Annotated in this window: 50 protein-coding genes, 4 tRNA genes and 1 pseudogene (1 of these 55 running past the window's edge); 28 read left to right on the top strand and 27 right to left on the bottom strand. The window is 74.3% G+C overall.

The window, feature by feature from the left end; all coding sequences use genetic code 11:
- On the bottom strand, window positions 1-437 hold the 5' end (the start) of the coding sequence (locus ACI79Q_RS15475; RefSeq protein WP_456614968.1) for a Glu/Leu/Phe/Val family dehydrogenase. The gene continues 655 nt to the left of window position 1, outside the view; 437 of the gene's 1,092 nt are visible here — the first part of the coding sequence; it begins with the start codon at window positions 435-437; its stop codon lies off the left edge, out of view.
- Window positions 438-586: 149 nt separating this feature from the next.
- Between ACI79Q_RS15475 and ACI79Q_RS15470 the strand changes: the two genes are divergently transcribed.
- The 4 genes from ACI79Q_RS15470 to ACI79Q_RS15455 all read left to right on the top strand — a co-directional run bounded on the left by ACI79Q_RS15470 (window position 587) and on the right by ACI79Q_RS15455 (window position 5,042).
- A complete protein-coding gene (locus ACI79Q_RS15470) occupies window positions 587-1,579 on the top strand; it encodes a sugar ABC transporter substrate-binding protein (protein ID WP_456590013.1) in 993 nt (330 codons plus the stop codon).
- Window positions 1,580-1,683: 104 nt separating this feature from the next.
- Window positions 1,684-2,634: an ABC transporter permease gene (locus ACI79Q_RS15465; RefSeq protein WP_456614967.1), complete on the top strand. Its 951-nt coding sequence runs from the start codon at window positions 1,684-1,686 to the stop codon at window positions 2,632-2,634.
- Entirely contained in the window at window positions 2,631-3,440 is an 810-nt protein-coding gene (locus ACI79Q_RS15460) for an ATP-binding cassette domain-containing protein (protein WP_456614966.1), read from the top strand. Before ACI79Q_RS15465 ends, ACI79Q_RS15460 begins: the two co-directional genes overlap by 4 nt.
- A 183-nt stretch (window positions 3,441-3,623) precedes the next feature.
- Window positions 3,624-5,042, top strand: a complete 1,419-nt coding sequence (locus ACI79Q_RS15455; protein ID WP_456614965.1) for a M23 family metallopeptidase — start codon at window positions 3,624-3,626, stop codon at window positions 5,040-5,042.
- A gap of 26 nt (window positions 5,043-5,068) precedes the next feature.
- Here the strand turns inward: ACI79Q_RS15455 and ACI79Q_RS15450 are convergent, their stop codons facing one another.
- Window positions 5,069-5,569, bottom strand: a complete 501-nt coding sequence (locus tag ACI79Q_RS15450) for a hypothetical protein (RefSeq protein WP_456600005.1) — start codon at window positions 5,567-5,569, stop codon at window positions 5,069-5,071.
- 57 nt (window positions 5,570-5,626) lie between these two features.
- On the opposite strand from ACI79Q_RS15450, the gene ACI79Q_RS15445 reads away from it, so the two are divergent.
- From ACI79Q_RS15445 to mftG, 3 genes are read left to right on the top strand one after another with little or no spacing between them, the layout of a single operon-like run.
- Window positions 5,627-6,496, top strand: coding sequence for an MBL fold metallo-hydrolase (locus ACI79Q_RS15445; RefSeq protein ID WP_456600006.1), 870 nt, complete (start codon window positions 5,627-5,629; stop codon window positions 6,494-6,496).
- Entirely contained in the window at window positions 6,493-7,812 is a 1,320-nt protein-coding gene (locus ACI79Q_RS15440; protein WP_456614964.1) for a class I adenylate-forming enzyme family protein, read from the top strand. Before ACI79Q_RS15445 ends, ACI79Q_RS15440 begins: the two co-directional genes overlap by 4 nt.
- The gene (mftG, locus tag ACI79Q_RS15435; protein WP_456614963.1) at window positions 7,805-9,334 is read left to right on the top strand and encodes a mycofactocin dehydrogenase MftG; all 1,530 of its coding nucleotides are present in this window, start codon (window positions 7,805-7,807) and stop codon (window positions 9,332-9,334) included. Before ACI79Q_RS15440 ends, mftG begins: the two co-directional genes overlap by 8 nt.
- A 67-nt stretch (window positions 9,335-9,401) precedes the next feature.
- Here the strand turns inward: mftG and ACI79Q_RS15430 are convergent, their stop codons facing one another.
- Entirely contained in the window at window positions 9,402-9,617 is a 216-nt protein-coding gene (locus ACI79Q_RS15430; RefSeq protein ID WP_456590005.1) for a hypothetical protein, read from the bottom strand.
- A gap of 218 nt (window positions 9,618-9,835) precedes the next feature.
- Between ACI79Q_RS15430 and ACI79Q_RS15425 the strand changes: the two genes are divergently transcribed.
- Complete coding sequence (locus tag ACI79Q_RS15425) at window positions 9,836-10,525, top strand: phosphodiesterase (protein WP_456590004.1); 690 nt, start codon at window positions 9,836-9,838, stop codon at window positions 10,523-10,525.
- Window positions 10,526-10,694: 169 nt separating this feature from the next.
- Window positions 10,695-11,732 carry a glycosyltransferase gene (locus ACI79Q_RS15420; protein WP_456614962.1) on the top strand — a complete coding sequence of 346 codons (1,038 nt, stop codon included), beginning with the start codon at window positions 10,695-10,697 and terminating at the stop codon, window positions 11,730-11,732.
- A gap of 48 nt (window positions 11,733-11,780) precedes the next feature.
- Here ACI79Q_RS15420 and ACI79Q_RS15415 read toward each other — a convergent pair.
- The 6 genes from ACI79Q_RS15415 to ACI79Q_RS15390 all read right to left on the bottom strand — a co-directional run bounded on the left by ACI79Q_RS15415 (window position 11,781) and on the right by ACI79Q_RS15390 (window position 14,713).
- Window positions 11,781-11,854, bottom strand: a tRNA-Phe gene (locus ACI79Q_RS15415).
- Between the two features lie 23 nt (window positions 11,855-11,877).
- Window positions 11,878-11,951, bottom strand: a tRNA-Asp gene (locus tag ACI79Q_RS15410).
- A gap of 29 nt (window positions 11,952-11,980) precedes the next feature.
- Window positions 11,981-12,053, bottom strand: a tRNA-Glu gene (locus ACI79Q_RS15405).
- Between the two features lie 96 nt (window positions 12,054-12,149).
- Complete coding sequence (locus ACI79Q_RS15400; RefSeq protein ID WP_456590002.1) at window positions 12,150-12,482, bottom strand: hypothetical protein; 333 nt, start codon at window positions 12,480-12,482, stop codon at window positions 12,150-12,152.
- Window positions 12,483-12,505: 23 nt separating this feature from the next.
- Entirely contained in the window at window positions 12,506-14,143 is a 1,638-nt protein-coding gene (locus ACI79Q_RS15395) for a metallophosphoesterase family protein (protein ID WP_456590001.1), read from the bottom strand.
- 54 nt (window positions 14,144-14,197) lie between these two features.
- Window positions 14,198-14,713 (bottom strand): GtrA family protein, encoded by a 516-nt coding sequence (locus tag ACI79Q_RS15390; RefSeq protein WP_456590000.1) that lies wholly within the window; start codon window positions 14,711-14,713, stop codon window positions 14,198-14,200.
- 191 nt (window positions 14,714-14,904) lie between these two features.
- Between ACI79Q_RS15390 and ACI79Q_RS15385 the strand changes: the two genes are divergently transcribed.
- On the top strand, window positions 14,905-15,780 hold the full coding sequence (locus ACI79Q_RS15385; protein WP_456589999.1) for a Rieske 2Fe-2S domain-containing protein: 876 nt from the start codon (window positions 14,905-14,907) through the stop codon (window positions 15,778-15,780).
- A 33-nt stretch (window positions 15,781-15,813) separates the two neighbouring features.
- Window positions 15,814-16,659: a hypothetical protein gene (locus tag ACI79Q_RS15380; RefSeq protein WP_456614961.1), complete on the top strand. Its 846-nt coding sequence runs from the start codon at window positions 15,814-15,816 to the stop codon at window positions 16,657-16,659.
- 436 nt (window positions 16,660-17,095) lie between these two features.
- Here the strand turns inward: ACI79Q_RS15380 and ACI79Q_RS15375 are convergent, their stop codons facing one another.
- A complete protein-coding gene (locus ACI79Q_RS15375) occupies window positions 17,096-18,595 on the bottom strand; it encodes a malate:quinone oxidoreductase (protein ID WP_456614960.1) in 1,500 nt (499 codons plus the stop codon).
- Between the two features lie 312 nt (window positions 18,596-18,907).
- On the opposite strand from ACI79Q_RS15375, the gene ACI79Q_RS15370 reads away from it, so the two are divergent.
- From ACI79Q_RS15370 to betT, 6 genes are all read left to right on the top strand, one after another.
- A tRNA-Lys gene (locus tag ACI79Q_RS15370) sits at window positions 18,908-18,980 on the top strand.
- Window positions 18,981-19,024: 44 nt separating this feature from the next.
- Window positions 19,025-19,591, top strand: coding sequence for a dienelactone hydrolase family protein (locus tag ACI79Q_RS15365; RefSeq protein WP_456614959.1), 567 nt, complete (start codon window positions 19,025-19,027; stop codon window positions 19,589-19,591).
- A gap of 266 nt (window positions 19,592-19,857) precedes the next feature.
- Entirely contained in the window at window positions 19,858-20,082 is a 225-nt protein-coding gene (locus ACI79Q_RS15360) for a hypothetical protein (protein ID WP_456614958.1), read from the top strand.
- A complete protein-coding gene (locus tag ACI79Q_RS15355; RefSeq protein ID WP_456600014.1) occupies window positions 20,072-20,953 on the top strand; it encodes a hypothetical protein in 882 nt (293 codons plus the stop codon). Before ACI79Q_RS15360 ends, ACI79Q_RS15355 begins: the two co-directional genes overlap by 11 nt.
- Before the next feature lie 338 nt (window positions 20,954-21,291).
- Window positions 21,292-23,949, top strand: coding sequence for a putative bifunctional diguanylate cyclase/phosphodiesterase (locus tag ACI79Q_RS15350; RefSeq protein ID WP_456600015.1), 2,658 nt, complete (start codon window positions 21,292-21,294; stop codon window positions 23,947-23,949).
- A 121-nt stretch (window positions 23,950-24,070) separates the two neighbouring features.
- Window positions 24,071-26,071, top strand: a complete 2,001-nt coding sequence (betT, locus tag ACI79Q_RS15345) for a choline BCCT transporter BetT (protein ID WP_456589987.1) — start codon at window positions 24,071-24,073, stop codon at window positions 26,069-26,071.
- A 9-nt stretch (window positions 26,072-26,080) separates the two neighbouring features.
- Here the strand turns inward: betT and phaZ are convergent, their stop codons facing one another.
- The 3 genes from phaZ to ACI79Q_RS15330 all read right to left on the bottom strand — a co-directional run bounded on the left by phaZ (window position 26,081) and on the right by ACI79Q_RS15330 (window position 30,047).
- Complete coding sequence (gene phaZ / locus ACI79Q_RS15340) at window positions 26,081-26,905, bottom strand: poly(3-hydroxyalkanoate) depolymerase (protein WP_456589986.1); 825 nt, start codon at window positions 26,903-26,905, stop codon at window positions 26,081-26,083.
- The gene (locus ACI79Q_RS15335) at window positions 26,889-28,652 is read right to left on the bottom strand and encodes a PHA/PHB synthase family protein (RefSeq protein ID WP_456589985.1); all 1,764 of its coding nucleotides are present in this window, start codon (window positions 28,650-28,652) and stop codon (window positions 26,889-26,891) included. Before ACI79Q_RS15335 ends, phaZ begins: the two co-directional genes overlap by 17 nt.
- 210 nt (window positions 28,653-28,862) lie before the next feature.
- Complete coding sequence (locus tag ACI79Q_RS15330; RefSeq protein WP_456596203.1) at window positions 28,863-30,047, bottom strand: acyl-CoA dehydrogenase family protein; 1,185 nt, start codon at window positions 30,045-30,047, stop codon at window positions 28,863-28,865.
- 102 nt (window positions 30,048-30,149) lie between these two features.
- Between ACI79Q_RS15330 and ACI79Q_RS15325 the strand changes: the two genes are divergently transcribed.
- Window positions 30,150-30,881: a hemerythrin domain-containing protein gene (locus tag ACI79Q_RS15325; protein WP_456614957.1), complete on the top strand. Its 732-nt coding sequence runs from the start codon at window positions 30,150-30,152 to the stop codon at window positions 30,879-30,881.
- Window positions 30,882-31,057: 176 nt separating this feature from the next.
- Here ACI79Q_RS15325 and ACI79Q_RS15320 read toward each other — a convergent pair whose 3' ends face one another.
- Both ACI79Q_RS15320 and ACI79Q_RS15315 read right to left on the bottom strand, forming a co-directional pair.
- A complete protein-coding gene (locus ACI79Q_RS15320) occupies window positions 31,058-32,098 on the bottom strand; it encodes a YihY/virulence factor BrkB family protein (protein WP_456589982.1) in 1,041 nt (346 codons plus the stop codon).
- Between the two features lie 118 nt (window positions 32,099-32,216).
- Entirely contained in the window at window positions 32,217-33,725 is a 1,509-nt protein-coding gene (locus ACI79Q_RS15315; RefSeq protein ID WP_456614956.1) for an MFS transporter, read from the bottom strand.
- 192 nt (window positions 33,726-33,917) lie between these two features.
- Between ACI79Q_RS15315 and ACI79Q_RS15310 the strand changes: the two genes are divergently transcribed.
- The gene (locus ACI79Q_RS15310) at window positions 33,918-34,088 is read left to right on the top strand and encodes a hypothetical protein (protein WP_456589980.1); all 171 of its coding nucleotides are present in this window, start codon (window positions 33,918-33,920) and stop codon (window positions 34,086-34,088) included.
- Between the two features lie 69 nt (window positions 34,089-34,157).
- Here the strand turns inward: ACI79Q_RS15310 and ACI79Q_RS15305 are convergent, their stop codons facing one another.
- On the bottom strand, window positions 34,158-35,951 hold the full coding sequence (locus tag ACI79Q_RS15305) for an acyl-CoA dehydrogenase (RefSeq protein WP_456614955.1): 1,794 nt from the start codon (window positions 35,949-35,951) through the stop codon (window positions 34,158-34,160).
- A gap of 111 nt (window positions 35,952-36,062) precedes the next feature.
- On the opposite strand from ACI79Q_RS15305, the gene ACI79Q_RS15300 reads away from it, so the two are divergent.
- On the top strand, window positions 36,063-36,518 hold the full coding sequence (locus ACI79Q_RS15300) for a hypothetical protein (protein ID WP_456614954.1): 456 nt from the start codon (window positions 36,063-36,065) through the stop codon (window positions 36,516-36,518).
- Window positions 36,515-37,684 (top strand): zinc-dependent alcohol dehydrogenase, encoded by a 1,170-nt coding sequence (locus ACI79Q_RS15295; RefSeq protein WP_456614953.1) that lies wholly within the window; start codon window positions 36,515-36,517, stop codon window positions 37,682-37,684. The genes ACI79Q_RS15300 and ACI79Q_RS15295 overlap by 4 nt, the downstream gene beginning before the upstream one ends.
- A 149-nt stretch (window positions 37,685-37,833) precedes the next feature.
- Here ACI79Q_RS15295 and ACI79Q_RS15290 read toward each other — a convergent pair whose 3' ends face one another.
- Complete coding sequence (locus ACI79Q_RS15290; RefSeq protein ID WP_456600020.1) at window positions 37,834-39,606, bottom strand: MDR family MFS transporter; 1,773 nt, start codon at window positions 39,604-39,606, stop codon at window positions 37,834-37,836.
- Window positions 39,603-40,142, bottom strand: a complete 540-nt coding sequence (locus ACI79Q_RS15285; RefSeq protein ID WP_456589975.1) for a MarR family winged helix-turn-helix transcriptional regulator — start codon at window positions 40,140-40,142, stop codon at window positions 39,603-39,605. The genes ACI79Q_RS15290 and ACI79Q_RS15285 overlap by 4 nt, the downstream gene beginning before the upstream one ends.
- Window positions 40,143-40,345: 203 nt before the next feature.
- Between ACI79Q_RS15285 and hrpA the strand changes: the two genes are divergently transcribed.
- Window positions 40,346-44,320 (top strand): ATP-dependent RNA helicase HrpA, encoded by a 3,975-nt coding sequence (gene hrpA, locus ACI79Q_RS15280; RefSeq protein ID WP_456614952.1) that lies wholly within the window; start codon window positions 40,346-40,348, stop codon window positions 44,318-44,320.
- A 10-nt stretch (window positions 44,321-44,330) separates the two neighbouring features.
- Here hrpA and ACI79Q_RS15275 read toward each other — a convergent pair whose 3' ends face one another.
- Complete coding sequence (locus tag ACI79Q_RS15275; protein WP_456589973.1) at window positions 44,331-44,699, bottom strand: hypothetical protein; 369 nt, start codon at window positions 44,697-44,699, stop codon at window positions 44,331-44,333.
- 212 nt (window positions 44,700-44,911) lie between these two features.
- Between ACI79Q_RS15275 and ACI79Q_RS15270 the strand changes: the two genes are divergently transcribed.
- From ACI79Q_RS15270 to ACI79Q_RS15260, 3 genes are all read left to right on the top strand, one after another.
- A complete protein-coding gene (locus ACI79Q_RS15270) occupies window positions 44,912-45,301 on the top strand; it encodes an ATP-binding protein (RefSeq protein ID WP_456589972.1) in 390 nt (129 codons plus the stop codon).
- Window positions 45,302-45,376: 75 nt separating this feature from the next.
- Entirely contained in the window at window positions 45,377-45,541 is a 165-nt protein-coding gene (locus ACI79Q_RS15265; RefSeq protein WP_456589971.1) for a hypothetical protein, read from the top strand.
- A gap of 91 nt (window positions 45,542-45,632) precedes the next feature.
- Window positions 45,633-46,982: a cytochrome P450 gene (locus tag ACI79Q_RS15260; protein WP_456614951.1), complete on the top strand. Its 1,350-nt coding sequence runs from the start codon at window positions 45,633-45,635 to the stop codon at window positions 46,980-46,982.
- Window positions 46,983-47,105: 123 nt separating this feature from the next.
- Here the strand turns inward: ACI79Q_RS15260 and ACI79Q_RS15255 are convergent, their stop codons facing one another.
- Window positions 47,106-48,449 (bottom strand): sulfate adenylyltransferase subunit 1, encoded by a 1,344-nt coding sequence (locus tag ACI79Q_RS15255; protein WP_456589969.1) that lies wholly within the window; start codon window positions 48,447-48,449, stop codon window positions 47,106-47,108.
- Window positions 48,450-48,517: 68 nt separating this feature from the next.
- Between ACI79Q_RS15255 and ACI79Q_RS15250 the strand changes: the two genes are divergently transcribed.
- Entirely contained in the window at window positions 48,518-48,739 is a 222-nt protein-coding gene (locus tag ACI79Q_RS15250; RefSeq protein ID WP_456614950.1) for a hypothetical protein, read from the top strand.
- On the opposite strand, the gene cysD is transcribed toward ACI79Q_RS15250, so the two are convergent.
- The 6 genes from cysD to ACI79Q_RS15220 all read right to left on the bottom strand — a co-directional run bounded on the left by cysD (window position 48,730) and on the right by ACI79Q_RS15220 (window position 54,340).
- Complete coding sequence (cysD, locus tag ACI79Q_RS15245) at window positions 48,730-49,638, bottom strand: sulfate adenylyltransferase subunit CysD (protein WP_456589967.1); 909 nt, start codon at window positions 49,636-49,638, stop codon at window positions 48,730-48,732. The two genes, ACI79Q_RS15250 and cysD, sit on opposite strands and share 10 nt — an antisense overlap.
- A gap of 85 nt (window positions 49,639-49,723) precedes the next feature.
- Complete coding sequence (locus ACI79Q_RS15240; RefSeq protein WP_456589966.1) at window positions 49,724-50,473, bottom strand: inositol monophosphatase family protein; 750 nt, start codon at window positions 50,471-50,473, stop codon at window positions 49,724-49,726.
- Window positions 50,464-51,186, bottom strand: a complete 723-nt coding sequence (locus tag ACI79Q_RS15235) for a PaaI family thioesterase (RefSeq protein ID WP_456612498.1) — start codon at window positions 51,184-51,186, stop codon at window positions 50,464-50,466. The genes ACI79Q_RS15240 and ACI79Q_RS15235 overlap by 10 nt, the downstream gene beginning before the upstream one ends.
- Before the next feature lie 22 nt (window positions 51,187-51,208).
- Window positions 51,209-52,687 (bottom strand): sensor histidine kinase, encoded by a 1,479-nt coding sequence (locus ACI79Q_RS15230; protein ID WP_456600024.1) that lies wholly within the window; start codon window positions 52,685-52,687, stop codon window positions 51,209-51,211.
- Between the two features lie 5 nt (window positions 52,688-52,692).
- Window positions 52,693-53,457 (bottom strand): response regulator transcription factor, encoded by a 765-nt coding sequence (locus ACI79Q_RS15225; RefSeq protein WP_456589963.1) that lies wholly within the window; start codon window positions 53,455-53,457, stop codon window positions 52,693-52,695.
- Between the two features lie 88 nt (window positions 53,458-53,545).
- Window positions 53,546-54,340 (bottom strand): siderophore-interacting protein, encoded by a 795-nt coding sequence (locus ACI79Q_RS15220; protein WP_456589962.1) that lies wholly within the window; start codon window positions 54,338-54,340, stop codon window positions 53,546-53,548.
- 104 nt (window positions 54,341-54,444) lie between these two features.
- Between ACI79Q_RS15220 and ACI79Q_RS15215 the strand changes: the two genes are divergently transcribed.
- The gene (locus tag ACI79Q_RS15215; RefSeq protein ID WP_456596217.1) at window positions 54,445-54,654 is read left to right on the top strand and encodes a DUF2945 domain-containing protein; all 210 of its coding nucleotides are present in this window, start codon (window positions 54,445-54,447) and stop codon (window positions 54,652-54,654) included.
- A gap of 60 nt (window positions 54,655-54,714) precedes the next feature.
- On the top strand, window positions 54,715-55,158 hold the full coding sequence (locus ACI79Q_RS15210; RefSeq protein ID WP_456614949.1) for a DUF2795 domain-containing protein: 444 nt from the start codon (window positions 54,715-54,717) through the stop codon (window positions 55,156-55,158).
- A gap of 51 nt (window positions 55,159-55,209) precedes the next feature.
- Here the strand turns inward: ACI79Q_RS15210 and ACI79Q_RS15205 are convergent.
- Window positions 55,210-55,760: pseudogene (locus ACI79Q_RS15205) on the bottom strand (hypothetical protein); the annotation flags it as partial.

Below are 55,760 nucleotides of genomic sequence, written 5' to 3'. Positions count from 1 at the left end.
GTGAGCACGGAGGAGTCGCCGCACCCGCCGTAGGCCTCCGAGCGGCCGTGCGCGTACCGGGTCTCGCGTGCCACGACGTCCAGGTCGGCGTTGTACGTGCCGACGTCGCAGGCGGTGAGGTAGCGCCCGCCCAGGGACTCCACGAACCGGCCGTAGGCCCGCAGCAGCGCCTCGCTCTTGTCGGTGCGCGGATCGCCGATGATCACGGCCTTGCCGCCGCCGAGGTCCAGGCCGGCCAGGCTGTTCTTGTACGACATGGCGGCCGACAGCCGCAGCACGTCGGCCACCGCCGCGTCCTCGCTGGCGTAGGGGTAGAAGCGGGTGCCCCCCAGCGCCGGCCCGAGGGTCGTGGAGTGGATCGCGATGATCGCGCGCAGCCCCGAACCGGGATCGCTGCAGAAGACGACCTGCTCATGACCGGATGCCAGCACGTCCACGACGCCGAGCCTAGGCCGACCGGGCGTCGCCCGGTCGGTGGAAGTGACCTGCCGGTGCCTCCGGCGGCACCGGCGGCAGGTGGGCGGGGCATGATCCTTGGCGGACATGACGCGCGGGCCCGCACCCCGCGAGCACAGGAGGATTCCCGATGGCCGCACCGAAGCGACTGCTGGCACTCGCCGTGGCTGCACCCCTGCTCCTCTCCGCGTGCACCACCGAGGGCGGCGGGGGCGGGGAGAGCGCCGCGGGTGGTGCGGACGGCGGGGACCTCACCTTCTCGGTCGTCACGCACGGCTCGGCCGGTGACGCCTTCTGGGACGTCGTGCAGAACGGCGCCGCGGCGGCCGGGGAGGACCTCGGCATCGACGTCGACTACCAGAGCGACGGCGACCCGCAGCGCCAGGCGCAGCTGATCGACGCCGCGGTGAACCAGGACGTGGACGGGATCGTCGTCTCGCTGGCGAACCCGGACGCCCTGCGGGACTCGGTCGAGGCGGCGGTGGACGCCGGGATCCCCGTCGTCACCATCAACTCCGGCGGCGACCGGTCGGCCGAGTTCGGCGCCATCGGCCACGTCGGCCAGGACGAGGTGGTCGCGGGCCAGGGGGCGGGCCGGCGACTGGCCGAGGAAGGCGCCACGAGCGTGCTCTGCGTCATCCACGAGGCCGGCAACATCGGGCTGGACCAGCGCTGCTCGGGCGCCTCCCAGGGCTTCGCGGACGCCGGCTCGGCGCCCGGGGACTTCACCGTCGTGCAGGTGGACATCAACGACCTCACCGGCGCCCAGTCGACGATCGCCTCCCAGCTGCAGGCCGACCCGGGGATCGACGCGGTCCTCACGTTGAACTCCGCGCTCGCCCCCGTCGCCGTGGAGGCCGCCGGGGACGCCGGGTCGGAGGCGCTGGTGGCCACGTTCGACCTCAACGAGGACGTCATCAGCGGCATCCAGGACGGCGACATCGCCTTCGCCGTCGACCAGCAGCAGTACGAGCAGGGCTACCTGCCGATCGTGATGCTCAAGCTGTACGCGGAGAACCTGAACACCGTCGGCGGCGGGCAGGCCGTGCTCACCGGCCCCGGCTTCGTGGACGCCGACAACGTCGACGAGATCGCCGACCTGGCTTCGGAGGGCACCCGCTGAGCACCCGGGAGGCCTCCGCTCCGGCCGAGGAGCGGGCCGACGAGCGGCTGGCCGCACCGGGGCCGCTCCGCCGGCTGCTGGCCAAGCCGGAGCTGGGCGCGCTGGTGGGCGCGGTCGCGGTGTTCACCTTCTTCGCGGTCCAGTCCGAGGTGTTCCGGTCGCCCCGCGGCATCGCCAACTGGCTCGACCCGGCGTCGACGCTGGGGATCATGGCGGTCGCGGTCGCGCTGCTCATGATCGGCGGGCACTTCGACCTCTCCGCCGGGGTGATGACGGGGACGACGGCGCTGACCGTGGGGATCGTGGCCACGGAGCTCGGCCAGAACATCTGGGTGGCCATCGGCGTGGCGCTCGTGCTGGCGCTGGCGATCGGCTTCTTCAACGGCTGGCTGGTCACCCGCACCGGGCTGCCGAGCTTCATCATCACGCTCGGCACCTTCCTGATGCTCCAGGGGCTCAACCTGGGGCTGACGAAGTTGTTCACCAGCACGGTGACCGTCGGCGGCATCGACGACGCACCCGGTTACGCCGCCGCCGAGTGGGTCTTCGCCTCGCGCGTCCAGGTCCTGGGCGCCGATGTGCGGGTGGCGGTGTTCTGGTGGCTGCTGTTCACCGCGCTGGCGACGTGGGTGCTGCTGCGCACGCGCTTCGGCAACTGGGTCTTCGCCACCGGCGGCGACGACGTGGCCGCCCGCAACGTCGGCGTGCCCGCCCGCCGCACCACGATCACCCTGTTCATGACGACGGCGGCCGCGGCGTGGTTCGTCGGCACCACCCTGGCGGTGCGGCTGACCTCGGTGCAGGCCAACACCGGCATCGGCCAGGAGCTGATCTACATCGTGGCCGCGGTGATCGGCGGGTGCCTGCTCACCGGCGGCTTCGGCTCGGCCGTCGGCGCCGCCCTCGGGGCGCTGATCTTCGGCATGACCCTGCTGGGGATCCCCTACCTGCGCTGGGACGCCGACTGGTTCTACTTCTTCCTGGGGGCGATGCTGCTGCTCGCGGTCCTCGCCAACCGGCTGGTGCGGCGCTACGCCGATGCGGCCCGGCGATGAGCACGGCACCGACGACCTCGCCGACGACCCCGCCGTTGCTCGAGCTGCGCGACGTGGGCAAGGACTACGGCTCGGTCATCGCGCTCGACGGGATCCGCGCGACGGTGCGAGCCGGGGAGGTCACCTGCGTCCTGGGGGACAACGGCGCCGGGAAGTCGACGCTGATCAAGGTCCTGTCGGGCGTGCACGGTGCAGACCGCGGCGCGGTCCTGCTCGACGGGCGACCCGTCGCCTTCGGCTCGCCCCGCGAGGCGCTGGACGCCGGCATCGCGACCGTCTACCAGGACCTGGCGATGATCCCGCTGATGTCGATCTGGCGGAACTTCTTCCTCGGTGCCGAGCCCACCCGTGGGTGGGGGCCGTTCCGTCGTTTCGACGTCGCGCGCGCCAAGGAGGCGACCCGCCGGGAGCTGGCGGCGATGGGGATCGACATCCGCGATCCCGACCAGCCGGTGGGCACGCTCTCCGGTGGGGAGCGCCAGTCGGTGGCCATCGCGCGGGCCGTGCACTTCGGTGCGCGGGTGCTGATCCTCGACGAGCCGACCTCGGCGCTGGGGGTCAAGCAGGCGGGGGTCGTGCTGCGCTACGTGGCGCAGGCGCGGGACCGCGGGGTCGGCGTCGTGCTGATCACGCACAACCCGCACCACGCCCACCCGGTGGGTGACCGGTTCCTGGTGCTCAACCGGGGGCGCAGCATGGGGGAGTTCGCGAAGGCGGAGATCAGCCGCGAGGAGCTGACCCGGCTGATGGCCGGCGGGGCGGAGCTGGAGGCGCTGTCCCACGAGCTGGAGCGCCCATCCGGCTGAGCCCGGCCGCGGGGCGGGGACGGACGCCGTCGGCCATGTCGACATACCGATCGCGACGATGCGGTCACCGAGCGTTCTTGTTGCGGCGCGGCGAGAGTTCCGCGTGTTGCCTTTGTGACTACCGGTGACAGTGCGACTGTTCGCGGGCCACACCGCCCACCCTCTTCCCCAGGGAGCGAGCACATGTCCCAGCGCCGTCCGACCGGACCGGCGACTCCACGGGCCGGCAGCCGCCGGCCCGTTGCGGGCCGCTCTCCCCGCCCGTTCCGCACCGCCCTGATCGGGGCGGTGGCCGGCGCGACGCTCGTGCTCACCGGCACGCCCGCCGTCGCGGTGCCTCCGCCGCCGCCCAACCCGACCGACGGCGAGCTCGGTGCGGCCCGGAGCGAGCAGGACGCGGCCGCCGCGGAGGTGGGCCGCATCCGGGCCCTCGTCGCCACCGCCGAGGCCGAGCTGGAGCGCGTCGGTGTCCTGGCCGAGGCCGCCGGGACCGCTTACGAGGCGGCCGTCGAGGAGCTGCAGCTCGCCCAGGAGGCCGCCGAGCGGGCCGCTGCCGAGCTCCGGGCCGCCGACGAGGCCGTCGCCGCGGCGGGGCTGCGGATCGCGGCGTTCTCCCGCGACAGCTACATGAACGGTGGGAGCCTCACCAGCTCGGCCGCGCTCCTGGACTCCGAGGGGCCGGGCGAGCTCATCCAGCGCGCAGCGATGCTCGACTACGTCGCGGCCAACCAGCTCGACGTCCTGGCCGAGTTCGAGGTGGCTCGTGTGCGGCAGGCGAACGCCAACTCGACCGCCCGGGCCACGCGCGACGAGCGCGCTGCCGCGGAGGACACCGCCGAGGCCGCCAAGGCGGCGGCCGACGCGCAGCTCGCCACCCAGCAGGCGGCCTACGCGGGGATCGAGGCGCAGAAGGCGGAGTACGACCAGCAGTTGAAGGCCGCCCAGATCCGCCTCCTCGAGCTGCAGGGCGCGCGCAACGCCCACGACCAGTGGGTGGCTCAGAAGGCGGCCGAGGAGGCCGCCGCCCGCGAGGCGGCCGAGCGCGCCGCCCGCGAGGCCGAGCGTGCCGCCCGCGAGGCCGAGGCGGAGGCAGCCCGCAACCGTGCCAACGCCGGTGGCGGCGGCAGCGCGGGCGGCGGTAGCACTGGCGGCGGCGGCGGTGGCGGCGGTGGCGGCGGCACGGTCAGCGGGTCCGGCTACGTCAAGCCCACCTCGGGGCGGGTGTCCAGCTGCTACGGCTGGCGCTGGGGGGCCCTGCACGGCGGTGTGGACATCGCCGCCCCGATCGGGACCCCGGTGTACGCGGTGACCAGCGGCGTCGTCCGGCGCGCCGGCACGGCGACCGGCTTCGGGTACGCGGTCTACATCGAGGGCGACGACGGCGCGGTCACCGTGTACGGGCACGTGAACCGGTACTTCGTCTCCGCCGGCGAGCGGGTGTCGGCCGGCGAGCGGATCGCCGAGGTCGGCAACCGTGGGCAGTCCACCGGGCCGCACCTGCACTTCGAGGTCCACCCCAGCGGCCGGATGTACGGCGGACACGTGGACCCGGTGCCGTGGCTCAACGCCCGGGGCGTCTACCTCGGTGGCTGCGGCGGCTGACCACGGCCCGGTCGGGCCGGGAACGGTCAGCTGGTGGGGGCGCTCTCCTCGGTGGGCAGGCCCAGCCCGCACTCCTCGGCGAGGTAGGCCTGCACGTTGGTCGAGGCCGTGTCCAGCTCCTGCTCCAGCGGAGCCAGCTCCTGCTCGAGGGTGGCCAGCGCCTCCGGGTCGCTGAGGTCGACGCCCTGGAGGGTGGCCGCGAGCTGCTCGGCGTCGTCGGCCAGCGCGCTCCAGTCCGGGGCGATCTCGTCCGGCGCGTCGATCGCGCGCATCTCCCGCGCCGCCGCGCGGAGGATCTCCGGCAGGTCACCGGGGTCGCCGGCGGCGGTCGCGCTGCCGGTGAGCCGCTCCTGGATGCTGACGGCCTCCGCGCAGAAACCACCGTCGGTGGCCTCGGGAGCTCCGGTCGCGGTGGTCTCCCCGGCTGCGGTGCTCCCCCCGTCGTCGTCGGAGCTCCCGCAACCGGTGAGCAGGGCCAGGGCGGTCACGGCCGGGAGCACCCCGGCGCGGAGGAGGGGGCGGCGCATGGGCGGAGGGTAGCCGCCGGGTGCGCGCCCCGGCGGCGGCGCACTAGCGTGCCGGGGGTGGCCCTCCCGACCGACCCCCGCACCTCGTGGGGGCTCCCCGCACCCGGCGCACTGCCGCGCACCGCCGAGCTGGAGCCGCTGGTCACCAGGGTGCTGGCGCCCAACCCCTCGCCGATGACCCTCGACGGCACGAACACCTACGTGGTGGGCGCCCCGGGCAGCGGCCAGGCGGTGCTGGTCGACCCGGGTCCGGACGACGCCGCGCACCTGGCCGCCGTCGAGGCCGCGCTCGCCGCACGGCAGGCGCGCTGCGTCGCCGTCCTGGTCACCCACCACCACGGGGACCACGCCGAGGCGGCGCTGCCGTGGGGGGCCCGTCTCGGCGCTCCCGTCGCGGCGGCGTCGGGGGACGTCGCGGGTCCCGCCGGACGGGTGCTCGAACCGGGGGAACGGCTGTCCCTGGCCGGGACGGTGATCGACGTCGTCGGCACGCCCGGCCACACCGCCGACCACCTGGCGTTCCGCCTGGAGTCCGGGGCGGTCCTGGTGGGCGACCACGTCCTGGGGCGGGGCACCTCGGTCGTCACCCACCCCGAGGGCGACGTGGTGGCGTACCTGGAGTCGTTGCGGCGGGTGCACGACCTGGGGCCCAGCGCCCTCTACTGCGGCCACGGCCCGGAGCTGACCACCGATCCCGGTGCGGTCCTCGAGTACTACCTGGCGCACCGGGCGCACCGCGAGCAGCAACTGCTCGACGCGCTGGCCGGTGGCGCCCGCAGCGTCGACGAGCTCGTGGCGGCGGTCTACGCCGACGTGCCCCGCGAGGTGTGGCCGGCCGCGGCGCAGTCGACCCGGGCCACCCTGGCCAAGCTCGCCGCCGACGGCCGGGTCGAGCTCGTCGGCGGGGACGGGGTGCGGCCGGCATGACCGAGGCGGGGGTCGCCGTGGTCACCGCCGACGCCGGCGAGCGCGACCAGCGGCGCGCCGCAGCCGGGCTCGCTGCCGCCGGGGTGCGGGAGGGCGACCGCGTGCTCGTGTCCGCGGTCGCCTCGCCGGCGCTGCTCGCCGTCGTCCTCGGCGCACTGCGCACCGGCGTCGTCCCCGTGGTGCTCGACCCGGCGCTGCCGGCCGAGGAGCGCGCGGCGCTGGCCGCCGACGCCGACCCCGCGCTGGACGCCGGGACCGACCCGGCGCGTCTGCTCGGCGACGCGGAGGCGGCACTGGCCCCGGTGCCCCTGGCGCGGCCCATGCACTACACCTCCGGCACCACCGGCCGGCGCAAGGGCGTGTGGTCCGGCGTCCTGGGCGCCGACGACGCCCGCGCCCTGGCCGGTGAGGAGATCGAGCTGTGGGGCTTCGGGCCGGGGGACCGGCACGTCGTCCTCTCGCCGCTGCACCACAGCGCGCCGCTGCGGTTCGCCGTCCACACGCTGCTGGCCGGCGGTGAGGTGCTGCTGCCCGGCCCCTTCGACGCCGCCCGCGCCGCCCGGGTGATCTCCACCCACCGGCCGACGACGGCGTTCTGCGTCCCCACCCACCTGCAGCGGCTGCTCGCCCGGGACGACGTCGACTGGTCCTCGTTCCGCCGGCTGGTGCACGCCGGCGCGCCGTGCCCCGAGCCGCTCAAGCGCGCGGTCCTCGCGGCGCTGCCGGAGGGCAGCGTGTGGGAGTTCTACGGGTCCACCGAGGCGCAGTTCACCGTCTGCTCGCCCGAGGACTGGCTGGCCCACCCCGGCAGCGTGGGGCGGGCCCGTCCGGGGCGGCGGCTGGAGACCGACGAGCGCGGCCAGCTCTGGTGCGCGGTGCCCCGCTGGGCCCGTTTCGAGTACTGGCGGGCGCCCGAGAAGACGGCCGCGGCGTGGCGGGGGGAGCGGGTCACCGTCGGCGACCTGGGCCGGGTCGACGACGACGGCACCGTCTGGCTGGACGGCCGGCGGGAGGACCTGGTCATCTCCGGTGGGGTGAACGTCTACCCGGCGGAGGTGGAGGCGGTCCTCGACGCCCATCCCGGTGTCGTGGAGAGCGCGGTGTTCGGCATCCCCGACCCCGAGTGGGGGCAGCGGGTGGTGGCCGCCTACGTCGGCGACGCGGACGCCGGCGCGCTGGCCGCCTGGGCCCGGGAGCGGCTGGCGCCGGCCAAGCGCCCCAAGTCGCTGCACGCGCTGGCCGACCTGCCCCGCACCTCGACCGGCAAGGTGCGCCGGCTGGACCTGCCCGGGGTGCTCGGCCTGGCCGGTGGCTGAGCACTGGGACGTCGTCGTCGTCGGCGCGGGCACGGCCGGGTGCCCGCTGGCCGCCCGACTGGCCGACGCCGGCCGGCGGGTGCTGCTGCTCGAGGCGGGGGCGCACCACCCCGACCCCGCGCGCGTCCCGCCCGAGCTCCGCGACGCCGGCACCCTGCGCGCCGCGGTGAGCGGGCACCCGGCGAACTGGGACCTGCCCGGGCTGCTGCCCGGGGGGCGGACCGTGCGAGTGCCCCGCGGCCGGGTGTCCGGCGGCTCCAGCGCGGTGAACGCCGGCTACTTCGTGCGCCCCACGCCCGCGGACGCCGCCGGCTGGGCCGCGGCGGGGAACGACCTGTGGTCGTGGGACCGGCTGCTGCCCGCGCTGGTGCGGCTGGAGAACGACCGCGACTTCGGCGACCGCCCCGGCCACGGGGCCGACGGGCCGGTGCCGGTGACGCGCCCGCGGAGCGCCCCGCCCCTCGCCGAGGCGTTCGCCGCCGCGGCCGAGGAGCTGGGGGTCCCGGCCGAGCCGGACAAGAACGCCGGTGGCGCGCCCGGCTACGGCCCGTTGCCGCGCAACGTCGTCGACGGCGTCCGGATCAGCACCGCGGCGGCCTACCTGGCCCCGCGCCGCGGGCACCCCGGCCTCACCGTGCGCGGCGGCGTCCAGGTGCTGCGGGTGCTGGTCGAGCACGGCCACGCGGTGGGCGTGCGCACGACCGGCGGCGAGGTGCGCGCCGAGGAGGTGGTACTGGCCGCGGGGGCGGTGGGCTCGGCGCACCTGCTGCTGCTCTCGGGGATCGGTCCCCCGTCCGTGCTGCGGGCCGCCGGGATCGAGCTGCTGGTCGACGCCCCGGGGGTGGGGCAGCAGTGCTCGGACCACCCGCTGGTCTACCTGCCCTTCCGCCCCGTGCCGGGCACCACGGCCCCGCCTGGCCGGTCCCCGCTGCACGGCGTCCTGCACGGGACCTCGCCCGGCGCCGAGGTGCCGGGCGACCTGGAGCTGCTGCCCTGGCTGGCCCCGTTCGCGCAGGTGATGACGGGCCACGCCGCACCCGAGGGCGAGGTGGTCGAGCTCGGGGTGGGGCTCCAGCGGACGGTCGGCCGCGGGCGGCTGGTCCTCGACCCGCGGGACCCGGCCGCCCTCCCGGTCGTGGAGTACGGGCACCTGGCGCAGGAGCCGGACCGCCGTCGGATGCGGGACGGGGTGCGGATGGCGGCGGAGCTGCTGCGGACCCGCGCGCTGGCCGCGGTGGGTGTGCCGACCGACGAGCCGACCGGCGCGGTGCTGGCCCACGACGTCGCGCTGGACGCCTGGATTCGTGCCCGCCTGACCACCGCCGTCCACCTGTCCGGGACCGCGCGCATGGGGCCGGAGAGCGATCCGGGAGCCGTGGTCGACCAGCGGCTGCGGGTCCGCGGGGTCGAGGGGCTCCGGGTGGCCGACACGTCGGTGCTGCCGCAGGTGCCCAGCCGCGGACCGGCTGCCACCGCCGTGCTGGTCGGGGAACGCGCCGCAGAGCTGATGGCCGGGAGCTGAGCCACGCGGCCGTCGGCGCGGGTCCCGGCGGCGCGAGAGGCGCGGCCGCCGGGACCCGGGCTCCGGGTCAGCGGATGGCGGACATCTCGCTGGTGGTGGTGGTCGGGGCCGACCAGGCGTCGGGGTGCGGCCGTCCGACGTCGGACGTCCAGGCCGGGGTGCGGGGCCCGCTCTGCGGCCCGCGGCTGGTGGTGGCCGGACGGGCGCTCAGGCTCACGATCGCGGCCAGGAGCACGAGCAGGCCGACCAGTACACCGCCGAGGGTCAGGAGCGTGGAGAGCATGTACACAACGTAGGCGGTTGGTGCTGTGCTGTCACCGGGCAGAACTCCCCGAAGATCGGCTGCGACGTGCGCAGAGTTCACCCGCGTTCTCCCGTCGCGCCCCAGCCGCCCCAGCACCCTTCGCCGAGGGGTGCCGCCGCACTGGTCGCTCTGCCGTGGCCGGTTGCCCGACGGTCGACGGCGGGTAGGGCAGGCGCCGTCGGTCGAACGGAGGACGTGTGCCTGATCTGGTGGCAGCTGCGGGGCAGGTGGTGGCGGTGCCGCTCGGCGCCGTGGCGCGCTGGCGGCGTGGCCGCCCCATGCACCCGCGCGGGGCGGTGCTGGCCGGTGTGCTGGACCGGCAGGGCGCGCGACCGCCGTTCGGGGTCCCGTGGCTCGACGGCGCCGGTACCGACGACGTCGTCATCCGGATGTCGCGCGGCGCCGGGCTCCCGGCCCCGCTGCCCGACGTCCTGGGGCTGACGATCCGGTTGACCGGTGCGGACGGCTCCCCGGTCGACCTGCTGCTCTCGACCATCGGGCGCGGCCGCCTGACGCGGCTGGTGCCGGTGCCGCGGGCGGACGCGGCGGCGACCTACGGCTCGATCATGGCCTACCGCTCGGCCGTCGGGCCGGTGCGGCTGGCCGCCCTCCCGCAGGCATCCTCCCTGCCCACCGACCCCGCGCCGCTGGCCGCGGCCGCCGTGTCGGGCGACGTCGTCTTCACCCTGGCGGCCGCCCGCGGCCTGGAGGAGTGGCGCCCCTTCGCCACGCTGCGGGCCACCGGTCGGCACGGCTCGCTGGACACCGACCTGCGCTTCGACGCGGTGCGGAACCCGCCGCCGGGGCTGGCCGCCGACGGCCCGCTCGCCCGCTTCCGCGAGCCGGCGTACGCCACGGCGCGCTGGATCGGCCGCACCGGTTCGTGACGCGCCGGAGATGCCAACTCACCCGATGGAGTTGATCACCGATTGCCCGGGGGCCGCGTGGGGTATGCAGAACCGGACCGGGCGCATGGACGTCGCCGGGCGCTGAGGACGTCGAGCGGCACCGTCGTGCTGTCGTGAAGCTCGACCGCACGAGGAGATGCACCCGCGCGTGACGCACGCAGAACCCCCGCTCCCGGGGCTGCCCCCGACGCCGGGGGCAGGCATCCGGGTGGTGTCCATCCCGCACACCGACCCCTACGTGGACGCCGTGCTCCCCGACGGGTCGATCCGGGTCGGCGACCACGTCGTCCCCAGCCCGTGGCTGGACCTCGCCCACCTGGCGGTCCACGCGGACGAGGTCGACGTCGTCCACCTGCACGCCGTCCACGGGTACCTGGGCGCGACCGAGCTGGAGGCGTGGGCCGAGGAGCTGCAGCGGCTCGGTATCCCGCTCGTCGTCACGGTCCACCAGCTGCGCGACCCGCAGCGCCCCGCGCCCGCGGAGACCGACGACCACCTCGCGGCGGTGCTCGCGACGGCGGAGGTCGTGCTCACCCTCACCCCCGGGGCGGCCGACGAGATCGCCGAGCGGTACGGGCGCACGGCGATCGTCGTGGCCCACCCGTCCATCGCCGTCCCCGACCCCGAGCTGGGCGCCGAGCGGGGGCTGGTCGGCGTGCGGGTGGGGCCGGCGTCCAGCACGATCCCCGACCCCGTGGGGATCGTCCGCGCGGCTCTCTCGGGCGCGCTGTCGGGCGGTGGCCGGCTGCGGGTTCTCGTCGACGAGGCGGAGGCGCCGGCCCTGGATCCCGAGATCGTCGCCCTCGCCGACGAGGGAGAGGTGGAGCTCGTCCTGGTCGGCGACGGTGGATGGACCGCCCAGCTGCAGCAGCTGCACGCCGCGGTGCTGCCCGAGCGGTGCGGCACGCACTCGGCCGACGTCGAGATCTGCCGGGACGTCGGCACCCGGGTGGTGGCGCCGAGCTGCGGGTGGTTCGCCGACCAGTGGTCGGACGTCGTGCCCTACACCAACGACGAGTTCACGGGCCTGGACCCGGTGTCGCTGACCGCCGCGATCGGCGCGGCGCTCACCCGGCCCATGCCGCGGCCCGCCGACCGGAGCTGGCGGGAGGACCAGCGCGCCGCCGTGCGCGAGGTGCACGGGGAGGTCTACGCCCAGGTGGTGGCCGACCGCAGCTGGGCGTGAGATGACGACGGGCCCGGCGACTGCCGGGCCCGTGCGATGAGGAGAGTGTGGGCAGGGGCGGGGTCGAACCGCCGACCTCTCGCTTTTCAGGCGAGCGCTCGTACCGACTGAGCTACCTGCCCCTTCCGGTGACCTCACCGGAGAGCGACCCTGACGGGACTCGAACCCGCGACCTCCGCCGTGACAGGGCGGCGCGCTAACCAACTGCGCTACAGGGCCTTGCTGGTGGTGCTGGTGCTGGTGCTGCGTGCCCCCAACGGGGTTCGAACCCGTGCTACCGCCTTGAAAGGGCGGCGTCCTGGACCGCTAGACGATGGGGGCTCGTGTTCGCCGGGGGCAGCGAGAACAATACATGGCTCCCGGGCCCCGCCCGAGGCGGGGTCCCCCGAGAGGGGGCGGCGCGCCGGACGACCCGTCTCAGCCGAGGGTGGCCCGCAGCTCCACCGAGTCGTCGGTGACGCTGGAGCAGGCGAGCTCCAGAGGGCCGGCGGAGACGCTCTCGCCCTCGGCGCAGGACACGGTGGTCCCGCCGACGGTCAGCGTGGCGCGACCGTCCTGCACGCTGTCGAACGCCAGCGTGGTGCCGAGGATCTCGGCTTCCGCGCCGTCGCCGGAGAGGGTCACCGTGCAGGTTCCCCCGGAGCACGAGACGTTCTGGGACGAGAGGGTGCAGCCGCTGAGCGCCGCGAGGGAGAGGCCGCCGGCCAGCACCCCAGCGGCCAACCGGGTGATGCGGGTCGTCGACGTCATGTCGCGAGCGTAGGACCCGGCGGTCATCCCGGCGGGGAGGTCGGCGCGAGCGGGGCGCCGCCCGGCCCGGGGGGCACGACCACGCCGCCGCCCGGCCCCGGCTCCACACCCGCGTCGGGGGGTTCCACCTCGCCGACCACCGGGGGCTCCACCCCGCCGACGGCAGGCGGCTCCACCCCGCCGACGGCAGGGGGCGCCACCCCGCCGGCGGGCAGCTGGGCCTCGTCGGCCGGCGGGCTCTCCGCGACGATGGTGCGCTCCACCGTCACCTCCGTGGAGCCCAGCCCACCGAGGGTGATGTCGTCGTAGGCCTGCAGCGCGCCGGTGGCCGGGTCGAGGTAGAGCACGGTGCAGGTGAGTGGTTCCGGGTACTCGCCCTCGAGCGCTCGCAGGCCGGCGCCGCCGGTCGAGCCCTGCACCATCAGCAGGGTTCCGTCGGAGAGCTCCTCGACCACCCGGTTGTGCGTGTGCCCGGCCAGCACCAGCGGCACGAGGCCGTCCAGCGGCGGCGCCTGCTTCGGGTCGTGCACCATCGCGATGGCCGGGTCCTCGGCCAGCGTCCGGGTGTAGTCCGCCAGCTCCTCGCCGGACCGCTCGAGGACGTCGGCGCCCGCGTCGTCGTCGCCGGTGCTCTTGTCCGGGGTGAACCGGGGATCAGGGGCGCCGACGATCCGGATGCCGGCGACGCTCACGTCCGAGTCGTCCAGGACGGTGACGTTGGGCTGGGCGGCGAGGATGCTCGCCGTGGTGGCCGAGTCGTGGTTGCCGCGGATGTAGACGTAGGGCACGCCGAGGTCGCCCACCGCGGTGATCAGCCGGTTCTCGGGCTCGCTGCCCCAGTCGGTGATGTCGCCGGTGTCGAGGATGCCGTCGATCTCGAAGCGCTGCGCCACCTGCCGCACCAGGTCGAAGCCGGCCGGGTTGAGGTGGATGTCGGACACGTGCAGGAGGGCCACGGAGTCGCCGGTGCCGCTCGGCGAGGGCAGCGCGGACAACGTCGCGTAGAGCGTGCCCACGTTGGCCACCAGGTCCTCGAGGGACGCCCGGTAGGCATCGAACCGGGCGACGATGTCCTGGGCGTTGCCGATCAGGCTGTTGGCGTTCACCAGCAGTCCGGTGTACGTCGGCTGCGACAGCGCCTCGGGGCGCCACGTCGCGGCGCCCAGCGCGCCCGTGCCGGCCAGCAGCGCCGCGGTGATACCGACGGCGATGAGCGGCTCGCGGCGGCGGCGCAGCACGACCCAGGAGGTGAGCGCGGCTCCGGCGAGCGCCACCAGCACGGTCACCCAGACCAGCCGGACGACGGCGGACTGCAGGTCCTCGGTCACCCGGTCGACGACGCCGGCCAGCCGCACCGGGTCGGTCGCCAGCGCCTCCGCGCGGGCCTGGTCGACCCGTTGCAGCGAGATGTCCAGCCGGAGCGGCCCGTCGTAGGCGTCGACCGCCAGGGAGCCCAGCGGCGGGACGGCGACCTCCGCACCGCCGGAGGCGGGGCGGAAGGCGAGCGTGGCGTCGAACGGCCCGATGGGCGCGGAGACCCGCGCGAACAGCAGGACCGCGATGACGGCACCGACGAGCGCGATGGCCACGCGGCCGGCCCATCGACCGGCCACCCGGGCCCGGCCGGGCCAGGGGGACGTCGACGCGGTGGGCTCGCTCACGTGGACCACGCTAGCGACGTCCGGGTCGTCGTTCCGATCGGCGCGGCGAGGCGCTCAGATCCGGGTGGGTGCGGGGCGGAAGATCCAGCGCAGCGCGAGGAACCGCATGAGGCCGATGAAGGCCGTCACGCCGGCGACCGTGGCGATCTGCAGCAGGGGGTGGGTGCCGTCGGTGAGGGCGTCCAGCAGCCCCAGGGCGGTGCTGGTCGCGAGCAGGCCCAGGACGGTGACGCCGCCGGCCTCCCACTGGGCGGTGAACCAGTGCACCCGCTGGTCGGCGTGGAACGTGCGCCGGCGGTGCAGTTCGTTGGCCAGCACCGTGGAGACCGCCGTCGCCACGAGGTGGGCCGGCAGGTAGCCCCAGCCGTGCCCCGCCACGAACAGCGCCGCGTAGACGACGGTGGTGACCGCGCCGACCAGCACGAAGCGCAGGAACTGCGCCGAGGTGGCGTCCCCGCGCAGGAACTGCGCCGAGGTGGCGTCCCCGGGCGGGCCCTGCGCCGTCGCGTGCGGCAGGTCGCCGACGGCGTCGGCGGCGTGGCCGCGGCGGAGCAGGGACGGGCAGGTCACGGGGGAGGGCCTCCGGTCGGTCGCAGGTGAACAGGTCAAGGATTCTCTTCGGCAGAACCCCTGTCACCTCTGAACATGCCTGGCGTCACTGGCACTCACCCGTGTCCTTGCTCACGGTCACCTGTGAGCACCTCGGTGCAGTCGTCGAGGCGCCGTGCGTCGGGCCGGGTCCGCGCGGGTAGGGGGCGGCCATGAGTCTCATGGGCTTCCTGGACCGCATCGCGGACGTGTCGGCGTTCGACAAGGCCATCGAGCCCGCACGGCGCGCCGTCCTCGGCATGCCGAGCGCGGTCAAGGACGTCCTGCACGGGACCTGGCTGGGGCATCCGCTGCACCCGGTGCTGGTGCAGGTGCCAGTGGGCAGCTGGGTGTCGGCCGGACTGCTGGACGCCGTGCCCCCGCTGCGGCCGGCCGCCACCGTGCTGATCGGCACGGGGGTGGCCGCGGCGGTGCCGGCGGCCCTGTCGGGAGCGGCGGACTGGTCGGAGCAGGGCGCCGGCGTCCGTCGGCTCGGCGCCCTGCACGCGCTGATGAACACCGCCGCGCTGGGCCTCTACGCCGGCTCGCTGGTGGCCCGGTCCCAGGGCAGGGGCGCACTGGGCCGGGCGCTGGCGTACGCGGGCCTGGGCCTCGCGGGGAGCTCGGCGGCGATCGGCGGGCACATGTCCTACGCGCAGTCCTCGGGCGCCTCGCACGCGGCCACCGCTGTCCGGGCACTGACCACCGACTGGGTCGACCTCGGACCGCTCGACGACCTGCCCGAGGGGCGGCCGACGCTGCGCACCGGGAAGGGCGGCAGCATGTCGGTGCCGCTGGCCGTCGTCCGCCGCGGCGCGCGGGTCGACGTCTTCGTCGGGGCCTGCTCCCACCTGTCCGGCCCGCTGGACGAGGGCGCGGTGGAGACGGTGCGCGGCAGCGAGTGCCTGGTGTGCCCGTGGCACGGCTCCGCGTTCGACCTCGACAGCGGGGAGCCGCGCCGCGGGCCGGCGGCCAACCCGCAGGAGAAGCTCGAGGTGCGCATGGACGCCGGCCGGGTCATGGCCCGGGTGCCGAGCCGGCACCGCTGACGCGGGGGTGGCGCCGCTCTACGCTGCGGCGCCATGAGGCGCACGGCCGTGGGTCTGGCGGTGCTGCTGGCCGCGGCCTGCGGCACGCAACCGGCCGGAGGGCAGGCGGATCCCCCGCCGTCGACCGCCGCGGCTCCGCTGGTGCCGGCGGTGCCCGGCGTCGCCGCCGAGGCGGTCCGCCTGCGCACCGACGAGGCCGTCGGCGGGCGGATCCAGGTGCGGGTCACCCACACCGGCGGCGCGCCGTACACGGTGACCGCGGTGGCGCTGGACGCGCCCGGCTTCGCGCTGCTGCCGCCGACCGAGGTGGCCACCGAGTTCGTGCCCGGGCGCGTCGTCGACCTGCCGACGCCCTACGGCGAGGCGGTGTGCCCGGCCGGTGACGGGCCCGCGACCGCCCGGCTGACGCTGCTGCGGCCCGACGGCACGGTGGAACACGTGCGGGTGGCGCTGGAGGGGGAGGCGCTCGACCGCGTCCACGGCGAGGAGTGCGGGGCCCGTGCGGTGGCCGACGCGGTGGAGCTCGGGGTGAGCGGGCCGCGGGCCGGGCCGGACCGGCTCACCGCCCGGCTGACGCTGGCCCGGCGGGGGCCCGACGCGCGGATCCTCGTGGAGCGGGTGGGCGGCAACGTCCAGTTCGACGTCGCGGCGGAGGTGCCGCTGGAGCTGCCCGCGGGGACCGGCGCTGCGGAAGGGTCGCTCACCTTCACCGTGGCCACGTGCGACGCGCACGTGCTGGCCGAGGCCAAGCAGCCGCACCTCTTCCCCGTCGGGGTGCGGATCGGCGGACGACCGGAGCTGGTGGTCGACCTCCCCGTCGACGAGGAGCTGCGTGCCGCCCTGGTCGAGCTGGTCCGGCAGGTGTGCCGGCGCGGCTGAGGCGGTGGGGGAAGAAGCCGGCCCGGCTGCCCCGGGGGGAACGGGTCAGCCGGGCCGGGGTCGTGCCCGCCCGGCGCCGGAGCGCGGGGCGGAGGATGTGGCGGACAGGGGCGCGGAGTCGCGTTCCCCGACCGGAACGATGATGACGGTACGTAACCGCCGGGGTCGACCGCGATCCCCTGAACGGGTGGACCGTACCGAATCACGGTGACCCACTGCACAGGAGGTGTGGTCCGTCGGCGCGCGGGCAACTCCCGAGGATGTTCTTCCTGTTCTCCAGCCGTCTCGGCTGCCTCGGCTCGCTGCTGATCTCGGCGCTGCTGACGCTCCTGCTGCTCCTGGTGCTGGGCGTGCTGTGACGACGACGCCCGGGGAACCCGTCCTGCGCGGACCGGTTCCCCGGGCGTTGCCGTGGTGTCGAGCGGGCTACCGCTGATCAGCCGTTGAGCTCCAGCGTCTGCATGGTCTCCGCGCGTACCCGGGCCAGCAGCGCCGGCTCGTCGTTCAGCGAGTGGCCGTAGGACGGGATCGCCGTCTGCAGCAGGGGGCGCCAGGCGTCGATGCGCTGGGGGAAGCACCGCTCCAGGAGGGTCAGCATCGCCGAGACGGCGGTCGAGGCGCCGGGCGAGGCGCCGAGCAGGCCGGCGATGCTGCCGTCCCCGCCGACGATGAGCTCGGTGCCGAACTGGAGCACGCCCTTGCCCGACTTCGGGTCCTGCTTGATGACCTGCACCCGCTGGCCGGCGGTGACCATGTCCCAGTCGCCCTGCTCGGCGGTGGGCACGAACTCCTGCAGGGTGCGGTGCCGGGCCGACCGGGTCTGCATCAGCTCGCCGATCAGGTACTTGGTCAGCGCCATCTCGGTGCGGGCCACGCCGAGCATGGAGCCGAGGTTGTTCGGCTTGACGCTCTTCGGCAGGTCGAACATCGAGCCGGCCTTGAGGAACTTGGGGGAGAAGCCGGCGTAGGGCCCGAACAGCAGCGAGTACTCGCCGTCGATCAGCCGCAGGTCCAGGTGCGGCACGGACATCGGCGGGGCGCCGACGGCCGCCTGGCCGTAGACCTTCGCCTGGTGGCGGCCGACCAGCTCGGGGGACCGGGAGCGCAGGAACATGCCGCTGACCGGGAAGCCGCCGAAGCCGCGGATCTCGGGGATGCCGGCCTTCTGCAGCAGGGGCAGGGCACCGCCCCCGGCGCCGACGAAGACGAAGCCGGCGCGCATCGTCACGCGGTCGCCGGTCTGGGTGTCGCGGACGGTCACCTTCCAGCGGCCGTCGCTCTCCTTCTCGAGCGCGTCCACCCGCTGGTTGACGTGGACGTTCACCCCGCGGGTGGCGGCGTCGTCGAGCATCAGGCGGGTGAGGGCACCGAAGTTGACGTCGGTGCCGGCGACCGAGCGGGTGGCCGCGACGATCTGCTCCGGGGCGCGCCCCTCCATCATCAGCGGCAGCCAGTCGGCCATCTCCGCCGGGCTCTCGGTGTACTCCATCCCCGTGAACAGCGGCTGGGCGCTCAGCGCGGCGTACCGGTTGCGCATGTAGGTGCGACCCTGCTCGCCGGTGACGAAGCTCAGGTGCGGAACGGGCGAGATGAACTCCTTGGGGGAGCCCGTCATGCCGGCGCGGACCAGGTGCGACCAGAACTGGCGCGACACCTGGAACTGCTCGTTGATCGTGATCGCCTTGCTCGGGTCGACCCGGCCGTCGGGGCCCGCAGGCGTGTAGTTCAGCTCGCAGAGGGCGGCGTGCCCGGTGCCGGCGTTGTTCCAGGGCCCCGAGCTCTCGGAAGCGACGGCGCTGCCCGACTCGAAGACCGCGACGCTCCACTCGGGGGCGACGACCTGCAACAGCTGCGCCAGGGTCGCGCTCATGATGCCGCCGCCGACGAGTACGACGTCGGGGTTCGCGCTGTCGGGAACGCTGCGCTCGGAAGTCACGTCTGCCTCTCTGGCTGTGTGCTCGGCCCGGCGCCGCAGCGCCTCCTCAACGATCGTCGGCCGGATTCGGCCGCTACATGCGATCGCGGGCGTATGAGGTATGTCACCGCGCTTCGTGGGTGCGGCTCCTCAAGGTTATGACCGGGTGCGCCGGGGTCGATGCGTGGGCCGACCCGGCAGTTCCCGATCGAACCTCGCCGGCGCTGCTCCGCGGCTGCTCGGCCGGCCGCCACGGTGCCGGCGCCGGGGCCGGGTGCGCCACCGGCGGTAGCCTTCCGCCGGGTGCCGCCGGCCCATCGGTCGCGCGCTCCCGGGCCTCTAGCTCAACTGGCAGAGCAGCGGACTTTTAATCCGCGGGTTGTGGGTTCGATCCCCACGGGGCCCACCGTCGGGCGTCCATCCGTCAGCCCCGGCGATTAGCGTGCCGCCATGGCCGAGCTGGTGCTGTTCCACCACGCGCAGGGGATGACGCCCGGGGTCGTCGCGTTCGCGGATGAGCTGCGCGCGGACGGGCACGTCGTCCACACGCCCGACCTGTACGGGGGGCGCACGTTCGACACCCTCCAGAACGGCGTCGCGCACGCTCAGGAGATCGGCTTCGGCACGGTGCTGGAGCGCGGCCGCGCGGCCGTCGCGGAGCTGCCCGAGCGGCTGGTCTACGCCGGTTTCTCCCTCGGGGTCATGCCGGCGCAGCTGCTGGCGCAGACCCGTCCGGGGGCCGCCGGCGCGGTCCTGATGCACGCCGCCGTCCCACTCGGCGAGCTCGCCGACGACTGGCCCGCGGGCGTGCCGGTGCAGTTCCACGTCATGGACGCCGATGAGTGGGGGGACGTCGACGTCGCGCGCGATCTCGCCGAGGCGATCGACGGCGCGCAGCTGTTCCTCTACCCGGGCGACCGGCACCTGTTCAGCGACCGCAGCCTGCCCGACCACGACCCGGGTGCGGCTGCCCTGCTGGTGCAGCGCGTGCGGGCGTTCCTCGCCGGCCTGCAGTAGAGCGCGACACGCCGGCGCGCCGGGTCCGCGGCGGGATGACCGACCCGGCCATCGGCCCCCGCCACGCTCGCGAACGGGTGGTTTGTCGACAGGTCGGCGTCCCGGGGAAGGGGTCACCGCGCGCCCGGGCACCGATCCGCAACGAAACGGACACGGGCCAGGCCCGGAACCGGTCCGAGCGGCCTTCGCGGGGGCCCGTCGTCCCTAGCCTTCGGGTCATCCGCGGTGCTTCCCAGCCGCGGAGCACCACCTGCGAGGAGCCCCCAGTGCACGCCACCGCATCACCTGTCCGCACGCCGTCCCTCCCCATGCGCGAGGTCTTCGACGACCCGGGTCTGGACCTGCTCAGGGAGCTGATGGTGGAGGAGCCGGTCCCCGCGCCACCGGTGGTGCGCCCACCGCACCCCGGGTGGGCGGCCCGGGTGCAGGAGTGGACGAACCGCGCGGCGTCCTGGGGCGCGGGGCCGCAGGGGGCCTGGCGTGCCTGGTGAGCTGCTGGCCATCGCCGGGCCGCTGCTGGGGTGCTGCGGGCTGATCGCGCTCGTCGTCGTCCTGGCCGCGAGCTCCACCGCCCGGTACGAGTTCGAGCGCAACGCGGTGCGGGCGCACCGCGCCACCGTCCACGCGCCGCAGCCCGCCGGCCAGGGCGCGGCCGCCCGCGCGGCCGCTGACGCCGCAGGCGTCGAGTCCTCCGGCGATGCGGCCGGGCAGCCCGGGGCGGAGCGGGCGGCTGTCGGCCTGGCCACCCACCCGGCCGGCCGGAGCCTCCCCGACACCACGGGGGCGACCGGCTGGTGGCTGGTCGACGAGCACGACGGTGCGGCGGTCGCCGGTCCGTTCGCGGACTCGCTCGACGCCGAGTGGGCGCGCCTGGCCGAGGACCTGACCGACCGCACGCGGGTCGTCCACGGCGGTCGGCGGGCGGACGGCGGCGTGGTCCGGCGGCAGTCGGCGGAGGAGCGCGACTGGCTGGCCGACCTGGGGGACCAGCTCGACCTGCTCCCGGAGGACTGGGACCCGTTCATGACCGACGACGACGACGTGCTGACCACGCTGGCCGTCGACGTCACCGCCGCGCTGCTCGAGGCCGGGCTGCCCCTGCACGACTGCGACGGCCGGGAAGGCGTGGGGCACGCCGTGGGCGGGGTCTGCCTGACCCCGCACCCGGACTCGGCCGGGGTCCTCGTGACCTGGCGTCAGCACGACCGGATGAGCGTCCACCAGGCCCGTGGCGGTGCCATGGAGGCCGCCGTGCAGCGGTCGATGACCGCGGCCGTCGTCACCGTGCTGCGGCTGATGGGCTTCGAGGTGGAGGAGTTCGGCTCCCCTGGGTGCCACCTGGTGACGGCACCAGCCCGCTGACCCGGGGGCGCGGACCGGTGTCACTCCCGGCGGTCGGCCCCCGGAACGGGTGGCACCACGAGCACGGCGCGCTGGCGCAAGCGGGCCGGTAGGCGGGCGCCGGCCGACGGCAGGCGCGCGGACTGCGGGCGGGTGGGACGGGGGGCCAGGTCGATCACGGATCTCCTCGGGACTGGGGCGTGCCGTGAGCATCCCCGGCAGGTCTGACGGTTTCCCTCGGCAGCGCCTGCGAACTGCCTGTGCCCCCTGCCCGTGTCACCTCACCTGGACGGGTGGGGACCGACCTCAAGTGCCGTGGATCACGGCCCGATAGGAGCAGCGTGCGCACACACCAGGACGTGGATAGCGGGCGACGGCGTGGGTTCCCGCTGCGGCGGTACCTGATCGCCCTGGTGCTCCTGCCCATGGTCGGCGTCGGGGTCCTCACCGTCGCGGCGGCCCAGGCGCGCGCGGCCGAGGTCGCCGGCGCGGAGCGTGCCGAGGTCGCCGTGCGCGCGCTGGCCCTGCTCGATGCCGCGCGCAGCGGTGTGGAGCAGGAGATGATCCCGGTCCTGTCGCTGTCGGTCATCGGCGATCCGGCGGCCGCGGCGGCCCTCGGGCTGCCCGAGTTCTTCCTGCGCACCCAGCGGCAGACCGCGATCGACGAGGCGGCTCGTGCGCGAGCAGTCACCGACCAGGCCCTGGCCCGGGTCTCGGCGGGCTCCGTCGGGGCGGCGGCCGCGGCGCGTGCCGCCGATGACCTGGCGGAGTTGCGCCAGGCCGACCAGGCGGGCCGGCTGGACATCGAGGCGCTGCACCTCCGGTTCCTGCGCGTCTCCAACGACCTCATGAACGCGCAGGCGGCGGCCGCCGCGGCAGCGACCTCCGAGGGCGTGCCCGGGAACACGCTGCGGGCCATCCGTGACGTCCAGACCGTGGCCCAGCTGGCGCAGGCCGCCGGCCGGCAGATGCCCCTCTTCATCGGCTCCCTGCTGGCCGAGGGCGGCGACGAGCTGATCGGCTCCCGCACCGCCTGGGAGACCCAGTGGCTGGACTACCTGGACGCCCAGCGCCGGATGGACACTGTCTCGGGGCAGGGCCTGCGGGATGCCTGGGAGGAGGTCCGCACCTCCGACGTCGTCACCCAGCTGGACGGCCTGCTCGCGCAGGGACTCACCGACGACGGCGGCGCCGCCATGCCGCTCAGCGACCTGGTCACCGTGCTGTTCCAGAGCCAGGACCGCAGCACGATGCTGGCCGAGCTGGTCGGGACGGCGGTCGACGAGGCCCGGCAGCTCGTGGCCGCCGACCTCGAGCGCGCCGGCGACCGGCTCCAGTTCGTCCTGCTGATGGGAGCCGGCCTGCTCGTCGCCTCGCTGCTCGGCGCCTTCGTCCTCGGCCGCAGCGTCACCGGGGCGCTCCGCCTGCTCGCCGCCCAGGCGACCGAGATCAGCGAGGGATCGCTGGTGGCGGTCGAGGTCGCCGGGCCGCGGGAGGTCCGGACGGTCTCGGCCGCGCTCGGGTCGGCCGTCGCCGGGCTGCGCCGGATCCAGGACCAGGCGCAGGCCGTGGCCCGCGGCGACCTCGACGACGCGCTCCTCGACGAGCCCCTGCCCGGCCCGCTCGGCGAGGTCGTGCACGCCTCGGTCAAGGCGATCGTCACCTCGGTGCGCCAGCGCGAGGAGCTGCAGTTCGCTCTCGCGCACCAGGCCACGCACGACCCGCTGACCGAGCTGCCCAACCGCGCGCAGGCCCTCACCCTCGTGACCTCGGCCCTGCACCGCGGCCGGCGGTCCGGGGAGATGACCGGTCTCCTCTTCATCGACCTGGACGGCTTCAAGGCCGTCAACGACGGCCACGGCCACGCGGCCGGCGACGAGGTGCTGCGCGCGGTGGCGGGCCGGCTCCGGGCGGCCGTGCGCCCGGGTGACGTCGTCTGCCGCCTCGGCGGCGACGAGTTCGTCGTCCTGGTCGAGCCGGTGCACGCCGAGCACGACCTGATCGACCTCGCCGAGCGGCTCATCGCCTCGGTCAGCGAGCCGATCCCGGTGGGGGCGCTGACGGTCGGCGTCGGCGCCAGCGTCGGCGTGGCGATCAGCCGCGACGGCGGCACCGACGCCGACGTGCTCTTCGCCGAGGCCGACACCGCCGCGTACCGGGCCAAGGCGCACGGCCGGGGCCGGGCGGAGATCTTCGACGAGACGCTCCGGCTGCAGCTGACCGAGCAGGCCGAGCTCGAGGCGGCCATCAGCCACGGCCTGGCCAGCGGCGAGATGCACCTGGTCTACCAGCCGGTCATGGACCTGGCGTCCGACCGGCTGACCGGGTACGAGGCACTGGTCCGCTGGGACCGGCCGGGCGTCGGCCCGGTCCCGCCGGACCAGTTCATCCCGGTCGCCGAGCGGTCCCGCCTCGTCGGGGACATCGACCGCTTCGTGCTGCAGGAGGCGACCCGTCAGCTGGCGCAGTGGCGGAAGGAGTTCCCGGTGGCCCCGGGGCGGCCCGAGCCGACGATCGCGGTGAACATCTCCGGCCGGCACCTCGCCGACCGGCGGGTGGTCACCGACGTCGCGGACGCGCTCGCCACCTCCGGGCTGCCGGCGCGGCTGCTGGTCCTCGAGGTCACCGAGACGGTGCTGGTGGACGACCCGGCCGCGTACGACCACCTGACCGAGCTGCGGGACATGGGCGTCGGCATCGCCATCGACGACTTCGGCACCGGGTACACCTCGATCGGGCAGCTGCGGAACATGCCCGTGGACACGCTGAAGATCGACCGCAGCTTCGTGGCGTCGGGGGAGCCCGCCCACCTCGAACTGGTCGCCCTGATGATCCGCGCGGCGCACACGTTCGGTCTCACCGTGGTCGCCGAGGGGGTCGAGGAGGACGCGCAGATGGCGCGGCTCCGGGCACAGGCGTGCGACCGGGCGCAGGGCTACCTGCTGTCCCGGCCGCTGCCCGCGGCCGAGGCCGGAGCGCTGCTGCGCCGGGAGGAGACGGCCGCCCCCACCACCTGAGCCCGTCGGCCCGGGCTGCCGTGCGGCTGCCGCACGCCGCCGGGTGTGCCACCATCCGGCCGGTGAGCGGCACATCGAAGACGTCGGCAGCGCACCTCGCGACAGAGTGGGGGAAGCGGGCATGAGCGAGCCCGGCACCCGGTCCCCCGACGCGGGCTCCGGGATCAAACGGCGCGTCTTCTACGGCTCGGTCGCCGGCGTCCTCGCGATCGCGCTCTGGGCGACGGCGACCCCGACGTCGGCCGCGGAGACGATCGGCTCCCTGGTCGGCTGGACGTCGGAGTGGTTCGGCTGGTTCTACATCGCCTTCGCCACCGCCGTGCTCGTCTTCGTCCTGGCCATCGCCTTCTCGCGGTACGGGAAGGTCAAGCTCGGCCCCGAGCACTCCACCCCGCAGTTCAGCACCTTCGCCTGGGCGTCGATGCTCTTCGCCGCCGGCATCGGCACCGACCTGATGTTCTTCGCCGTCGCCGAGCCGGTCACGCAGTACCTGGCCCCGCCGGTGGTTGAGGGCGAGACGGTGGAGGCCGCCCGCGAGGCGACCGTGTGGACGCTGTTCCACTACGGCATCAACGGCTGGGGCATGTACGCGCTGATGGGGATGGCGCTGGCCTACTTCGCCTACCGCATGAACATGCCGCTGGCCATCCGCTCGGTGCTGTACCCGATCTTCGGCCGGCGCGTGCACGGCTCGCTGGGCGACGCCGTGGACGTCGCGGCGGTCCTCGGCACGATCTTCGGCGTCGCCACGTCGCTGGGCATCGGTGTGGTGCAGCTGAACTACGGGTTGTCGGTGCTGTTCGGCATCCCCGAGGGCCGGGCCGCGCAGCTGGGGTTGATCGCCCTGGCCGTGGGCGTGGCGACGGTGTCCGCGGTGAGCGGTGTCGACCGGGGCATCAAGCGGCTCTCCCAGCTCAACGTCGTCCTCGCCCTGGGGCTGGCCGGCTTCGTGCTGGTGACCGGCAACACCGCGTTCCTGCTCAACGGGCTGGTCCAGAACGTCGGGGACTTCGTGAGCAGCTTCCCCGGCCTCACCATGGAGACCTTCGCCTACGACCGGCCGGACGAGTGGCTGAACGGCTGGACGCTGTTCTTCTGGGCGTGGTGGATCGCCTGGGCGTCCTTCGTCGGGCTCTTCCTCGCCCGCATCTCGCGGGGCCGGACGATCCGCCAGTTCGTGGCCGGGACGCTGCTGCTGCCCTTCAGCTACATCCTGATGTGGGTGTCGATCTTCGGGAACAGCGCCATCGACCGCATCCGGCAGGGCGATGCGGCGTTCGGCGAGACGGCGATGAACATCCCGGAGCGGGGCTTCTACACCCTCCTGGCGGACTACCCGGCCTTTCCGTTCATCGCCTCGATCGCGACCTTCATCGGCCTGCTGTTCTACGTGACGTCCGCGGACTCCGGCGCGCTGGTGATGGCGAACCTGTCCTCGCGGCTGCGCCGGCCGCAGGACGACGCGGCCGCCGGCGTCCGGATCGTCTGGGCGGTCGTGACCGGCGTGCTCACCGCTGCGATGCTGCTGGTCGGCGGCGTGCCCGCGCTCCAGAACGCGACCATCATCATGGGCCTGCCCTTCGCCTTCGTGATGGTGGCGGTGATGGTCGGGCTGCACCGCGCGCTGCGCAGCGAGGCCGATCGCGCCGTCAACCGCCACCGGATCGCTCCCTCCGGCCGGCCGGCCGCGCGGCGGCGCGCCCGGCTGCGACGGCGCCGGGCACCTGTCCCCACCGGCCGTGAGCGGGTCGACCAGTACCTCCACGAGACGGCGCGACCGGCTCTGGCGGAGGCCGCGGCCGAGCTGCGCGCCCGGGAGGTCGAGTCGGACATGCACTGGGCCGTCGACGACTCCGGCGCGCCCTGCGTCGAGCTCACGGCGCAGGCCGACGGCGGCGCGCCGTTCCGCTACCGCATCCGGCCCAGCCGCCCGCCGCGCCGCGGGGACGGCGCCCGGCCGTCGTCGGACCCGGGTGCCTCCCGGCTCGACGTCCAGGTCGAGCCGGGCAGCCCGGCGGGGGCGGGCGGCTACGACGTCATGAACTACACCCACGCCCAGCTCATCGACGACGTGATGGACCGCTTCGAGCAGCACGTCGCCGCCGCGGCCGCCCGCGGCTGAACCGCCCGGTCAGCCGTCGAGGAACGACTCGATCACCGGGGCCAGCTCGTCGGCCTCGGTGACCAGCGCGATGTGCCCGCCGCGGTAGACGTGCAGCTGCGCCCGGGGGATCAGCCGGGCCATCACCCGGGCGTTCACGACCGGGATGATCGGGTCGTCGTCCCCCGCCACCACCAGCGTCGGCTGCCGGATGAGCCGCAGGAACGGCAGGCTGCTCCACCCGGTGCTCGAGGCGAGCTGGTAGTAGTAGCCGCGCTTCGGGCCGACCCGGGTGTGCGTGTGCAGCGCCGCCGCCGCCCGCTCGGGGTCGGTGCGCATCGTCCCGCCGTAGATGAGGCCGGCGATCTCGCGGGCGTACTCCGGGTCGCGGTGCCGCCGCGGGGTCAGCATGCGGGCCAGCACGGCGGGGCGGGCCGGCACCATGAGGGAGCCGGTCGCCGTCGCGGCCAGCACCAGCCGCCGGCAGCGGCGCCGGTGCTGCACCGCGAAGTGCTGGGCCAGCCCTCCGCCCCAGGACAGCCCGAGGACGTCCACCGGCCGGTGGTGGCCCAGCCGGTCCAGCAGCCCGGCGACCACGGGGCTCAGCGTGGAGAGCAGGTAGGGGACGACGGGTGGCGGTGAGCCGCCCACGCCCGGCACGTCGAACCGGATGACGGTGCGCCGGGGATCCAGCGCGTCGACGAAGGGCTGCAGCACCTCCAGGCTGGCGCCGATGCCGTTCATCAGCAGCAGCGGCGGCACCGCGTCGTCGGTACCCGGCCGCACGGCGGTCCGGAGCGTCCGGCCCCCGACGGTGAGGCTGCGGACGACCTCCCGACTACTTGTCGAAGACATAGGTGCCCGGGGCCTCGGCGAGCACCTCGAGGCCGTTCCCACCCAGCTCGGCCGGCGCCGGCACCTCCTCGCCCGACCGCTCGCCGAGCCAGGCCATGAAGTCCGGCCACCAGGAGCCCTGCACCGTCTCGGCCGACCGCAGCCACTCCTGGGGGTCGGGTGGCGTGGCGCCCGCCACCTGGAAGGTGGACTTCGGGTTGCCCGGCGGGTTCACCAGGGAGGCGATGTGGCCGCTGGTGGAGAGGATGAACCGGCTCTCCCCGCCGAGCAGCTGGGTGGTCCGGTAGCAGGCCTGCCACGGGCACAGGTGGTCGGCGATCCCCGCGGTGACGTAGGAGTCGACGGTGACCGCCGACAGGTCCACCGGCGAGCCGAGCATGGTGGCCCGGCCGGGCTCGGTCAGCGCGTTGCCCAGTGCCACCTCGATGAAGTCGCGGTGCAGGGCCGCGCTCATCCGGGTCGTGTCGGCGTTCCAGAACAGGATGTCGAAGTTCGGCGGCGGCTTGCCCTGCAGGTAGTTGTTGACCCAGTAGTTCCAGATCAGGTCGTTGGGTCGCAGCCAGGCGAACACCTCCGCCAGCTGGGCGCCGTCGAGGTAGCCCTTCTTCCGGGAGCGTTCGGTGGCGGCCTGCACCTCGTCCTCGTCCATGAGGGCGGAGATGGTGCCGGCGCGGGCCCAGTCGAGGACGGTGACGGCGTAGCTGGCCGCGCGCACCCGGTCCTGCCGGCCGGTCGCGGCCAGGTGGGCCAGCACCATCGCGGTGATGATGCCGCCGGAGCAGAACGCCTGGACGCTCACCTGCTCCTGCCCGGTGACCCGCTCGACGGCGTCCATCGCGTCGAGGACCGCCTGCCCGTAGGCGTCCAGGCCCCAGTCTGCGTGCCGCTCGTCGGGGTTGCGCCACGAGATCATGAAGACCTGCTGGCCGCTGGCCACGTAGTGCTCCACGATGCTGCGGCCAGGCGCCAGGTCGGTGATGTAGTACTTGTTGATCGTCGGCGGGACGATCACCAGCGGCACCGCGCGCACCCGCTCCGTCGTCGGCCGGTACTGGATCAGCTCGAAGACATCGGTGCGGAACACCACGGCCCCCGGCGTCACCGCGAGGTCCTCCCCGACGGTGAAGGCGTCGGGCTCGACCATCGACGGCACCCGGGGCGGGTTCGCCAGGTCCTTGACCATCCGCCGCACGCCCTCGACGGCGTTCTTGCCGCCGGTGTCGATGACCGCCTTGAGGGCCAGCGGGTTGAGCACCGGCACGTTGCTGGGGGCGAGCGCGTCGACCAGGTTCGTGGCGGTGAACCGGATCCGCTCGTCGTCCTGCCAGTCGAGGTCGGCGTCCTCGATCAGCTCCCAGGCCACCCGCGCCGTCGCCAGGTGCGCCTGCATGGCCCGCCGGAGCAGCGGGTTGCCGCTCCACGCGGGGTCGGCGAACCGCTTGTCCTTCTTCCCGGGCGCGAGCTCCGAGCGGCCGAGCACGACCTTGCCGAGCTCGCGGGCCAGTTCCCCGCCGCGGCGGGCCACCACGTCCGGCTTGCGGGCCAGCGCCGAGCCGAAGCGCAGCGCGGTGCCGGCCGGCGGGACCAGCCGGCGCAGCGGCCCGCGGGCGGCGTCGACCAGGACCATGTCGAGGCCCGTAGCGGCCTCGGCGGCCTGCTCGGGGGTCCCGGCGGGGAGGTCGCTCTCGGGGCGGCCGGCGGTGGGTGTGGAGGCCGTCCGGTCCGGTTCGGTCGCGGGCTGCGCCATGGCGGTTCCCTTCGTGCGCTTCCCCGGGGGGGGGGGGGGGGGGGGGGGGGGGGGGGGGGGGGGGGGGGCCGCGCCCCCCCCCCCCCCCCCCCCCCCCCCCCCCCCCCCCCCCCCCCCCCCCCCCCCCCCCCCCCCCCGGGGAGGGGCAGTGTGTGACCCCGACCACTCAACCACAGCCCTCGGTACCCGGCAGGCCGTGCACGCAGCCCGTCAGACGATCGCGCTGGCCCCCGTGACGCCGCGGCCGACGATGAGCGTGTTCACCTCGCGGGTGCCCTCGTAGGAGTAGATCGCCTCGGCGTCGGCGACGTACCGGCCGACGTGGTTCTCCAGCAGGATCCCGTTCCCGCCCATGAGCTCGCGGGCCCAGCCCACGGTCTCGCGCATGCGCATCGTGCAGAAGGCCTTGGCCAGCGACGCGTGCTCGTCGGTCATGGTGCCCGCCATCTGCAGCTGGGACAGCCGGGCGCACATCGCCCCCGAGGCGGTGATGTTGCCGAGCATCCGCACCAGCAGGTCCTGCACGAGCTGGAACTCCACGATGGGCTGCCCGAACTGCTCGCGCTCCAGCGCGTAGCGCAGCGCGTGCTCGTAGGCGCCGCGCGAGCACCCGACCGCCGACCAGGCGACCCCGGCCCGGGTGGTGCGCAGCACGTTGGCCGTCTCCCGGAAGCTGTGCGCCTCCTGCAGCCGGTTCTCCTCCGGCACCCGCACACCGTCCAGGGTGATGTGCGCGTTCTGCACGGCGCGGAGCGCGATCTTGTCCTGGAGGTCGACGGCGGTGAAGCCTGGCGTCCCCTGCTCGACGACGAAGCCCAGCACGCGTTCGGTGTCCACGTCGCGCGCCCAGATGATGACCAGGTCGGCGAAGCTGGCGTTGCCGATCCACTTCTTCTCGCCGTCGAGCACCCACTCGTCGCCGTCCCGGCGGCACGTCGTCTGCAGGCCGCGGGCGACGTCGGAGCCGTGGTCGGGCTCGGTCAGCCCGAACGCGCCGATGAGCTCCATGCGGGCCATCGCCGGGAGCCAGCGCTCCTTCTGCTCCTCTGAGCCGCAGAGGTAGATCGAGCCCATGGCCAGGCCGCCGTGCACGCCCATGAACGTCGAGATGGAGGGGTCGCCCTTGGAGAGCTCCATCGCAATCATGCCGTCGAGCAGGGATGAGCGCCCCGGGCAGCCGTAGCCCTGGAGCGAGACGCCGGCGATGCCCAGCTCGGCCATGGCGGGGATGAGCTGACGGGGGAACTCCGCGCGGGTCCAGTACTCGTTGATGACCGGCGTCACCTGCTCGTCCATGAAGGTGCGAACCCGGTGCAGCAGCGCCCGGTCGTCGTCGTCGAGCAGCGCCTCGAGGTCGTAGAAGTCGGAGGTGATCGTCGACGGTTCGCTGCTCATGGGGGCTCGGGCCTCCTGGATCGGGGAACGGTGGTCCGCACCTACCCGGGGGTCGTGGTGGCAACCAGGCGTGCCGCGGGCCCGCCGGGGGCAGGACACCAGGTGACCGACCGACCGGAGGAGTTCCTCATGCGTTCCATCGCCGACCAGACCGTCGAGGAGCTGGGCGGGCCGGGCAGCGTGCTCGTCCGCCAGCGCCGCGACCACGCGGAGCTCGACCGGCTGCTGCACGAGCTCGACGGCACGACCGGCGCCGCCCAGGAGGAGGTGCTCACCCGCATCGACCGGCTGGTGTTCAGCCACGCCTTCGCGGAGGAGACCGTCCTCTGGCCGGTGATCCGCCGGGCGCTGCCCGACGGCGACGCCCTCACGCGGCAGGTGGAGGAGGAGCACCAGGAGGTCAACGAGCTGGTCAGCGCGCTGGAGCGCGACGGCCTGGACCACCCCGACCGCCCGGCGCGGCTGCGGCGGCTGGTGGAGGTGCTCCGCGAGGACGTGCGTGACGAGGAGGACGTGATGTTCCCGCGGCTCCAGGAGGCGCTCAGCCCCGAGGAGCTCCGCGCCCTGGGCCGGCGGTGGGCGGTGATGCGGCGGATCTCGCCCACCCGCCCGCACCCCACCGTCTCCCGTCGCCCACCGGGCAACGCGCTGTCCGGGCTGCCGCTGTCGCTGATCGACCGCACCCGCGACGTCGTCGACGCCGGGGTGCGCCGTGTGCCGGACCGGTTCGCCCCCGCCGGGCGGGCGGTGAGCCAGGGCCTGGCCGCCGTCGCCGGCGTGGTTGAGCGGGTGCCCCTGGCCCGGCGCGGCGACGGGCCGCCGACCAGCCGCTGAGCCGCGCGCCGCAGCCCGGGCGGCCCCGGCCTCGCCCGAGGAACGTCGACGGCCCCCTCCCGCAGCGGGAGGGGGCCGTCAGCCGCAGTGCGTGCTGCGCCTACGTCGCCGGATGCGACGAACTCGTGGTCATCAGCGGTCGATGACCACGAGTTCGTCGCACTCGGGCAGTTCGGTCAGGTCGTCTGCTTGTCGTCGGGCTCGTCCCGGGCGTCGAGCTGGATCTCCTTCTCCGCCCGCGGCACGCCCTCCTTCAGCTCCTTGGTGCGCTCCATCTCGGCGTCGAGCTCGATGCCGAAGAGCAGCGAGACGTTGATCAGCCAGAACCAGATCAGGAAGATCACGACGCCCGCGAGCGCCCCGTAGGTGGCGTTGTAGCTGCCGAAGTTCGCCACGTAGAAGGCGAACGCGGCCGACGCGACGACCGCCACCAGGATGGCGACGCCGGCCCCGGGGCTGATGAACTTGAAGCCGCGCAGCTTGGCGTTCGGCGTCGAGTAGTAGAGCACCGCGATCATCAGCGCCAGGATCACCAGCATGACCGGCCACTTGGCCCAGCTCCAGACGGTCAGGACGGTGTCACCCAGGCCGATCGCCTGGCCGACCGCGTCGACCACCGGGCCGCTGAGCACCAGCATGGCGACGAGCAGCGCCGCGAACAGGATGCCGACCAGGGTGATCAGGATCTGCAGCGGCTTGAGCTTCCAGACCTTGCGCCCCTCGCGCGTCTCGTAGACGACGTTCGCCGCGCGGGTGAAGGCGCCGACGTAACCGGAGGCCGTCCACAGCGAACCGAGGAGACCGAGGACGAGGGCGAAGCCCAGGGGCGCGGTGTTGCCGGCGATGTCCTCGATGGCCGGTCTGATGGTCTCGGCCGCGGACTGCGGGACGACCTGCGTCAACGCGTCGGTGAGCTGCTGCGGGCTGGTGAACAGACCCACGACGGCGGCCAGGGCGGCGAGCGCGGGGAACAGCGCCAGCACCCCGTAGTAGGTCAGCGCGGCGGCCCAGTCGGTGAGGTTGTCCTCGCTGAACTCCTTGGCCGCGCGCTTGAGCGTGCCGCCCGTCGTGGGCTTCGGATCGGCGCCGGTGGGCGCGTAATCGGCCCGCGTGCCGCTGATGTTGTCGTCCTGCGGCGCGGGATCGCCGCCGGCGCGGTTGTCGGTGAAGCGCGTCTCAGCCTTGGTGCGGCTGGACGAGCCGGTGGGTCGGGCCATGAAGAAGTCCTCCTGGGACGCGGGCGGTCGCGCCTGTCGATGCCCCGGACGAACTCGTTCCATGCCGGACGCGCCGGTAACGGTCCGGCCACACCTCTCACCGGCGCCCGTGCCCCGGTCAGCGCACCCCGGACACCGGTGACCACTCGCCCGCCCCGGCGGTGGCCTGTTCCACCTCCGCCAGCGGATCGCGGCGGCCTCGCCCGCCGCGGCGGTCGGCGAGCATGCCGAGCAGCGCGACGAGCACGACCACGACCGAGGCGCCGACGCCGATGAGCGCGACCAGCGTGAAGGCGATGGTCCGCGGCAACCCGGTGGCGGCGTCGATGCTGCCCGCGATCAGCGTGACGGCGAGCGTGCTGCCCAGCGCCTGCCCGACCGAGCGGGCGATCGAGTTCACCGCGTTCGCCACCCCGGTCTCCTCCTCCCGGACCGCGTCGACGACGAGCGCGGGCAGCGCCGCGTAGGCCACGGTGACCGAGACCTGGGTGAGCAGGCCGGCGACGATCACCAGCCACGGTTCGCCGCGTGCCCCGGCGAGCAGGGCGAAGCCGGCGACCCCGCACGAGGCGCCCGCGGTCAGGGTGGGCAGGCCGCCCAGGCGGTGGACGACCCGGCCCGCGAAGGGCGCGAGCAGGATGCCGACCACCCCGCCGGGCAGCAGGTAGACCACTGCTGCCTCCAGCACGCTCGCGTCGAAGCCGTACCCGGTGACCTCCGGGTCGGCCTGCACGTACTGCAGGACGGCGAGGAAGGAGGCGAACAGCGCGATCCCGCTCATGAGGCCGGCCACGTTCGGGACGAGGGTGCGCCGGTCGGCGAGCATGGACGGGCGCACCAGCGGTTCGGCGGTGCGCCGCTGCAGCGCCACCCACGCGGTCAGGACGACGCCCGAGCCGGCGAGGCAGCCGAGCGTGCCCGGTGAGGCCCAACCCCAGGTGTGCCCCTGGGAGAGGGGCAGGAGAAGGAGCACCAGGCCCAAGCCCAGCACCAGGGCGCCCCACCAGTCGACCCGGCCGCTCGCCGAGACCCGGCGGCGGGGGAGCAGCCAGGCGGCGAGCAGCAGGGCGACGAGGGCGATGCCCAGCCCCAGCCAGAAGGCGTGCCGGTAGTCGCCGTCGTCGCCGGTGATCAGCCCGGTGGCGACCAGGCCGACGACGCCGCCCACCGCGAGCGTGCTGCTGACCACCGACATCGCCACGCTCAGCCGGGCCTCGGGGAGCTCCCGTCGCAGGACGCTGATCGACAGGGGGAAGAGGCCGTAGGACGCCCCCTGCAGGACCCGGCCGGCCAGCAGCAGCGGCAGGGACTCCGTCAGGACGATCAGCAGGGTGCCCAGCACGACCGCGACCAGGATGCCGAGGATGACGGGGCGCTCGCCCTTCAGGTCGCCGAGCCGGCCGAGCACCGGGGTCAGGACGGCGGCGGCGAGCAGGTTGGCGGTGAGCACCCAGCCAGCGGCCCCGGGTGAGACCCCGAGCTGCTCCTCGATCCGTCCCAGCGCCGGCACGACCAGGCTCTGCAGCAGCGACAGCGTGGTGACGCCCAGGGAGAGGGCCACGACCAACGCCACGGGACGGGTGCCGGAACCGGTGCCGGCCGCCGGAGCTGCTGTGGGTTCGGACACGCTGTGATGCAACCACGCCGCGGTTCCCCGCTCGGCGCGCGTAACGGTTGTGCATCGGATCACACCCGGCCAGGTGAACTCCCGGAACCGACGATTGAGACGGGTTCGAGCGGGGGACAGTGAGCCCCGACGACGTGCCGCCGTCCCTGACCCGGTGGTGGCATCCGCGAGTTCTGCGAGGAGAGCGATCTGATGATGTTGTGGCCGGCCGTGACCCTGCTGGGGTTCTTCGTCCTGACGGCCCTGGTCATCGCGATGGGCACCCAGTCCACCGCCCGGTACGAGCAGGAGCAGCGGGCGGCCCGCGGTGCCGCGAACGCCCGGCGCTCCGGCTCCGAGCCCGTGGGGGCCGCACGAGCCTGACCCCCGCAGCACAGCGAACGACGGCGCCCCGCCGCTCCACCCGGAGCGGCGGGGCGCCGTCGTCGCGTCTCAGAACCAGGCGTCGCGGGCGTCCAGCACCGTGCGGTCCAGCGACTCCAGCAGGTCGAACCAGCCCCGGGTGCGGGGCAGCTCCCAGCGCCAGAAGTAGCGGGCCGCGGCGCGCTTGCCCTCGTGGAAGTCGGTGGTGCCGGCCTCGGCGGCCAGCGCCTGCTCCAGCCACAGCCACGCGACCACGATGTGGCCCGCCGCCTCCAGGTAGACGTGGGAGTTGGCCAGGGCCAGGTCGGGGTCGCCGGTGCCCCAGAGGGTGGCGGTGACCGCTCCCATCCGGGCGACCGCGGCGTCCAGGTCCGCGGCGAAGCCGGCCCACTGCGTGCCGGCGGCGCGGGCGGTGGTCGCGGCGATCGTCTCGCCCAGCAGGGCGAGCCCCGCCCCGCCCTGCATGACGACCTTGCGGCCGAGCAGGTCGAGGGACTGGATGCCCTGGGTGCCCTCGTGGATCGGGTTGAGCCGGTTGTCCCGGTAGAACTGCTCCACCGGGTAGTCCCGCGTGTACCCGTAGCCGCCGTGCACCTGGATGGCCAGGTCGTTGGCGGCCAGCCCCCACTGCGAGGGCCACGCCTTGGCGACCGGGGTGAGCATGTCGAGCAGGAGGTGCGCTCGCTCCCGCTCCTCCTGGGTCTCCGCGGTCTGCTCCTCGTCGACCAGGCGCGCGCAGTACAGGCCCAGGGCCAGGCCGCCCTCGGCGTAGGACTTCGCGGCCAGCAGCATCCGGCGGACGTCGGCGTGCTCGATGATCGGCACCATCGGCGAGGCCGGGTCCTTCGCGCCCGCCGGCCGCCCCTGCGTGCGGGTGCGCGCGTACTCGAGCGCGTGCAGGTAACCGGTGTAGCCGAGCACGGTCGCGCCCATCCCGACGCCGATCCGGGCCTCGTTCATCATGTGGAACATGTAGGTGAGGCCCTTGTGCGGCTCACCGACCAGGTAGCCGACGGCGCCGGGCTGCCCGTCCGGCCTGTGCACGCCCTCGCCGAAGTTGAGCAGCGTGTTCGTCGTCCCCCGGTAGCCCATCTTGTGGTTGAGCCCGGCCAGGACGACGTCGTTGCGCTCGCCCAGCGAGCCGTCCTCGTTCACCAGGAACTTCGGGACGATGAACAGCGAGATGCCCTTCACCCCGGGCGGGCCGCCGGGGATCTTGGCCAGCACCAGGTGGACGATGTTCTCGGTGAGCTCGTGGTCGCCACCGGAGATCCACATCTTGTTGCCGGTGAGCCGGTAGGTGCCGTCGTCCTGCGGCACCGCCCGGGTGGTGATGTCGGCCAGCGAGGAGCCGGCCTGCGGCTCGGACAGCGCCATGGTGCCGAACCAGCGGCCCTCGATCTCCGGGGCCACGTAGGTGTCGATCTGCTCCCGGCTGCCGTGGGCCAGCAGCAGGCGCGCGTTGCCCATCGTGAGGAACGGGTAGGCCGACGTGCCCACGTTGGCCGCCTTGAACCACGCGAAGACGGCCTGCCCGACCACGTGCGGCAGCTGCATGCCGCCGAACTCCTCGTCGAACTCGCCGGCCATCAGCCCGGCCTCGGCGAAGACCTGGAGCGCCTCGGCGACCTCCGGGATCAGCTCGACCTTGCCGTCGACGAACCGCGGCTCGTTCTCGTCGGCCTTGCGGTTGTGCGGGGCGAAGTGCTCGGTGGCGATCTGCTCGGCCAGGTCGAGCACCGCGTCGAAGGTCTCTCGCGAGTGCTCGGTGAAGCGTGACCGCTTGGTGAGCGACTCGACGTCGAGCCACTCGTTCAGCAGGAAGTCCAGGTCACGGCGGGACAGGATCAGCGACGACGGCACGAGGTCTCCAGGGCGCGGGTCTCCGGGGCGGTGCGAACCACCTCACACTAGGCCGGTTGCCCCGGCGGCATGTGCGGGTAGGTCGGGACCGTCGTCGACCGAGGAGGAGCCATGGAGCTACCCGCCATCGTCAGCCGCGCCGGAGGCGCGCTGCTGAGCACCCTGCAGCACGTCCGCATCCCGGGCGTGGGGCAGGCGTCGGTGACCGACGACCCGGCGACCGCCGCCCGCCGCTGGCGGGCGGTCACCGTGCTGAAGGCGCCTGACCAGGTCGGTTCGCCGGCGTCGCCGCCGCCCCCGCTGGACCGCTTCGGCGACCGGGTCGAGGTGCGCATCGCCGCAGCCCCCGGGGACAGGGGGACCGAGCTCGCGGCCCGCTTCGAGGAGACGCCGACCGACGACGAGATCGGCGAGCTGCGCGCCGCGCTGCGCGAGGCGAAGCAGCGGCTGGAGACCGGTGAGGTGCTGCGCGTGGACCCGCAGCCGCACGGCTTCCGCAAGCCGACCCCCCAGGGCGCGGCCCTGGAGGGCATGACGGGATCGGCTGCGAAGGAGGGTGTGCTGTGAAGGCCGCGACGTGGACCGGGGTCAACGAGGTGTCGGTGGAGGACGTCCCCGAGCCGCAGCTCCTCAACGACCACGACGTGATCCTGAAGATCAGCCAGTCGGTCACCTGCGGCTCCGACCTGCACCTGATCGGCGGCTACATCCCGTTCATGCGCGCCGGTGACGTGCTGGGCCACGAGTTCATCGGCGAGGTCGTCGAGGTCGGCAAGGAGGTCCGGAACCGCAAGGTCGGCGACCGCGTCGTCGTCGCGCCGTTCGCGGCCTGCGGCAGCTGCTGGTACTGCAAGCAGGAGCTGTACTCGCTCTGCGACAACGGCAACGCGAACCCGGGGATCACCGAGGGGCTGTGGGGCCAGAGCCCCGGTGGGTGCTTCGGCTACTCGCACGCGATGGGCGGGTACGCCGGCAGCCACGCGGAGTTCATGCGGGTGCCCTACGCCGACGTCGGCACCTTCGTCGTCCCCGACGGGGTCTCCGACACCCGGGCGCTGTTCGCCTCCGACGCCGCATCGACCGGCTGGATGGGCGCCGACCTGGCCGGGACGAAGCCCGGTGACGTCGTCGCGGTCTGGGGGGCCGGCGGCGTCGGTCAGATGGCCGCCCGCGCGGCGATGCTGCTGGGTGCCGCACAGGTCGTGGTGATCGACCGGATCCCCGAGCGGCTCGCGCAGGTGCGCGACCACGTGGGCGCCGAGGCCGTGGACTACACGACCACCGACGTCGTCACCGAGCTGCGCGAGCGCACCGGCGGGCGAGGCCCGGACGTCTGCATCGAGGCCGTGGGCATGGAGGCGCACGCCCCCGGTGCGCCCGGCATCTACGACCAGGTCAAGCAGCAGCTGCGGCTGCAGACCGACCGGCCGACCGCGGTGCGCGAGGCGATCATGGCCTGCCGCAAGGGCGGCACGGTCTTCACCCTCGGGGTCTTCGCCGCGATGGTGGACAAGTTCCCCCTGGGGGCGGCCATGAACAAGGGCCTCACGATCCGCGGCGCCCAGGTCCACGCCCAGCGCTACATCCCGGAGCTGCTGCGCCGGATGGAGGCCGGGGAGCTGGTCACCGAGCACCTGGCCACCCACGTCATGCCGCTGACCGAGGCGCCGGAGGGCTACCGGCTGTTCAAGGAGAAGGAGGACGGCTGCGTGCGCGCGGTCTTCCTGCCCTGACCGCGGGCGGCGCAGCCCGGCATTGACCCCGAGGCGGACATCCTGCCCGCCGGGATGTCCGCCCGCGGGTCACCGCCGTAGGGCTGCTGCCCGCCCGATGCGTGACGACCCCCTCCCGCGGTGCGGGAAGGGGTCGTCGGCGGTCGCGGTCAGCGCCGGGCGTCGGGCCGGTCGCCGGGCTGGCCCACCGGCGGCGGGACCGACGTCGGCGCGGCCGCGCCCACGGCCTCGGTCGCCTCCTCCGCGGGATCTCCGGGGTCGCTGGTCGCCGTGCCGGCCGCCTCGCCCTGGCGGGCCTGGATGCCCGACTTGGTGCTCAGCGCCAGCTGGGGCAGGAAGAGGAAAACGAAGAACCCGACCGCCACGACGCAGGCGGCGATGAGGAACACCAGGTCGATCGAGTTCGAGAAGCCGACCTTGAAGGGCTGGGCCAGGGCGGCCGGGAGCTCCTGGATGAAGGAGGTGTCGTCCAGCGCTGCTCCGCCGCCGGCGTCCAGCTGCTGGAACTGCGGGGCCAGCTCCGGGTTGGCCCGCACGGTGTCCTGCACGGCGGCGTCGATGTCCCGGGGCAGCCGGGTGAACAGGATCGACAGGAAGGCCGCCGTCCCGATCGTGCCGCCCATCTGGCGGAAGAACGTGACCGAGGAGGTGGCCACGCCCATCTCCCGGGGGGAGACGGCGTTCTGGACGGCGAGGATGACCGGCTGGAAGTTGAAGCCCAGCCCCAGGCCCAGCAGCACCATGAACGGGACCAGGGACCAGATGGAGGTGTCGGCCTCGACGAGGAAGGACATCGCCAGCAGCGCGGTCACCATGAGGGCGATCCCGACGAGCGGGAAGACCTTGTACTTGCCGGTCCTGGAGATGGCGATGCCGGAGCTCATCGCGCCGACCATGATCCCGCCGACGAGGGGGATCATCTGCAGCCCCGCCACCGTGGCGCTGGAACCCTGCACGATCTGCAGGTACTGCGGCAGCAGCAGCAGGCCGCCGAACATCCCGGCACCCATGACCACGCTGCCCACACCGCTCACCGCGAAGCTGCGGTTGCCGAACAGCCGCAGGGGCAGCAGGGCGTCGTCCCCGTACGCGCGCTCGGCCAGGAGGAACAGCACGAAGCCGACGGCGCCGATCACATAGCAGGTGACGGCCGCCGAGGAGGTCCAGCCCCAGGTGCGGCCCTGCTCGGCGACGATCAGCAGGGGGACGAGGAAGGTGACCAGCGCCAGGGCGCCGGGCCAGTCGATCCGGTGCTCACGGCGCTCGTGCGGGAGGTGGAGCACCCGCCACACGGCGGCGAAGGCCAGCACGCCGAGCGGCACGTTGATCCAGAAGATCCAGCGCCAGCCGTCGACGCCGAGGATCGAGTCGTGGCCGGCGAAGAAGCCGCCGATGACCGGGCCGAGCACGCTCGAGGTGCCGAAGACCGCCATGAAGTAGCCCTGGTACCGCGACCGCTCCCGGGGCGGGACGATGTCGCCGATGATCGCCAGCGCCAGGGACATCAGGCCACCGGCGCCGATGCCCTGGACCGCCCGGTAGGCGGCGAGCTGGTACATCGTGTCGGCGATGCCGCACAGCGCCGAGCCGACCACGAAGATCGTGATGGCGAACAGGTAGAACGGCCGCCGGCCGTAGATGTCGGAGAGCTTGCCGTAGAGCGGCGTGGCGATGGTCGAGGTGATGAGGAAGGCCGTCGTCGCCCAGGCCTGCAGGTCGTAGCCCTGCAGGTCGTCGGCGATCGTGCGGATCGCGGTGGCCACGACGGTCTGGTCCAGGGCCGCCAGGAACATCGCGACCATCAGGCCGACCAGGATGGTGACGATCTGCCGGTGGCTGAAGGTCCCGCCGGAATCGGGTGCGGCGGCGGCCGCGCGGGCGCTGCGGCGCGCCGCCGCGGCGTTGCGGGTGGTCTGGCTCATCGGGTCTCTCCGGCTGGATCGGTGCTCGGGGTGGAGGCGGCGGCGTTCTCGGCGGCTCCGGGCAGGTCGGCCGCGATGTCGTCGAGCAGGCGGCCGAACAGGGTGGTCAGGGCGGCGAGGTCGGCCTCGTCCCAGTGCGCGGTCACCCGCGCCAGGTGCGCCGTCCGCTCGCTGTGCAGCGCTTCCAGGGCGGCGCGTCCGGCATCGGTGACGACGAGCAGGCTGGCCCGGCCGTCGCTCTCGTCGGCGACCCGGCGCACCAGCCCCTGCTCCACCAGTGCCGCCACGTGCCGGCTGATCGTGGAGGGGTCGGCGTGCACCAGGTCCGCCAGGGCTCCTTGGCGGAGGGCTCCGAGGCGCACCAGGGGGAAGAGCAGGACGAGCGCTGCGCGGTCGCGGTTCTCCGGGCCGGAGGCCTGGTTCTTCAGGGCCTGGACCAGTCGCATGAACCGGGGCAGCTGCTCGGAGAGCAGTTCCACCTGCGGACGGCCGCCCGTGGGGGTGGTGGCCGCTCCGGGGCGCGCGGGGGAAGACATGGGCCTCCAGGAACGGGGAAATTGGATGTAACGTACAACCCGTTGTGCGGTGCATGCAACGAGTTGCGGTCCGCACGGGTGGTGACCTGTCCCACCGCCGCCGCGCCGGGCGGTCGGGCAGTGGGATCCTGGACGGCGGCCCGCCCGTCCCGGGGTCGGCGCCCCGGTACCCCGTCCCGGCCGAGAGGAACGCGAGCGCCCCCGTGAGCCATGTGCACCCCGAGCAGCGGGCGCCGCGCGACGATCTCCGGGAGCGCCTCGCCGGCCTGACTCTCGCCGACGAGCACCGGCTGCGCCGCCGGCTGGACGGGCTGCGCCGGACGAAGGACCAGGGGGCGCGCGACCGGCAGCGGGAGCGCATCGCCGCCGACGTCGCGGCGGCCGAGGAGCGGATCGCACGGCGGCGGGCCGCCGTGCCGGCGATCGGCTACCCCGAGGAGCTGCCGGTCAGCGCCCGGCGCGAGGACATCGCCGCCGCGCTCCGGGACGCCCAGGTCGTGGTCGTCGCCGGCGAGACCGGGTCGGGGAAGACCACCCAGCTGCCCAAGATCGCCCTCGAGCTCGGCCGTGGCGTGCGAGGCCGGATCGGGCACACCCAGCCGCGGCGGATCGCGGCACGCAGCGTGGCCGAGCGGATCGCCGAGGAGCTCGGCACGCCCCTCGGCGAGGTCGTCGGCTTCAAGATGCGCTTCGCCGACCAGGTGTCGGACTCGACGCTGGTGAAGCTGATGACCGACGGCGTGCTGCTGGCCGAGATCGGGCACGACCGGCTGCTGCGCCAGTACGACACGATCATCATCGACGAGGCGCACGAGCGGAGCCTCAACATCGACTTCCTGCTGGGCTACCTCGCCCAGCTGCTGCCGAAGCGGCCCGACCTGAAGGTCGTCATCACCTCCGCGACGATCGACGTCGAGCGGGTCGCGAAGCACTTCGGTGATGCGCCGGTGGTGGAGGTCAGTGGCCGCACCTACCCGGTCGAGGTCCGCTACCGCCCCGTGGTGGACCCGGACGATCCGGACGCCGATCCGGACCGCGACCAGGTGAGCGCGATCCTCGACGCGGTCGACGAGCTGGTCGCCGAGGGGCCGGGCGACATCCTGGTCTTCCTCGCCGGCGAGCGGGAGATCCGCGACACCGCCGACGCGCTGGCCGACCGCGCCCTGCTGAACACCGAGGTGGTGCCGCTCTACAGTCGGCTCTCGGCCGCCGAGCAGCACCGGGTGTTCCAGCCGCACACCGGCCGGCGGGTCGTGCTCTCGACCAACGTCGCCGAGACGTCACTGACGGTTCCGGGCATCCGCTACGTGATCGACCCGGGCACCGCGCGCATCTCCCGGTACAGCCATCGCACGAAGGTCCAGCGGCTGCCCATCGAGCCGGTCAGCCAGGCGTCGGCCCGCCAGCGCTCGGGACGGTGCGGGCGGCTCGGCCCGGGCGTCGCGATCCGGCTCTACAGCGAGGACGACTTCCTCGCCCGGCCGGAGTTCACCGATCCCGAGATCCTGCGCACCAACCTGGCGTCCGTGCTGCTCCAGATGGCCGCGCTGGACCTCGGGGAGGTCGCCGAGTTCCCGTTCATCGACCCGCCCGACCGCCGCTCCGTCGCCGACGGGCTGGCGCTGCTGGAGGAGCTGCACGCCCTCGACGAGCACGGCAGGCTCACCCCGACCGGCCGCGCCCTGGCCGCGCTGCCGCTGGACCCCCGCATGGCCCGCATGGTGGTGGAGGCCGACCGGCGCGGCGTCCTCGACGAGGTGCTGGTCATCGCCGCCGGCCTGACCATCCAGGACCCGCGCGAGCGGCCCGCCGAGCACCAGCAGGCCGCCGACCAGATGCACGCCCGGTTCGCCGACGAGGACTCCGACTTCCTGGCCCTGCTCAACCTGTGGCGCTACCTCGGCGAGCAGCAGGACGCGCTGTCCGGCAACCAGTTCCGCCGGACCGTGAAGCGGGAGTTCCTGCACTATCTCCGCATCCGCGAGTGGCAGGACCTGCACGGCCAGCTGCGCGGCACCGCGCGGCGGCTGGGCATGGCGGTCGGCGAGCCGGCCGGCGAGCCCGACGAGCGGGGCATCCATGCGTCGCTGCTCGCCGGGCTGCTCAGCCACGTGGGGCTGCAGGTCGAGCACGGCCAGGGGCGGCGGGGCGGGCAGGAAGCAGAGCGTGACAAGCGCCCCGGTCGCGAGTACCTGGGCACCCGGAACACCCGGTTCGTGATCGCGCCGGGCACCCCGCTGGCGAAGAAGCCGCCCCGCTGGGTCGTCGCCGCCGAACTGGTCGAGACCAGCCGGCTGTTCGCCCGCACGGTGGCCCGCATCGACCCCGAGACCGTCGAGAAGCTCGCCGACCACCTGGTCAAGCGCCAGTACTCCGAGCCGCGCTGGGACGCCAAGCGGGGCTCGGTCGTCGCCACCGAGCGGGTGACCCTCTACGGGCTCCCGCTGGTCGTGGGCCGGCGCGTCCAGTACGGCTCCATCGACCCGGTCGTCTCCCGCGAGCTGTTCATCCGGCACGCCCTGGTCCAGGGGGAGTGGACCACCCACCACCGCTTCTGGGCGGAGAACCAGCGCGCGATCGAGCGGGTCGCGGAGCTGGAGGAGCGGGCCCGCCGGCGCGACATCGGCGTCGACGACGAGACGCTGTTCGAGCTGTACGACGCCCGCATCCCCGCCGACGTCGTCTCCACCCGGCACTTCGACCGCTGGTGGAAGCGCGCCCGCCACGAACAGCCGGACCTGCTGACCTTCACGCCGGAGATGCTCACCAACGCCGCCGCGGCGGCGCAGGTCCGGCCGGAGGACTACCCCGACGAGGTGCGCCTGACCCAGGGCCTCGCCCTGCCGCTCTCGTACGCCTTCGCCCCCGGCAGCGCCGAGGACGGCGTGACCGTCGACGTGCCGCTGGGCGTGCTGGACTCGGTGGCGCAGCGCACGTCGGGCGAATCGCTGGCGTTCACCGTGCCGGGGCTGCGCGAGGAGCTGGTGACGGCGCTGCTGCGCACGCTGCCCAAGCCGCAGCGCCGGGCGCTCGTCCCGATCCCCGACCGGGTCCGCGCCGTACTGCCCCGGATCGACCCCGGCGAGCCCCTGTTGCCGGCCCTGGAGCGGGAACTGCGACGGACGGCTGGTGTGGTGATCCCGCCGGACGCCTGGCAGCCGGACCAGGTGCCCGATCACCTGCGTGCCACCTTCCGCGTGCTCGACGACCAGCAGCGGCCGCTGGCGACCGGCAAGGACCTCGCGGCGCTCAAGGCCCAGGTGGCGCCGCAGGCCCGGGCCAGCCTGGCGCGGGCGGCGTCGGACCTCGAGCGGACCGGCTGCACGTCGTGGCAGTTCGGTGAGCTGCCGCGCACCGTGGAGGTGCGCCGCGGCGACCACGTCGTCACCGCCTATCCCGCGCTGGTGGACGAGGGGACGACGGTCGGCGTCCGGGTGGTCCCCACCGAGGCGGAGGCGAGCCGGCTGACCTGGCGTGGCGCCCGCCGGCTGCTAGTCCTGGTCGCGGGCTCGCCGGTCAAGCAGGTGGTGAAGGGGCTGCGGCCCGCCACCCGGCTGGCCCTGCAGTTCAACCCGGACGGCGAGATCCCCGACCTCGTGGCCGACTGCGTCGACGCGGCCGCCGACGAGCTGATCGCCGCGGCGGGCGGCCCTCCGCGGGAACCGGAGGCCTTCGCGGCACTGGTGACCACGGCCAAGGCGCAGTTGCAGCCGCTCGCCGTCGACGTCGTCGGCCGGGTCGAGGCCGTGCTGACCCGGGCGCGCGAGGTGGCGGTGGCGATCGGTGCGGCACCGGGCCGCCGGGTGCCCGACGCGGCGGTCGCCGACCTCCGGCGCCAGATGACCGGACTGCTGCACCGCGGCTTCGTGGCCGCGACCGGTCGTCGGCGCCTGCCCGACGTCGTCCGGTACCTCACGGCGATGGCACACCGGCTCGAGAAGCTGCCGACGAACGCGGCGCGCGACGAGCTGTGGATGCAGCAGGTGGCCGCGGTGACGGCCGAGTACGAGCAGCTGCGGCGGCAGGTCCCGCCGACCGGGGCGCCGGACGACCCGGTCGTCCGGGTGCGCTGGATGATCGAGGAGCTGCGGGTTGCTCTCTTCGCCCAGAACGTCGGCACGCCGCGCCCGGTCTCCGAGCAGCGCATCTACAAGGCGATCGACGCGATCCTGGGGTAGTCCGACGGGCTCACCCGGCCGCGCCGGCGCCGCTTTCCTTCAGCAGCGCCGAGATGCGCTGGCGGGTGACGCCGAACAGCGCCGCGATCCGGTTGATGCTCACCTGCTCGCGCTGCAGCGCCGCCGCCTCTTCGCACCGCCAGGTGTGGCCGGCCGTCGCCAGGGAGGTCAGCACGGTGGAGACCCTCTCGACGACCAACGGGCGGGACTCCTCCGTCACCAGCTCCAGCCAGGGCCGGCCCGCGCGGCGCTCGACCAGCAGCCGGTCGGCCCGGGCGCGAGCGCGTTGCAGCTCTACGAGCGAGCCGTCGATGCAGGCGATCAGGCCTTCGAGCGCCTGCGTGGCGGGCTCGTCCGGTGCTGCGTCCGGACTGGGCATGCTGCTCCTCACGGACGCGGGCAACGGGAAGGGCGAACTCTAGCGGGATATATATCGCACACAACCGGCGTGGGGCGCAAGGGGGGTTGCGCCCCGTGCCCCGACAGTGGACAGTTGCGCACAACACAGTCGAGTTCCCCGTCCGAACTGCCGATGAGTCCGGCATCGGGCGGCCGCGCCGACACCCGCCCGCCGGCAGAACGGAACGCGCCATGTCCACGCTCAGCGCCAGCCTCGACCTCCCCCCGGTCGCCGCCAGTGTCCCGGCGGCCCGGCGGCTGGTGCGCGAGCTGCTGCGGTCGTGGGGCGCCCGCCAGGACCACGACGACGCGGCCCTCCTGGTGACCGAACTGGTGGCCAACGTCGTGGACCACGTGGGCGGCAGCGCGTGTCTCACCGTGGAGGCGACCTACTCCGAGGACTGGCTCCGGCTCGCCGTCGTCGACTGCTCCCCGGTCCGGCCGGCGGTCCAGCAGCTCTCCCCGGACCGACCCCGCGGCAGGGGCATGCTGATGGTGGAGGTCCTCGCCGACCGGTGGGGGTGCGAGGACTACCGCGACGGCAAGCGGGTGTGGTTCGAGCTGCGTCCGCCCCGGCTGTGATCCACCAGCTGGTTTGCCACCCTCGCCGAGCGGGGACGGGCGGAGGGGAAGCCAGCCGAAGGAAGGGACTGCGCGATGAGCGAGCCGAACACCCACGCTGCAGGTGAGGGAGTCTCCGACGAGGAGATGATCGAGACCGTCGCCGGCCAGACCGACAGCGCGTCGGAGAACGCCGACGTGGCGGGCAAGGACTGGGACGGCGATCCGGGCGCGGCGCCCGCGCCCACCGACGAGGCCTGACCTCCCGACGTCCCGCACCGCCCCCGTCCCGCTCCCGGGACGGGGGCGGCGCCGCGTTCCGTCGCCGGGTCCGCGCTGGCAGACTTCGGTGATGACCGCCACAGCCGAGGTGCGGCCCGCACCCTCCGGGGCGGCGCTCGGGACGCTCGCCCGCCCCGCGCGCACCGCGGTGCGCTGGGCCGTCCGGCACGCCCTGCCGGCGGTCTACCTGTCCCGCAGTGCGCGCCGCGGTGACCTGGTCGGCCGGCTGATGCGTGATCCGGCGCTGCGCGAGCACCCCTACGACCTCTACGAGCAGCTGCGCGCCCGCGGCCCGCTCCCGGGCAGCAGCCTGGGGCTGGTGACGACGTCGCACCCCGTCGCGCAGGAGGTCCTGCGCAGCGACCGGTTCGGCGTCGGCTGGGACCGTTCGGCCGCCCCCGGGGTGATCCGCTGGGCGCTGGAGTTCGGCGACGACCCCACGGCGGCCGGTGTCGCCGAACCGCCGTCCATGCTCGTGGTCGACCCACCCGACCACACCCGGTTCCGCCGGCTGGTGAGCCGGGCCTTCACCCCCCGGGCGACGGCGGCGTTCGAGCCGGTCATCCGGCGCACGGCCGAGCGCCTCCTGGACGACCTGGCGCGCCGCGACGGCACGGTCGACCTCGTCGGTGCCTACGCCGCCCAGCTGCCGGTGCTGGTGATCGCGGACCTGCTCGGCGTGCCTCTCGAGCGCCGGGAGGACTTCCTGCGGTGGGGCGCAGCGGCCGCCGCGACCCTGGACCCCGGCCTGCCGCTGCGCCGCTACCTCGCCGCCGAGAAGGCGCTGCGGGCCATGCACCGATTCCTGGCGGAGCACTTCGCGCGGCTGCGCCACGACCCGGCCGACGACCTGGTCAGCGGGCTGGTCACCCTGCCGGCGGAGGAGGCGCTCACCGACCGGGAGCTGCACGCCACGGTGCTGCTCCTGCTCGGCGCCGGCTTCGAGACCACGATGAACCTGCTGGGCAACGCCGTGGTGCTGCTCGACGCGCACCCCGGCGAGCGGGAGCTCCTCCGCAGCGGCGCCGCAGGCTGGGACGACGCCGTCGAGGAGGTGCTCCGGCTGGACAGCCCCGTGCAGCTGACCGGCCGGACGGCGCGCGCGGAGGTCGAGCTCGCCGGGCGGACGGTGGCCGCCGGCACCCGGGTGACGCTGCTGCTGGGGGCGGCCAACCGCGACCCCGAGGTGTTCCCCGACCCGGCGAGGTTCGACGTCACCCGGGCCAACGCGCGGGAGCACCTGGCCTTCTCCGGCGGCATCCACTACTGCCTGGGCGCGGGGCTGGCGCGGCTGGAGGGCGCCGTCGGGTTGCAGGCGCTCGACGAGCGCTTCCCGCGGCTGCGGGTGGCCGGCCGTCCGCGGCGCCGCGACCTGCGGACCCTCCGCGGTTTCGAGGTCCTCCCGGTGACCCTGCGCTAGGAGCCCGCTCCGCTCCCTGTTGATCAGGTCACCTGATCAACAAGGGTCCTGGCTCACGGTGGACGGTGAGCCAGGACCCCTGCAGGTGAGCCAGGACCCTCGAGGTGAGCCAGGACCGCCCGTTCAGCTGCCGGGGACCAGCATCCCGGCGCCGACCGTCGCGTTGGTCGCCTCGTCCACCAGGATGAACCGGCCGGTCACCCGGTTGCGGCTGTACTCGTCCACGAACAGCGGCTGGGTGGTGCGCAGCCGCACCCGGCCGATGTCGTTGAGGCCGAGCTCGGTCGCGCCCTGCTCGCGGTGCAGCGTGTTGACGTCCAGCCGGTACTGCAGCTCCTTGACCACCGCGCGCACCGAGCGGGTCGTGTGCTTGACGGCCAGTCGCTGCCGGGGACGCAGCGGCTCGTCGGTCATCCAGCACACCAGCGCGTCCAGGTCCTGCGTCACGTGCGGGGCGTTCGCGGGCCGGCAGATCAGGTCGCCGCGGGAGACGTCCAGGTCGTCGGCCAGCCGGACGGTCACCGACATCGGGGCGAAGGCCTCCTCGACGGGGCCGCGCGGCCCGTCGATGCCGGCGATCGTCGTCGTCAGCCCGCTGGGCAGCACCTGGACCTCGTCGCCGGGGCGCAGCACCCCGCTGGCGACCGTCCCGGCGTAGCCCCGGTAGTCGTGGTGCGCGTCCGACTGCGGGCGGATCACGTACTGCACCGGGAACCGGACGTCGATGAGGTTCCGGTCGCTCGCCACGTGCACGTGCTCGAGGTGGTGCAGCAGCGAGGAACCCTGGTACCAGGGGGTGTGCTCGGAGCGGCGGACGACGTTGTCGCCGTGCAGCGCCGAGATCGGGACGACGGTGAGGTCGGGGACGTCGAGCTTCGCGGCGAACGCGGTGAACTCGTCGCGGATCGCCTCGTAGGTGTCCTCCGACCAGTCGACGAGGTCCATCTTGTTGACCGCGACGACCAGGTGGGGCACTCGCAGCAGCGAGGCGAGGAAGGCATGGCGCCGGCTCTGCTCCAGCATGCCCTTGCGCGCGTCGACCAGCACGATCGCCAGGTCGGCGGTCGAGGCGCCGGTGACCATGTTCCGCGTGTACTGCACGTGACCGGGGGTGTCGGCCAGGATGAAGGTGCGCCGCGGGGTGGCGAAGTACCGGTAGGCGACGTCGATGGTGATGCCCTGCTCGCGCTCGGCGCGCAGGCCGTCGGTGAGCAGGGCCAGGTCGACGTAGTCACCCTTGCTCGCGCGCTCGACCGCCTCGTACTGGTCCTCGAACACCGCCTTGCTGTCGTAGAGCAGGCGGCCGATGAGCGTGCTCTTGCCGTCGTCCACCGAGCCCGCGGTGGCGATGCGCAGGATGTCCTTGCGCGCGGTGGCGATCTCCGCCGCCGCCTCCGCCGCGGGTGAGTGGACGTCGATGGGGGCGTCGGGGTGGACGCCGGGCTGGTCGGCGGAGCCGGCGGTCATCGGGAGATCTCCTGGCAGAGGACGGCGGAGCGGCGGACGCTGGGGTCCGTCGTCCGGGGAGGCAGAGCGTGTTCGTGCTGGTCGCGGCGGTACCGGCGCTGCTCGTCGTGGTCGCCGGCTACGTCGTCGGCTTCGCGGTGGCGGGCTGGGTCTGCGACCTGCTCGGCGCGCGACCGGGCAGCACGCCGGAGGTGACCGGCTGGTCGACGGGCGTGGTGCTGCTCGCCGCCGTGGTGCGGGTGCTGCTCGTGTTCCGGCGTCGCCGCGGACGGGAGGGGCATCAGAAGTAGCCCTCCTTCTTGCGGTCCTCCATCGCGGCGTCGCTGACCTTGTCGTCGCCCCGGGTGGCGCCGCGCTCGGTCATGCGGGTCACCGCGATCTCGGCGATGACCTCCTCGACCGTGGTGGCGGTCGACGGCACGGCGGCGGTCAGGTTCGCGTCACCGACGGTGCGGTAGCGGACGCTCCGGCGCTGGACCTCCTCGCCCTCGCGCGGGGAGATGAACTGGTTGACCGCGTACAGCATGCCCTGGCGCTCCACGACGTCCCGCTCCTGCGCGAGGTACAGCGGGGGGATGGCGATCTCCTCGCGGAGGATGTACTGCCAGATGTCGAGCTCGGTCCAGTTCGACAGCGGGAACACCCGGATCGACTCGCCGAGGTGGATCCGGCCGTTGTAGAGGTCCCAGAGCTCGGGCCGCTGGTTCTTCGGGTCCCACTGGCCGAACTCGTCGCGGAAGGAGAACACCCGCTCCTTGGCGCGGGCCTTGTCCTCGTCGCGCCGGGCGCCGCCGAACAGCGCGGTGAACCCGTGCTCCTCGACCGCGTCGAGCAGCACCGGCGTCTGGATGCGGTTGCGGGAGCCGTTGGGCTCCTCCTTCACCGTGCCCGCCGCGATCGCCTCGGGCACCGAGGCGACCACGAGCTGGACACCCAGCTCCGCCACCCTCCGGTCGCGGAACTCCAGGACCTCCGGGAAGTTCAGCCCGGTGTCCACGTGCATGACCGGGAACGGGATGCGCGCCGGCGCGAACGCCTTGCGGGCCAGCTCCAGCATCACGATGGAGTCCTTGCCGCCGGAGAACAGCAGCACCGGCCGCTCCAGTTCGGCGACCACCTCACGGATGACGTGGATGGACTCGGCCTCCAGCGTCTCCAGCTGGCTGAGCCGGTAGTCGGGCGTCGTCACGCTCTCGTGCTCCACGGGGCTAGGGGTCGGGCGACCCGACCGGCGCAACCCGGTCGGATCGGTGGGGACTGGTGCCCAGTGTCCGCTATCGGGCGGCGGCGACCGCAGCCAGGACCTCGTCGGCCAGCTCCGGACGCGCGACGACCAGGTCGGGCAGGTAGGCGTCGGGGGCGTTGTAGACCAGCGGCGACCCGTCCAGCCGGCAGGTCACCAGGCCGGCGGCGCGAGCGACGCCGACCGGCGCGGCGGAGTCCCACTGGTACATGCCGCCGCCGTGCACGTAGGCGTCGACCTCGCCGCGCACCACCGCGAGGGTCTTGTAGCCGGCCGAGCCCATCGGCACCAGCTCGCCGCCCAGAGCGGCGGCCACGGCCTGCGCCTCGGCCGGAGGGCGGGTGCGGCTGACGGCGATGCGGACCGGCCCCGCCGGCCGGGGCGGCAGCACCGGTGCGGGGTCGGTGACGTGCACCTCGCCGAGCGCCGGCAGCGCCACGGCCGCCGCCACCAGGTCACCGCCGGCCCACAGCGCGACGTGCACCGCCCAGTCGCTCCGGGCGGGATCGGAGTACTCGCGGGTGCCGTCGAGCGGATCGACGATCCAGACGCGGTCGGCGGTCAGCCGGCGGGGGTCGTCCACGGCCTCCTCGCTGAACACGGCGTCGCCGGGGCGCGCGTCGGTGAGCACGGCGAGGATCGCCCGCTGCGCGGCGGCGTCCCCGGCGTCTCCCAGCGCCCGCCCGCCGGGCCCGCCGGTCCGCAGCGGCAGGAGGGCGGTGGCCGCGGCGCGGGCGGCCGCCACCGCGACCGCGACGTCGCCGCCCGGGGTCAGCTCCACTGGACCGAGGTGGCGTCGCCGGGCCGGCGGGGCGGGGTGTGCCGGCCCTCGACGTCGGTGATGGCGCCGAAGTAGGCCCGGGCCTTCTCCGGGCGCGGCATGACGAAGATCCCGCGCGCCTCGACGAGCGGCTGCCCGGGCTCGGCGGCCAGCGCGATCGTGCCGGCGATGACCGACTTGCGGCCCTCGGTGCTCTCGACCCACGCGCGCAGCACCAGCGGGGTCTCCAGCGGCAGCGGGCCGCGGTAGTCCAGCTCCAGGTGCGCGGTCATGCCCCACAGGCCCGCCGCGCCGGCCGCGCTGCCGAGCAGCTGGTCCATGAACAGGGCGCTCATGCCGCCGTGCACGTAGCTGGGCGGGCCCTCGTAGGCGACACCCAGGGTGACCTCGGCGACCACACCGCCCTCCTCCCGGCGCACCACGAGCGGCGGCGCGAGGGCGTTCCCGGCGCCGACGACCGGATTGAAGACCCGTCGGCCCACGGACGGGTCGTCGAGCGCCGGCAGCACCGAGGCCGGGCGCCGGGAGGCGGCGATGCGGGCGGTCGCCTGCCGCACCAGGTCGGTCGCGGCCGCGATCTCGGTCGCCGGCTCCGTCGTGGTGACCGACATCTCGATCAGCTCGCGGATCGCCGCCCCCAGGTCGGTGGACGCCGCCATCAGCGCCGGGTCGTAGGAGGCCGCGGTGTCCGGGTGGCCGTCGTTCGTCGTCACCACCAGATGGTCGCAAGCCGGGTCACGACGAACTCGTCGCACCCCCGTCCGGGCCACCGCGGGGCAGTCGCACGGTGACGGCCAGGCCCGCCCCGGGCGCGGTCTCCAGCGAGGCGGATCCGCCGTGGGCAGCCGCGAGCGAGGCGACGATCGACAGCCCGAGGCCGGTGCCGCCGGCCGCCCGCGTGCGGGAGGCGTCGGCCCGGTAGAAGCGCTCGAACGCGCGCTCGGCGTCGGCCGGCTCCATGCCCGGGCCCTCGTCGGCGACCCGGAGCAGGAGGACGTCGTCGTCGGCGGGGTCCTGTGCCACGGAGACCTGCACGCGGGTTCCCGCCGGGGTGTGCGTGAGCGCGTTCGTGACGAGGTTGCCGACCACCTGCCGCAGGCGGCTCTCGTCGCCGAGCACGACCGGCACGTCGGTGAGCGACTCGTCCAGGTGCAGGCTGATCGGCCGGTCCGGCTGGACGGCGCGGGCGTCGTGCACCGCGTCGCCGGCGATCGCGGCCAGGTCGACCGGGGCCAGGGACAGCGGTCGCTGCTGGTCCATCCGGGCCAGCAGCAGCAGGTCCTCGACCAGCAGTCCCATCCGGCTGCCCTCGGCCTCGATCCGCTGCATCAGCCGGGCGACGTCCGCCTCCTCCCGGACGGCCCCCTGCCGGTACAGCTCGGCGAAGCCGCGGATGGAGGTCAGCGGGGTGCGCAGCTCGTGGCTGGCGTCGGCGACGAACCGGCGCAGCCGCTGCTCGGAGCCGCGTGCCTGCTCCTCCGACGCCTGCTGGGCGCGGAAGGCGGTCTCGATCCGGGCGAGCATGCCGTTGAGCGCCGTGGAGAGACGGCCCACCTCCGTACGGTCGTCGCCGACCGGGACCCGCCGCGAGAGATCGCCCGCGGCGATGGCCCGGGCGGTCTCCTCGACCTCGGCCAGCGGCCGGAGGCTGTTGCGCACCAGGACGTAGCCGGCGGCGCCCAGCAGCGCCAGCACCGCCAGACCCACGACCAGCTCGATGCGGATCAGCCGGGAGATCGCCCCTCCGTCGCGCCCCTGGTCCTCGCCGACCACCAGGGTGTAGCCCCCCGGCAGCTCGCCCGAGGCCATGCGCCACGCGTTCCGGCCGGAGCCGACCGTGATCGCGGGACCACCCTCGCGGAGGGCCTCGACGTCCGCCTCGTCCAGCTCCGGCAGCTCGTGGACGCCGGGGCCGTACGGCTCCCCGATGACCACGGGCTCGTCGCTGTCCGGCGGGAGGCAGGCGACGTAGAGGGGGCTGGGTTCCGAGATCTCCCGGAGGCAGGTGCTGACCAGCCGCGGGCCCTGGTTGCTGGCGACGATGGCCTGCAGCTCGTCGTCCTGCTGCTCCTGCAGGTAGTCCGCGAGCAGGGACGTCGCGGCGGCCCCGGTGGCCAGGAGCGCGACCGAGACGAGGGCGACCAGGAGCGCGACCAGGGTCACGCGCAGGGGGATCTGCTGCCCCCCGGCGCGCACGGGGCCCTGCCCGTCCATCGCGGTCAGGAGCCGCGCGGCAGCCGCAGGGTGTAGCCGACCCCGCGGATCGTCTGCAGCAGGCGCGGCTCGGTCGTGTCGATCTTGCGGCGTAGGTAGGAGATGTAGGACTCCACGACGTTCGCCTCGCCGTTGAAGTCGTAGTTCCACACGTGGTCGAGGATCTGCGCCTTCGACAGCACCCGCCCGGCGTTGGCCATCAGGTAGCGCAGCAGCTTGAATTCGGTGGGGGAGAGGCTGATGACCTCGCCGGCCTTGATGACCTCGTGGGTCTCCTCGTCCAGCTCGATGTCGGCGAACGTCATCCGGGGGGCATCGGCCTCCCGCTGCGTTCCCGCCGTGCGCCGCAGGACGGCCCGGATGCGGGCCACGACCTCGTCCAGGCTGAACGGCTTGGTCACGTAGTCGTCGCCGCCGAGGGTCAGCCCGGAGATCTTGTCCTCCGCGGCATCCCGGGCGGTGAGGAAGAGCACCGGGGTGTGGCGGCCGGTCTCCCGGAGGCGCCGCACGACACCGAAGCCGTCGAGGCCCGGCATCATGACGTCCAGCACCAGGAGGTCGGGCCGGAACGAGGCGGCCAGCGCGAGGGCCTGCTGACCGTCGGCGGCGGTGGCCACCTCGAAGCCCGCGTAGCGGAGGCTGGCCGACAGCAGCTCGCGGATGTTCGGCTCGTCGTCGACCACGAGCAGGCGGGCCTCCGGCGCCGTGCGCCCGGTGGGCTGGGTGCCGGACATCGCTCCTCCGGTGGCGTGCGCCGATGCCGTCGTCATGCCCCCAGGGTGGGGACGCCGGCTGCGGTGGATCTGGACGCTACCTGTGAACCCCCTGGGAACCGACCCGGGCCACGCGGCGGACGGGTCAGCCGGCCGGCGCCATCGCCCGGCCGCGCCGCCAGTAACCGATGGCATGGTGCTGGGCCCGGCCGAGCCCCCAGCGACCGCGCAGGTCGGCCCGGATGGCGCGCACGGCGGCCGACTCGGCGCCCACCCAGGCGAAGACGTCGTCACCCGGGGGCCGCTCCAGGGCCGCCACGGCGTCGACGAGCAGCGTGCTCTCCCCGGGAGGCGTCGCGCCCCGGTGCAGCCAGCGCAGGTCGACGCCCGGTGGGGCGGCCAGCTGCTGCTCCTCCTCCGGCCCGGCCACCTCGAGGTAGGCCACACCGGTCGTCTCCGGCGGTGCGGCGGCGAGGATGCGGCTCACGGCGGGCAGCGCCGTCTCGTCCGCGGCGAGGAGCAGCCACCGGGCCGGGCGTTCGGCGAGCGAGGCGGCGCCGGCGACGCCGAGCAGGGCGCCGGGGCGGGCCGCCGCAGCCCAGGACGCGGCCGGGCCGTCGCCGTGGAGCACGAAGTCGATGTCCAGCTCGCCCGCGGCCGGGTCCTGCCGGCGGGCGGTGTAGCTGCGCAGTGCGACGCCGTGGCTGCCGTCGGGCCACACGACCCGGCCGTCGCGCTGGATCAGCGGCCAGCGGGGAGCCGGGTCGTCCACCCGGGGCACCAGCAGGTTCACCGTCGGCCCGGCCGCCGCCACCGCCTCCGCCGTCCCGGTGAGGGTCACCCGGCGGACCGAGGGCGTCACGTCGGTGACCGCGACGACGGTGAGGACGTCGACCGGGCGCAGGCCGTCCACGAGGGCGGCGTCGTTCGCGGTGGTCACGTCCGACGAGCCTAGGCGGGCGGCCGGCCCGGTCTGCGCATGTGTGTCCGGGCCTTGCTGCGGGCAGGGGCAGGGGCAGCACCGTCCGACGAACGGAGACCACGATGGCCGACGAGTTCGACAAGGGTGACCACGTCACCTGGAAGAGCCACGGCTCGACGACGGAGGGCACGGTCGAGCGGAAGATCACCTCCGACACCGAGGCCTCCGGCCGCACCGTGCGCGCCAGCGAGGACGACCCGCAGTACGAGGTGCGCAGCGAGAAGTCCGGGCGCACCGCGGTGCACAAGCCGGGTGCCCTCGACGAGGCCTGACCCCCTTCGCGGACGGATCCACGGCCCGGCGGTGCCGGGCCCCAACACCAGGAGGCACACGTGACCGAGTCCGCAGGCGAGTTCGCCGGCTCGCGCAGCACCAAGCACAACCCGCGCCTCGACGAGGAGCTCGAGCACGAGACGCAGGGGATGATGAAGGCCGAGCGGGCCACCCGGTCGCACGAGTGGCGCGAGGTCGAGCCGGTCGCCGAAGGTGACCCCGACGTCGACGCCGACCCGGCCGGCACCCTCGTCGGTGGCACCCCCGTGGGCATGACCGAGGACGCGGTCGTGGCGCGCGCCGAGCTCGCGCGGTGGCTGGACCGGGCCGACTTCCCGAGCACCGGCCCCGACCTGGTCGAGGCGGCCCGCGACCACCGGGCCCCCGACGTCGTCGTCAGCGAGTTGGAGCGACTGCCCGAGGGGGAGACCTACGGGCGGATCGGCGACGTGGTCCGCGCGCTGGGCTACCCCACCGAGACCGGCTCCGGTCCGGGCGCCTAGCCCGGACGCCCCTCCGGTCGCCTCGACCGCCCGGGGTGGGAGGGCGTCGGCTCAGGAGCCGGCGCCCTCCGATTCTCTCTCCCGCGCCTCGCCGTCGGCGATCTCCTCGGCACCGCGCCGGCGGAACAGCTTCGAGCCGGGGAAGCCCTTCACGATCTGCCGCATGTCCTGGACCGTGTCGACGAGGTCCCGGACGTCGGTCCCCACGTTCTCCAGCCCCTCCAGCGCGGGGAGGACCTGCTCGTCGAGGTGCCCGAGCACCTGCGGCAGCCGGTCGATGAGCGTGATGAGCGCGTCCACCTCCGTCGCGTCGAACTCGGCCGCCAGTCGCCGGATGGACGGCGCCAGGGCGGTGAGCGCGGGCTCGTAGTCGGTCAGCAGCGGCTCGACGCGACCGACCAGCCCCTCCGCGCGCCCGACGATGCCGTCGGCCCGTTCCGTGGTGCCGGCGACCCGGTCGATGGCGTCGTCGGCCTTGGTGCGGGTGTGGCCCATGGCCTCGATGGCGTCGTCGGCTTTGGTGCGGGTGTGGCCCATGGCCTCGATGGCGTCGTCGGCTTTGGTGCGGGTGTGGCCCATGGCCTCGATGGCGTCGTCGGCTT

Source organism: Blastococcus sp. SYSU DS0828, from assembly GCF_054050975.1.
The sequence above is the reverse complement of the archived record's forward strand: the minus strand, read 5'-3'. Positions and strand labels throughout refer to the sequence as shown.

Bases quoted from the DNA above. Each gene is read 5' to 3' on its own strand.
- ACI79Q_RS15470 (WP_456590013.1), top strand. From the start codon at position 587: ATGGCCGCACCGAAGCGACTGCTGGCACTCGCCGTGGCTGCACCCCTG.
- ACI79Q_RS15460 (WP_456614966.1), top strand. From the start codon at position 2,631: ATGAGCACGGCACCGACGACCTCGCCGACGACCCCGCCGTTGCTCGAG.
- ACI79Q_RS15455 (WP_456614965.1), top strand. From the start codon at position 3,624: ATGTCCCAGCGCCGTCCGACCGGACCGGCGACTCCACGGGCCGGCAGC.
- ACI79Q_RS15450 (WP_456600005.1), bottom strand. From the start codon at position 5,569: ATGCGCCGCCCCCTCCTCCGCGCCGGGGTGCTCCCGGCCGTGACCGCC.
- ACI79Q_RS15440 (WP_456614964.1), top strand. From the start codon at position 6,493: ATGACCGAGGCGGGGGTCGCCGTGGTCACCGCCGACGCCGGCGAGCGC.
- ACI79Q_RS15430 (WP_456590005.1), bottom strand. From the start codon at position 9,617: ATGCTCTCCACGCTCCTGACCCTCGGCGGTGTACTGGTCGGCCTGCTC.
- ACI79Q_RS15400 (WP_456590002.1), bottom strand. From the start codon at position 12,482: ATGACGTCGACGACCCGCATCACCCGGTTGGCCGCTGGGGTGCTGGCC.
- ACI79Q_RS15385 (WP_456589999.1), top strand. From the start codon at position 14,905: ATGAGTCTCATGGGCTTCCTGGACCGCATCGCGGACGTGTCGGCGTTC.
- ACI79Q_RS15380 (WP_456614961.1), top strand. From the start codon at position 15,814: ATGAGGCGCACGGCCGTGGGTCTGGCGGTGCTGCTGGCCGCGGCCTGC.
- ACI79Q_RS15365 (WP_456614959.1), top strand. From the start codon at position 19,025: ATGGCCGAGCTGGTGCTGTTCCACCACGCGCAGGGGATGACGCCCGGG.
- betT (WP_456589987.1), top strand. From the start codon at position 24,071: ATGAGCGAGCCCGGCACCCGGTCCCCCGACGCGGGCTCCGGGATCAAA.
- phaZ (WP_456589986.1), bottom strand. From the start codon at position 26,905: ATGTCTTCGACAAGTAGTCGGGAGGTCGTCCGCAGCCTCACCGTCGGG.
- ACI79Q_RS15335 (WP_456589985.1), bottom strand. From the start codon at position 28,652: ATGGCGCAGCCCGCGACCGAACCGGACCGGACGGCCTCCACACCCACC.
- ACI79Q_RS15330 (WP_456596203.1), bottom strand. From the start codon at position 30,047: ATGAGCAGCGAACCGTCGACGATCACCTCCGACTTCTACGACCTCGAG.
- ACI79Q_RS15320 (WP_456589982.1), bottom strand. From the start codon at position 32,098: ATGGCCCGACCCACCGGCTCGTCCAGCCGCACCAAGGCTGAGACGCGC.
- ACI79Q_RS15310 (WP_456589980.1), top strand. From the start codon at position 33,918: ATGATGTTGTGGCCGGCCGTGACCCTGCTGGGGTTCTTCGTCCTGACG.
- ACI79Q_RS15300 (WP_456614954.1), top strand. From the start codon at position 36,063: ATGGAGCTACCCGCCATCGTCAGCCGCGCCGGAGGCGCGCTGCTGAGC.
- ACI79Q_RS15290 (WP_456600020.1), bottom strand. From the start codon at position 39,606: ATGAGCCAGACCACCCGCAACGCCGCGGCGGCGCGCCGCAGCGCCCGC.
- ACI79Q_RS15285 (WP_456589975.1), bottom strand. From the start codon at position 40,142: ATGTCTTCCCCCGCGCGCCCCGGAGCGGCCACCACCCCCACGGGCGGC.
- ACI79Q_RS15275 (WP_456589973.1), bottom strand. From the start codon at position 44,699: ATGCCCAGTCCGGACGCAGCACCGGACGAGCCCGCCACGCAGGCGCTC.
- ACI79Q_RS15270 (WP_456589972.1), top strand. From the start codon at position 44,912: ATGTCCACGCTCAGCGCCAGCCTCGACCTCCCCCCGGTCGCCGCCAGT.
- ACI79Q_RS15265 (WP_456589971.1), top strand. From the start codon at position 45,377: ATGAGCGAGCCGAACACCCACGCTGCAGGTGAGGGAGTCTCCGACGAG.
- ACI79Q_RS15260 (WP_456614951.1), top strand. From the start codon at position 45,633: ATGACCGCCACAGCCGAGGTGCGGCCCGCACCCTCCGGGGCGGCGCTC.
- ACI79Q_RS15255 (WP_456589969.1), bottom strand. From the start codon at position 48,449: ATGACCGCCGGCTCCGCCGACCAGCCCGGCGTCCACCCCGACGCCCCC.
- ACI79Q_RS15230 (WP_456600024.1), bottom strand. From the start codon at position 52,687: ATGGACGGGCAGGGCCCCGTGCGCGCCGGGGGGCAGCAGATCCCCCTG.
- ACI79Q_RS15225 (WP_456589963.1), bottom strand. From the start codon at position 53,457: ATGACGACGGCATCGGCGCACGCCACCGGAGGAGCGATGTCCGGCACC.
- ACI79Q_RS15215 (WP_456596217.1), top strand. From the start codon at position 54,445: ATGGCCGACGAGTTCGACAAGGGTGACCACGTCACCTGGAAGAGCCAC.